53 protein-coding genes and 1 pseudogene (2 of these 54 running past the window's edge) are annotated in these 55,603 nt (G+C 66.5%); 31 read left to right on the top strand and 23 right to left on the bottom strand.

Going from position 1 to position 55,603, the window contains the following annotated elements:
* Window positions 1-1,285 carry the 3' portion of a RecQ family ATP-dependent DNA helicase gene (locus WKW80_RS08550; protein WP_422822874.1) on the top strand. The gene continues 749 nt to the left of window position 1, outside the view, so the window shows 1,285 of its 2,034 coding nt (coding positions 750-2,034); the start codon falls outside the window, past its left edge; it ends in the stop codon at window positions 1,283-1,285.
* Here the strand turns inward: WKW80_RS08550 and WKW80_RS08545 are convergent.
* A complete protein-coding gene (locus WKW80_RS08545; RefSeq protein WP_340363129.1) occupies window positions 1,279-2,841 on the bottom strand; it encodes a S41 family peptidase in 1,563 nt (520 codons plus the stop codon). The two genes, WKW80_RS08550 and WKW80_RS08545, sit on opposite strands and share 7 nt — an antisense overlap.
* Window positions 2,842-3,126: 285 nt before the next feature.
* The gene (locus WKW80_RS08540; protein WP_340363128.1) at window positions 3,127-5,451 is read right to left on the bottom strand and encodes an ATP-binding protein; all 2,325 of its coding nucleotides are present in this window, start codon (window positions 5,449-5,451) and stop codon (window positions 3,127-3,129) included.
* A gap of 117 nt (window positions 5,452-5,568) precedes the next feature.
* Between WKW80_RS08540 and WKW80_RS08535 the strand changes: the two genes are divergently transcribed.
* From WKW80_RS08535 to WKW80_RS08525, 3 genes are all read left to right on the top strand, one after another.
* Window positions 5,569-6,768 (top strand): threonine ammonia-lyase, encoded by a 1,200-nt coding sequence (locus WKW80_RS08535; RefSeq protein WP_340363127.1) that lies wholly within the window; start codon window positions 5,569-5,571, stop codon window positions 6,766-6,768.
* 166 nt (window positions 6,769-6,934) lie between these two features.
* On the top strand, window positions 6,935-7,087 hold the full coding sequence (locus tag WKW80_RS08530; protein ID WP_340363126.1) for a hypothetical protein: 153 nt from the start codon (window positions 6,935-6,937) through the stop codon (window positions 7,085-7,087).
* 149 nt (window positions 7,088-7,236) lie between these two features.
* On the top strand, window positions 7,237-9,087 hold the full coding sequence (locus tag WKW80_RS08525) for a phosphoenolpyruvate carboxykinase (GTP) (RefSeq protein WP_340363125.1): 1,851 nt from the start codon (window positions 7,237-7,239) through the stop codon (window positions 9,085-9,087).
* 71 nt (window positions 9,088-9,158) lie between these two features.
* Here the strand turns inward: WKW80_RS08525 and WKW80_RS08520 are convergent, their stop codons facing one another.
* Window positions 9,159-9,692: a hypothetical protein gene (locus WKW80_RS08520; RefSeq protein WP_340363124.1), complete on the bottom strand. Its 534-nt coding sequence runs from the start codon at window positions 9,690-9,692 to the stop codon at window positions 9,159-9,161.
* A 108-nt stretch (window positions 9,693-9,800) separates the two neighbouring features.
* On the opposite strand from WKW80_RS08520, the gene WKW80_RS08515 reads away from it, so the two are divergent.
* The 5 genes from WKW80_RS08515 to WKW80_RS08495 all read left to right on the top strand — a co-directional run bounded on the left by WKW80_RS08515 (window position 9,801) and on the right by WKW80_RS08495 (window position 15,404).
* A complete protein-coding gene (locus WKW80_RS08515; protein ID WP_340363178.1) occupies window positions 9,801-10,835 on the top strand; it encodes a LysR family transcriptional regulator in 1,035 nt (344 codons plus the stop codon).
* Between the two features lie 296 nt (window positions 10,836-11,131).
* Window positions 11,132-11,938 carry a metallophosphoesterase gene (locus WKW80_RS08510; protein ID WP_340363123.1) on the top strand — a complete coding sequence of 269 codons (807 nt, stop codon included), beginning with the start codon at window positions 11,132-11,134 and terminating at the stop codon, window positions 11,936-11,938.
* 63 nt (window positions 11,939-12,001) lie between these two features.
* Window positions 12,002-13,309, top strand: a complete 1,308-nt coding sequence (locus tag WKW80_RS08505) for a D-amino acid dehydrogenase (protein ID WP_340363122.1) — start codon at window positions 12,002-12,004, stop codon at window positions 13,307-13,309.
* Between the two features lie 100 nt (window positions 13,310-13,409).
* On the top strand, window positions 13,410-13,937 hold the full coding sequence (locus tag WKW80_RS08500) for a hypothetical protein (protein ID WP_340363121.1): 528 nt from the start codon (window positions 13,410-13,412) through the stop codon (window positions 13,935-13,937).
* A 237-nt stretch (window positions 13,938-14,174) separates the two neighbouring features.
* Window positions 14,175-15,404, top strand: coding sequence for a nucleoside recognition domain-containing protein (locus WKW80_RS08495; RefSeq protein WP_340363120.1), 1,230 nt, complete (start codon window positions 14,175-14,177; stop codon window positions 15,402-15,404).
* Here WKW80_RS08495 and WKW80_RS08490 read toward each other — a convergent pair.
* Window positions 15,401-15,748 carry a DUF7709 family protein gene (locus tag WKW80_RS08490; protein ID WP_340363119.1) on the bottom strand — a complete coding sequence of 116 codons (348 nt, stop codon included), beginning with the start codon at window positions 15,746-15,748 and terminating at the stop codon, window positions 15,401-15,403. The two genes, WKW80_RS08495 and WKW80_RS08490, sit on opposite strands and share 4 nt — an antisense overlap.
* A gap of 95 nt (window positions 15,749-15,843) precedes the next feature.
* Here WKW80_RS08490 and WKW80_RS08485 point away from each other — a divergent pair, with 95 nt between their 5' ends.
* On the top strand, window positions 15,844-16,383 hold the full coding sequence (locus WKW80_RS08485) for a flavin reductase family protein (protein WP_340363118.1): 540 nt from the start codon (window positions 15,844-15,846) through the stop codon (window positions 16,381-16,383).
* Between the two features lie 249 nt (window positions 16,384-16,632).
* Here the strand turns inward: WKW80_RS08485 and WKW80_RS08480 are convergent, their stop codons facing one another.
* A complete protein-coding gene (locus WKW80_RS08480) occupies window positions 16,633-17,553 on the bottom strand; it encodes an isopenicillin N synthase family dioxygenase (RefSeq protein WP_340363117.1) in 921 nt (306 codons plus the stop codon).
* 50 nt (window positions 17,554-17,603) lie between these two features.
* Here WKW80_RS08480 and WKW80_RS08475 point away from each other — a divergent pair, with 50 nt between their 5' ends.
* Complete coding sequence (locus WKW80_RS08475; RefSeq protein WP_340363116.1) at window positions 17,604-18,155, top strand: BON domain-containing protein; 552 nt, start codon at window positions 17,604-17,606, stop codon at window positions 18,153-18,155.
* Complete coding sequence (locus WKW80_RS08470; RefSeq protein ID WP_340363115.1) at window positions 18,152-19,084, top strand: DMT family transporter; 933 nt, start codon at window positions 18,152-18,154, stop codon at window positions 19,082-19,084. Before WKW80_RS08475 ends, WKW80_RS08470 begins: the two co-directional genes overlap by 4 nt.
* Before the next feature lie 14 nt (window positions 19,085-19,098).
* Here WKW80_RS08470 and WKW80_RS08465 read toward each other — a convergent pair whose 3' ends face one another.
* Together WKW80_RS08465 and WKW80_RS08460 are read right to left on the bottom strand one after the other, a co-directional pair.
* Entirely contained in the window at window positions 19,099-19,269 is a 171-nt protein-coding gene (locus tag WKW80_RS08465) for a hypothetical protein (RefSeq protein WP_340363114.1), read from the bottom strand.
* Between the two features lie 229 nt (window positions 19,270-19,498).
* The gene (locus WKW80_RS08460; RefSeq protein ID WP_340363113.1) at window positions 19,499-19,939 is read right to left on the bottom strand and encodes a carboxymuconolactone decarboxylase family protein; all 441 of its coding nucleotides are present in this window, start codon (window positions 19,937-19,939) and stop codon (window positions 19,499-19,501) included.
* Window positions 19,940-20,035: 96 nt separating this feature from the next.
* Here WKW80_RS08460 and pdxR point away from each other — a divergent pair, with 96 nt between their 5' ends.
* Both pdxR and WKW80_RS08450 read left to right on the top strand, forming a co-directional pair.
* Window positions 20,036-21,469 carry a MocR-like pyridoxine biosynthesis transcription factor PdxR gene (pdxR, locus tag WKW80_RS08455; RefSeq protein ID WP_340363112.1) on the top strand — a complete coding sequence of 478 codons (1,434 nt, stop codon included), beginning with the start codon at window positions 20,036-20,038 and terminating at the stop codon, window positions 21,467-21,469.
* 10 nt (window positions 21,470-21,479) lie between these two features.
* On the top strand, window positions 21,480-22,406 hold the full coding sequence (locus WKW80_RS08450; RefSeq protein WP_340363111.1) for a glutaminase: 927 nt from the start codon (window positions 21,480-21,482) through the stop codon (window positions 22,404-22,406).
* 36 nt (window positions 22,407-22,442) lie between these two features.
* Here WKW80_RS08450 and WKW80_RS08445 read toward each other — a convergent pair whose 3' ends face one another.
* Window positions 22,443-22,871, bottom strand: coding sequence for a hypothetical protein (locus WKW80_RS08445; RefSeq protein ID WP_340363110.1), 429 nt, complete (start codon window positions 22,869-22,871; stop codon window positions 22,443-22,445).
* Between the two features lie 146 nt (window positions 22,872-23,017).
* On the opposite strand from WKW80_RS08445, the gene WKW80_RS08440 reads away from it, so the two are divergent.
* The 4 genes from WKW80_RS08440 (at window position 23,018) to WKW80_RS08425 (ending at window position 26,769) form a co-directional block, all read left to right on the top strand.
* A complete protein-coding gene (locus WKW80_RS08440; protein ID WP_340363109.1) occupies window positions 23,018-23,524 on the top strand; it encodes a hypothetical protein in 507 nt (168 codons plus the stop codon).
* Window positions 23,525-23,984: 460 nt separating this feature from the next.
* The gene (locus WKW80_RS08435; RefSeq protein WP_340363108.1) at window positions 23,985-25,448 is read left to right on the top strand and encodes an aminotransferase-like domain-containing protein; all 1,464 of its coding nucleotides are present in this window, start codon (window positions 23,985-23,987) and stop codon (window positions 25,446-25,448) included.
* Between the two features lie 33 nt (window positions 25,449-25,481).
* Window positions 25,482-26,387 (top strand): ion transporter, encoded by a 906-nt coding sequence (locus tag WKW80_RS08430; RefSeq protein WP_340363107.1) that lies wholly within the window; start codon window positions 25,482-25,484, stop codon window positions 26,385-26,387.
* A gap of 64 nt (window positions 26,388-26,451) precedes the next feature.
* Window positions 26,452-26,769 (top strand): EthD family reductase, encoded by a 318-nt coding sequence (locus WKW80_RS08425; protein WP_340363106.1) that lies wholly within the window; start codon window positions 26,452-26,454, stop codon window positions 26,767-26,769.
* A 253-nt stretch (window positions 26,770-27,022) separates the two neighbouring features.
* Here WKW80_RS08425 and treF read toward each other — a convergent pair whose 3' ends face one another.
* The 3 genes from treF to WKW80_RS08410 are packed head-to-tail and all read right to left on the bottom strand — an operon-like array spanning window position 27,023 to window position 31,102.
* Window positions 27,023-28,654, bottom strand: coding sequence for an alpha,alpha-trehalase TreF (gene treF, locus WKW80_RS08420; RefSeq protein ID WP_340363177.1), 1,632 nt, complete (start codon window positions 28,652-28,654; stop codon window positions 27,023-27,025).
* Window positions 28,651-29,883 (bottom strand): CaiB/BaiF CoA transferase family protein, encoded by a 1,233-nt coding sequence (locus tag WKW80_RS08415; protein ID WP_340363105.1) that lies wholly within the window; start codon window positions 29,881-29,883, stop codon window positions 28,651-28,653. Before WKW80_RS08415 ends, treF begins: the two co-directional genes overlap by 4 nt.
* A 19-nt stretch (window positions 29,884-29,902) precedes the next feature.
* Window positions 29,903-31,102: an acyl-CoA dehydrogenase gene (locus WKW80_RS08410; RefSeq protein WP_340363104.1), complete on the bottom strand. Its 1,200-nt coding sequence runs from the start codon at window positions 31,100-31,102 to the stop codon at window positions 29,903-29,905.
* Window positions 31,103-31,279: 177 nt separating this feature from the next.
* Between WKW80_RS08410 and WKW80_RS08405 the strand changes: the two genes are divergently transcribed.
* Entirely contained in the window at window positions 31,280-32,182 is a 903-nt protein-coding gene (locus tag WKW80_RS08405) for a LysR substrate-binding domain-containing protein (RefSeq protein WP_340363103.1), read from the top strand.
* Between the two features lie 15 nt (window positions 32,183-32,197).
* Here WKW80_RS08405 and WKW80_RS08400 read toward each other — a convergent pair whose 3' ends face one another.
* Entirely contained in the window at window positions 32,198-34,000 is a 1,803-nt protein-coding gene (locus WKW80_RS08400; protein ID WP_340363102.1) for an NAD(P)/FAD-dependent oxidoreductase, read from the bottom strand.
* A 127-nt stretch (window positions 34,001-34,127) separates the two neighbouring features.
* Here WKW80_RS08400 and WKW80_RS08395 point away from each other — a divergent pair, with 127 nt between their 5' ends.
* The 4 genes and pseudogenes from WKW80_RS08395 to WKW80_RS08380 all read left to right on the top strand — a co-directional run bounded on the left by WKW80_RS08395 (window position 34,128) and on the right by WKW80_RS08380 (window position 37,088).
* On the top strand, window positions 34,128-34,649 hold the full coding sequence (locus tag WKW80_RS08395; RefSeq protein ID WP_340363101.1) for a gamma-glutamylcyclotransferase family protein: 522 nt from the start codon (window positions 34,128-34,130) through the stop codon (window positions 34,647-34,649).
* Window positions 34,628-34,879, top strand: a pseudogene (locus tag WKW80_RS08390) (enoyl-CoA hydratase-related protein); the annotation flags it as partial. The gene WKW80_RS08395 and the pseudogene WKW80_RS08390, both read left to right, overlap by 22 nt.
* Before the next feature lie 49 nt (window positions 34,880-34,928).
* On the top strand, window positions 34,929-36,335 hold the full coding sequence (locus WKW80_RS08385) for a selenium-binding protein SBP56-related protein (protein ID WP_340363100.1): 1,407 nt from the start codon (window positions 34,929-34,931) through the stop codon (window positions 36,333-36,335).
* Between the two features lie 51 nt (window positions 36,336-36,386).
* Window positions 36,387-37,088, top strand: coding sequence for a hypothetical protein (locus WKW80_RS08380; protein WP_340363099.1), 702 nt, complete (start codon window positions 36,387-36,389; stop codon window positions 37,086-37,088).
* A gap of 8 nt (window positions 37,089-37,096) precedes the next feature.
* On the opposite strand, the gene WKW80_RS08375 is transcribed toward WKW80_RS08380, so the two are convergent.
* The 4 genes from WKW80_RS08375 to mnmH all read right to left on the bottom strand — a co-directional run bounded on the left by WKW80_RS08375 (window position 37,097) and on the right by mnmH (window position 39,639).
* Window positions 37,097-37,504, bottom strand: coding sequence for a cupin domain-containing protein (locus WKW80_RS08375; protein ID WP_340363098.1), 408 nt, complete (start codon window positions 37,502-37,504; stop codon window positions 37,097-37,099).
* Window positions 37,505-37,661: 157 nt separating this feature from the next.
* Window positions 37,662-38,225, bottom strand: a complete 564-nt coding sequence (locus WKW80_RS08370) for a hypothetical protein (RefSeq protein WP_340363097.1) — start codon at window positions 38,223-38,225, stop codon at window positions 37,662-37,664.
* A gap of 7 nt (window positions 38,226-38,232) precedes the next feature.
* Complete coding sequence (locus WKW80_RS08365) at window positions 38,233-38,514, bottom strand: hypothetical protein (RefSeq protein ID WP_340363096.1); 282 nt, start codon at window positions 38,512-38,514, stop codon at window positions 38,233-38,235.
* A 78-nt stretch (window positions 38,515-38,592) separates the two neighbouring features.
* Window positions 38,593-39,639, bottom strand: coding sequence for a tRNA 2-selenouridine(34) synthase MnmH (mnmH, locus tag WKW80_RS08360; RefSeq protein ID WP_340363095.1), 1,047 nt, complete (start codon window positions 39,637-39,639; stop codon window positions 38,593-38,595).
* An 84-nt stretch (window positions 39,640-39,723) separates the two neighbouring features.
* On the opposite strand from mnmH, the gene selD reads away from it, so the two are divergent.
* Entirely contained in the window at window positions 39,724-40,779 is a 1,056-nt protein-coding gene (gene selD, locus WKW80_RS08355; RefSeq protein ID WP_340363094.1) for a selenide, water dikinase SelD, read from the top strand.
* A gap of 6 nt (window positions 40,780-40,785) precedes the next feature.
* Window positions 40,786-41,451: an ABC transporter ATP-binding protein gene (locus WKW80_RS08350; protein WP_340363093.1), complete on the top strand. Its 666-nt coding sequence runs from the start codon at window positions 40,786-40,788 to the stop codon at window positions 41,449-41,451.
* A gap of 9 nt (window positions 41,452-41,460) precedes the next feature.
* Here WKW80_RS08350 and WKW80_RS08345 read toward each other — a convergent pair whose 3' ends face one another.
* The 4 genes from WKW80_RS08345 to WKW80_RS08330 form a co-directional block, all read right to left on the bottom strand.
* On the bottom strand, window positions 41,461-42,276 hold the full coding sequence (locus tag WKW80_RS08345; RefSeq protein WP_340363092.1) for a class I SAM-dependent methyltransferase: 816 nt from the start codon (window positions 42,274-42,276) through the stop codon (window positions 41,461-41,463).
* 368 nt (window positions 42,277-42,644) lie between these two features.
* On the bottom strand, window positions 42,645-44,633 hold the full coding sequence (locus WKW80_RS08340) for an acetoacetate--CoA ligase (RefSeq protein WP_340363091.1): 1,989 nt from the start codon (window positions 44,631-44,633) through the stop codon (window positions 42,645-42,647).
* Window positions 44,634-44,665: 32 nt separating this feature from the next.
* Window positions 44,666-45,922, bottom strand: coding sequence for a GAF domain-containing sensor histidine kinase (locus WKW80_RS08335; RefSeq protein WP_340363090.1), 1,257 nt, complete (start codon window positions 45,920-45,922; stop codon window positions 44,666-44,668).
* A 21-nt stretch (window positions 45,923-45,943) separates the two neighbouring features.
* Window positions 45,944-47,248, bottom strand: a complete 1,305-nt coding sequence (locus WKW80_RS08330; RefSeq protein ID WP_340363089.1) for an AsmA family protein — start codon at window positions 47,246-47,248, stop codon at window positions 45,944-45,946.
* Window positions 47,249-47,374: 126 nt separating this feature from the next.
* Here WKW80_RS08330 and WKW80_RS08325 point away from each other — a divergent pair, with 126 nt between their 5' ends.
* Window positions 47,375-47,800, top strand: coding sequence for a hotdog fold thioesterase (locus WKW80_RS08325; protein ID WP_340363088.1), 426 nt, complete (start codon window positions 47,375-47,377; stop codon window positions 47,798-47,800).
* Window positions 47,801-47,840: 40 nt separating this feature from the next.
* Complete coding sequence (locus tag WKW80_RS08320; RefSeq protein ID WP_340363087.1) at window positions 47,841-49,139, top strand: solute carrier family 23 protein; 1,299 nt, start codon at window positions 47,841-47,843, stop codon at window positions 49,137-49,139.
* A gap of 33 nt (window positions 49,140-49,172) precedes the next feature.
* Here WKW80_RS08320 and WKW80_RS08315 read toward each other — a convergent pair whose 3' ends face one another.
* The 3 genes from WKW80_RS08315 to WKW80_RS08305 are packed head-to-tail and all read right to left on the bottom strand — an operon-like array spanning window position 49,173 to window position 51,803.
* Entirely contained in the window at window positions 49,173-50,354 is a 1,182-nt protein-coding gene (locus tag WKW80_RS08315) for an acyl-CoA dehydrogenase family protein (protein ID WP_340363086.1), read from the bottom strand.
* 20 nt (window positions 50,355-50,374) lie between these two features.
* A complete protein-coding gene (locus WKW80_RS08310) occupies window positions 50,375-50,893 on the bottom strand; it encodes a MaoC family dehydratase (protein WP_340363085.1) in 519 nt (172 codons plus the stop codon).
* 49 nt (window positions 50,894-50,942) lie between these two features.
* Window positions 50,943-51,803 carry an HpcH/HpaI aldolase/citrate lyase family protein gene (locus WKW80_RS08305; protein WP_340363084.1) on the bottom strand — a complete coding sequence of 287 codons (861 nt, stop codon included), beginning with the start codon at window positions 51,801-51,803 and terminating at the stop codon, window positions 50,943-50,945.
* 90 nt (window positions 51,804-51,893) lie between these two features.
* Here WKW80_RS08305 and WKW80_RS08300 point away from each other — a divergent pair, with 90 nt between their 5' ends.
* The 4 genes from WKW80_RS08300 to WKW80_RS08285 form a co-directional block, all read left to right on the top strand.
* Window positions 51,894-52,679, top strand: a complete 786-nt coding sequence (locus WKW80_RS08300; RefSeq protein WP_340363083.1) for a GntR family transcriptional regulator — start codon at window positions 51,894-51,896, stop codon at window positions 52,677-52,679.
* Between the two features lie 80 nt (window positions 52,680-52,759).
* The gene (locus WKW80_RS08295; protein ID WP_340363082.1) at window positions 52,760-53,740 is read left to right on the top strand and encodes a Bug family tripartite tricarboxylate transporter substrate binding protein; all 981 of its coding nucleotides are present in this window, start codon (window positions 52,760-52,762) and stop codon (window positions 53,738-53,740) included.
* A gap of 238 nt (window positions 53,741-53,978) precedes the next feature.
* On the top strand, window positions 53,979-55,466 hold the full coding sequence (locus WKW80_RS08290; protein WP_340363081.1) for an MmgE/PrpD family protein: 1,488 nt from the start codon (window positions 53,979-53,981) through the stop codon (window positions 55,464-55,466).
* Between the two features lie 16 nt (window positions 55,467-55,482).
* A protein-coding gene (locus WKW80_RS08285; protein ID WP_340363080.1) for a CaiB/BaiF CoA transferase family protein crosses the window boundary here: on the top strand, window positions 55,483-55,603 show its start. Its footprint extends 1,142 nt past the window's final position; the window shows 121 of its 1,263 coding nt (coding positions 1-121); it begins with the start codon at window positions 55,483-55,485; its stop codon lies off the right edge, out of view.

The raw sequence follows: 55,603 nt of genomic DNA, 5'->3' as shown, positions 1-55,603 counted from the left end.
GAAGGACGCGACCACGCAGTTGCTGCGCTTCATCGAGCGCGAGCACGAGGGCGATGCCGGCGTGGTCTATTGCCAGTCGCGCAAGCGTGTCGAAGACGTGGCCGTTGCGCTGCAGGACGCGGGCATCAGCGCCCTGCCCTATCACGCCGGCCTGGACGCGGCTGTGCGGCAGAAGCACCAGAACCGGTTCCTGCGCGAAGACGGCATCGTGATGGTCGCGACCATCGCTTTCGGAATGGGCATCGACAAGCCCGACGTGCGCTTCGTCGCCCACCTCGACATGCCGAAGAACATCGAGGGCTACTACCAGGAAACCGGCCGCGGCGGCCGCGATGGAGAGCCGGCCGACGCATGGATGGTCTACGGCCTGCAGGACGTGGTGAACCAGCGCCGCATGATCGACGAGAGCCCCGCCGGCGAGGACTTCAAGCAGGTGATGCGCGGCAAGCTCGATGCGTTGCTGTCATTGGCCGAAGCCAGCGATTGCCGGCGCGTGCGGTTGCTCGGCTACTTTGGCGAAACCTACGGAAGCGGACCGAGCGACGCGGGGCCCTTGCATGGCGCGAATGGCCCCCTCGGGGGGCAGCGAGGACATGCTGTGCCGGGCATGGGAGGCACCTGCGGCAACTGCGACAACTGCCTGAACCCCCCGCAGGTCTGGGACGGCACCGATGCCGCCCGCAAGCTGCTCAGCACCGTCTACCGCGTGCAGCAGCAAAGCGGCATCAGCTTCGGCGCCGGCCACGTCATGGACATCCTGCGCGGCAAGGACACCGAGAAGGTCAAGCAGTTCGGTCACGAGCGCATCAGCACCTTCGGCATCGGCAGCGAGTTCAGCGAGGCGCAGTTGCGGGGCGTGCTGCGGCAGCTGATCGCGATCGGTGCGCTCGCGGTGGACACCGAGGCATACAACACGCTGAAGCTCACCGACGGCTCGCGCGCCGTGCTCAAGGGCGAGGCCAGCGTGGCGTTGCGTGAATCGGTGTCATCGCCCGCGCCGCGCAAGGCGAAGCGCGAGAAGACCGCGCGCGGCGCGCCCTCTCCTGCGGCAGCCTCGCTCGACGCCATCGGCCAGACCCGGTTTGCGGCACTCAAGGCCTGGCGTGCCGAAGTGGCCCGCGAGCACAACCTGCCCGCCTATGTGATCTTTCACGACGCCACGCTCGCCGCCATCGCCCAGCGTGCGCCCGCCACGCTGGAAGACCTGCAAGGCATCAGCGGCATCGGTGCCAAGAAGCTCGAAGCCTACGGCGCCGACGTGCTGCGGATCTGTACAGGCTACTGACGCAAGTCCTTGATCAGCCGGTTCTGGCGCGCAGGCGAGCGGTTCAGCAAGGGCTCCCAGGCCATCGAGGCCTTCTGGCGCGATGCTTTCGACTTCGGCGTCCCATAGGGGTCGCATTGGCGGGTGAGCGCGACTGCCAGCAGGGCTTCGGCGGGGTCGCCCAGTGCATGGCTGAAGTCGTCGGCCACGGTGCAGTCCGGCTGGAAACCATCCCCATAGTCGCCAAAGCCCTGCTGGTTCACGCCCTGGAACTGGATCGCGAAGTAGGTGGTTCCGCAGTTGTCTTGCGGCACGAACGCATAGGGCTTGCCGCAGGTGGCGCCACCAATGAGGTTGACCCTCACGCCGACGCCGCGCAAGCCGTTCACCACCGATTCGCTGGCCGAGCAGGTGTCGGGGCCCGTGAGCACCGTGACTTCCTGGAGGCCCAATTGCGGCAGTTGCTGATACGGCGCAGCCGAGTAGCCCTGCGTAACGGCAAGGAAGGGAACGGTAGCGTCCGCCAGCGTGAGATGGAACGGGTTCTTGCTGTTGAACAGCAGCCGTTCGAAGGTCTTGCCATCGGTGGCTTCGCGAGAGGCCACCATGTAGGCGAGTTCGCTCGCGATGCTCAAGATGCCACCGCCGTTGTAGCGCATGTCGAGCACGAGGTCTTTGATGCCACGGCTGCCGAGTTCATTGATCGCAGCGATCAACTGGGCCTCGGACGGCTCGTTGTGGTCGTTGAACTGGAAGTAGCCGACGCGCCCGGTCGCCGTGTCGAAGGCCTTCACGTTTTGCACCGGCGACAGCGCCACGTCGGCGGAAGTCAGCGTCACGGCGCGCGTACTGCCATCGAGTTGACCCAGCTTGAAGGTGTGCACTTCGCCTGCTTTCTCCGGCGACAGGCCCGCGTTGAGCTTGCTTGTGTCCGTGCCGTTGGCGACGTCGACCCCGTCGATCTCCAGCAGCTTCACGCCCCGTCCTACGCCGGCCAGAGCCGCGGCTGCGCCCGGTTCGACGAAGGCCACGCGAACATCGCGCGGAGGCGTCCGCTTGAGAAAGGCCAACTCCATGCCATAGCCGATCGACAACCCGACCGACTGGCTTTGGTAGTCGGCAGTGTTCATCGTGAAATGAAAGCGGTCCTTGTCGCGGCCGGTCGCGGTCTTCTTCGGTGTCTTCAGTACGTTGAAGTAATCGACCGGCAGGGCGTAGGAATCGGCCAGCAGTCCGCCCGGCACCTCGTCGAACCACAGATAGGTTTCATCGATCCAGCCGCGGACCCAGTGCTTTTCGTCGGCGAGCGTGCCGGCGCGGTCTCGAAATGCGGCGCCGGTGGCGGGGTCGATACCCTGGCGTGACACTGCGCAGAGCCCCGCCACCGTGGAAGACGCGACGATCGGTTCGTCCTGCTGCGCCGGGCCGGGCGTCGATGGGGCGGTCGGCGCCTGCGTCATTGGCATGAGCGCCAACGCGGCAAGATTGCCGTTGCCTCCTCCCCCTCCGCCACCGCCGCATGCGGTCAACGCCAATGCAGCGACGAGGCCGACGCCCCAACGAATATTCAGACTCATTTGCTTTCCGCCCCGTGTAGTCGGCGAGGAGCGTATCAGCTTGCAGCGCAATCCAGCCACGTCGGCAAGGTGGCGAGCAGTTTGATTTCACGACGCGCGCGCCGCGGGTCATTGCGCCGACTGCGTTTTTATCGCCACCGATGGTCGATTTCGCCCCGGCCCCGGCTGCACAGGCACCGCCGCAGGGCATCGCAATCGCGGCGGCATCTTCCGCAGAAGTGGGGATCAGCCAGGGCGAGCCACGGCCATGAAGACGCCAAGTCGCTGAAAAAAATCCGCCGGCGACTACCGGATGAAGCCCATGCCGCGCGACTCGCGTACCTCCGGCTTGATGCGGTGCTCCGCGTCGAGCTGGTCGAGGAACTCGGCAGCCGAAAACTCGGTCGCGAGGATGTCGGTCTGGCGCTTCACCGCGGCAAAGTCACCGGGACAGAGTTGCTCCAGCTGGCCCAGGCGCGCGCGCAGTTCGACAGTCAGCAGCGTCGCATCGCCCGCCAGCGCCTCGACGATGAACATGCGCTCGCGCTGCGCTGCCGTCAGCGGCATGAACTTGATCTTGAAGGTGAAGCGTCGCAGCGCCGCCTGGTCGAGCCGGTCCAGCAGGTTGGTGGTGCAGACGAACACGCCGTTGAAGCGCTCCATGCCCTGCAGCATCTCGTTGACTTCGGTGACTTCGTAGGTGCGCTGCGCGCCGCGGCGGTCCTGCAGGAACGAGTCGGCCTCGTCGAGCAGCAACACGGCTTTTTCAGCCTCGGCTTCCTTGAACATCGCGGCCATGTTCTGCTCGGTCTCGCCGACGTACTTGCTCATCAGGTCGCTGGCCTGCTTGATGATCAGCGGCCGGGCGATGGCCTTGGCCAGGTGCTCGGCCAGCGCCGTCTTGCCGGTACCCGGCGCACCATAGAAACAAAGCGTGCCGTGGCCGCGCACCCTGATCGCCTCGACGATGCGCGGAATCTCGAAGCGCGTCTCGACGTTGAGCATGTCCAGGTCATAGGTGGTGACGCTGCGGCGCTCGCCGCGTCCCGTTTCAGTGGTGCCCAGCGCCAGGTCCGCGTTCTTGAGTTGACGCTCGATCAGCGATTCGACCGTCACCTCATCGGTCTTGGCAAGCTCGGCAAAGCGCGCCGCCGTGCGGATCTGCGCCGGCGTCAGCCCCTTGCGCTCGGCCAGCCGCGCGGTGAAGGCTTCCGACACCGGCACACCCTCCAGCGTCTTGCGCACCAGCTGCTCGCGCGCGCCCGGCGGCGGCGACTTGAGCTCGAGGTGATACGCGAAGCGGCGCCGGAAGGCCGGGTCGATCTGCTCGATGCGGTTGGTTACCCACAGCGTGGGCACGGCATTCGATTCGAGGATCTGGTTGACCCAGGCCTTGCCGCTGACGCTGCCGCTGGTCGGCGCGGAGATCTGCTCGGCACGCGCCATGTACTGCGCGGCCTCGGTGCTGATCGGCGGGAACACGTCTTCCACTTCATCGAACAGCAACGCGGCCTGCGCGCTGCCCTTGAGGAACACCTGCGCGATCTGCAGCGAGCGATAGCGATCGCGCCCGCTCAGCGAATTGCCGTCGCGGTCGGCATATTCGACCTCGAACAGTTCGAGCCCCGCCGCCTGCGCCACCACCTTGGCCAACTCGGTCTTGCCGGTGCCGGGCGGTCCGTAGAGCAGCACATTGACGCCCGGCTCCTTGCGCGCCACGGCGGCGCGCAGCAGCGTAACCAGCATCTGCGCCTCGTCGGCCACGAAAGAAAAATCATCGACGTCGAGCGCGCTCTTGGCCGACGGCCGGGTGAACACCGCCATCAACTCGTTCTGGTCGCGATACTCGCGCATCAATACCGGCGGCAGCTTCTCGCTGACCTTCATGAGGTCGGCCAGGTCCGTGATGTTGTGTTCGGAGATCAGGTTCTCGACCAGGCCGATGCGCTCGAGCCGCGACCCGGCGCGCAGCGCTTCGCCCACGTCGCTCGCGTTGACGCCGGCCACTTCCGCAATGGCTGCATAGGCCTCCGGCGCATTGTTGACCTTGAATTCGACCAGCAGCGAGCGCAGGTCGCGCTGATAGCGCGCGAGCGTGCCGTAGAGCAGCAGCGCGCGCTCGGCCTTGTTGAGCAGCAGCAGGCCAGCCAGCGCATCGATGTTCTTCTCGACCAGCGTCGACTGCTTTCGCAACGCGTGCGTAAGCCAGTCGCGCGTCGCCGACAGCACCGAAAGCAGGTCCTTCGGCTGATCCTTGGCGTATTCGTCGAGGTAGAAGAACAGCGTGCCTTCTTCGTAGGGGCCGCGCCAGACGCCGTGGCGTTCCAGCAGCGTACGGCTGTCCAGTTCCTCGACGCCTTTCCAGATCTCGTTGCCGGCACAGCGCCGGCCAAGGAATTCGCGCAGCCGATGCAGCACCGCGGCGGGCCAGACGAGGTGGCGGCCTGTAAGCGACAGCAGCCCGTTCAGGTCGCGCCGCACGTTGAATCGCGGTCCCTGCTTGGCCGCGAGCGTCAAGACGAAGTGCGAGCACATGAGCTCGAGCACCGGCGCGCCCTTGAGTCCAGGCGAAGGCATGGCCTGGCTGCGCGATGCAGCCACCACTTCATCCACACCGGAACGCTTGACCATTGCGGGACTACCCTTCTCCGAGCCAACTCAGCGCGACCATAACGCAGAGTTTTAGGTTGGGGAAGGATTGGGAACAGTAAAAACCCTGATGTTGCGAATCCGTCGACAATTCCCGGTATGGTTGAAATCGAACAGATCACCAAAGCGGCCGAGCGTCTGCGCGGGCAATTGCTTGATACACCGTGTGTGGAGTCGCGCACGCTCTCCGAAATCGTGGGGGCGCAAGTCTTCCTCAAATTCGAGAACCTGCAGTTCACCGCATCGTTCAAGGAGCGCGGCGCGTGTAACAAACTGGTGGACCTGTCGGAGAGCGGCGTGCGCGGCGTCGTCGCGATGTCGGCCGGCAACCACGCACAGGGCGTGGCCTATCACGCGCAACGCCTGGGCCTGCGCGCGAGGATCGTGATGCCGCGCTTCACTCCCGGCGTGAAGATCGAGCGCACGCGTGGCTTCGGCGCCGACGTGGTGCTGCACGGCGACACGCTGGAAGGCGCCCGCCTCCACGCGTTCGAGTTGGCGCAGCGGGAAGGCCTGACCTTCGTGCACCCCTACGACGACGAAGCCATCATCGCCGGCCAGGGCACGGTCGCGCTGGAGATGCTCGATGCAGTGCCCGACCTCGACACGCTGGTCGTATCGGTCGGCGGCGGCGGGCTGATCGCCGGCATGGCGGTCGCGGCGCGGGCGCGCAAGCCGGGCATCGAGATCATCGGCGTGCAGACGACCCGCTTCCCGGCGATGGTCAATGCCGTGAAGGGCCTGCAGCATCCGCAGGGCAACAGCACGATTGCCGAGGGCATCGCGGTCGGCACGCCAGGCGTCCTGACTCAGCAGATCATCAAGAAACTGGTCGATGACCTGTTGCTGGTGGACGAGGGCGACATCGAGCAGGCCGTGCTGATGCTGCTCGAGATCGAGAAGACGCTGGTCGAGGGCGCCGGCGCTGCCGGCCTCGCGGCGTTGCTGCGCCACCCCGAACGCTTCCGCGGCAAGAAAGTGGGCCTGGTGCTTTCGGGCGGAAACATCGACCCCCTTCTGCTGGCCGCCATCATCGAGCGCGGCATGGTCCGCGCCGGCCGGCTGGCCCGTGTGCGGGTGAGCGCGCGTGACGTGCCTGGCTCATTGGCCCATATCACAGCCACAGTGGCGGAAGCGGGCGCCAACATCGATGAAGTTCACCACCAGCGGGCCTTCACCGTGCTGGCTGCGCAGAACGTCGATGTCGAACTGGTGTTGCAAACCCGCGGGCGGCCGCACCTGGCCTCCGTACTGGACGCACTGCACGCGGCGGGTTTCGCGGCCGAAGAGCAGCGATAGCCAAGGTCCACGAAAGACGCAGGCGTCGGCGTATGCCCCGCCCCCGGACTTTCACCGCCTTGGTTATAGGCCAAAAGTCTCACATTTTTCGGGGGCCGACCCTGACATGATGCGCTTGAGCGTGCCCCTAAAATATCCGTCAGTTTTGCGAACCTGAGGTATCCCGATGTCCAACCCCACCCCCGTCGAACCGGGTGAAGCCGCCCTTGTCGAAAAAGATGCGGTCGAATCCATCGTCCATCTGATGCCGCTCGTCCTCCCGATCGCGGGTGGCGTGCTGATGTTGCTGCTGGCATCGATCGCCGTCTACATGGCCTGACGCAGGCACCGGCCGGGCCCGCACGGCCCAGGCCGGGACCTCCGTGCGATATACGGACTCCATAAGAAAACGTTTTCTCCAACGGTCTTCGTGCGCGATGGCGCCGAGGCTCGTTCGAAAAGACGATTTTCAAGACCAGGAGACTTCCGATGAACGCACCCGTGATGAAGGGCCTCGCCATTCAGGCGCCCAACTATGTCAAGAACGCGAAGCTGATCGCCTGGGTGGCCGATATGGCCGCCCTGTGCAAGCCCGAGCGCATCCACTGGTGCGACGGCACCACTGAAGAGTACGACCGCCTCTGCCAGCAATTGGTGGACACCGGCACCTTCAAGAAGCTCAACCCGGTCAAGCGGCCCAACTCCTACCTCGCGTCCTCTGATCCGAGCGACGTGGCGCGCGTCGAAGACCGCACCTACATCTGCTCCGAGAAGAAGGAAAACGCCGGTCCCACCAACAACTGGATGGCGCCGGGCGAGATGCGCAACACGCTGCAGCCCCTGTTCGACGGCTGCATGAAGGGCCGCACGATGTATATCGTGCCCTTCAGCATGGGCCCGCTGGGCTCGCCGATCGCGCATATCGGCATCGAGTTGTCCGACAGCCCCTACGTGGCCGTCAACATGAAGATCATGACGCGCATGGGCAAGGCCGTGTACGACGTGCTGGGCGTGGATGGCGACTTCGTGCCCTGCGTCCACACCGTCGGCGCGCCGCTGGAAGCCGGCCAGAAGGACGTCGCCTGGCCCTGCAACAAGACCAAGTACATCGTCCACTACCCCGAGACGCGCGAGATCTGGAGCTACGGGTCGGGCTACGGCGGCAATGCGCTGCTGGGCAAGAAGTGCTTTGCGCTGCGCATCGCCTCGAACATGGGCCGCGACGAAGGCTGGCTCGCCGAGCACATGCTCATCCTGGGCGTGACCAACCCGGAGGGCAAGAAATACCACGTCGCCGCCGCCTTCCCGAGCGCCTGCGGCAAGACCAACTTCGCGATGCTGATCCCGCCGGCCGGCCTGGACGGCTGGAAGGTCACCACCATCGGCGACGACATCGCCTGGATCAAGCCGCAAGCCGACGGCCGCCTGCACGCGATCAACCCCGAGGCCGGCTACTTCGGCGTGGCGCCGGGCACCAACGTGCTGACCAACCCGAACTGCATGGCCAGCGTCGAGCGCGACACCATCTTCACGAACGTGGCCCTCACCGATGACGGCGACGTGTGGTGGGAGGGCATGGGCGACGCGCCCGCGCACGCCATCGACTGGCAGGGCAAGGACTGGACACCCCAGATCGCCAAGGAAACCGGCGCCAAGGCGGCACACCCGAACGCACGTTTCACCGTTGCCGCCACCAACAACCCCGCGCTCGACGACGCCTGGGACGACCCGAAGGGCGTGGCCATCGACGCCTTCATCTTCGGCGGCCGACGCTCCACCACCGTACCGCTGGTCACCGAAGCCCGAAGCTGGGTCGAAGGCGTCTACATGGCCGCCACGATGGGGAGCGAAACCACCGCCGCCGCCACCGGCCAGGCCGGCGTGGTGCGCCGCGACCCATTCGCGATGCTGCCGTTCATGGGCTACAACATGAGCGACTACTTCCAGCATTGGCTCAACCTCGGGAAGAAGCTCGACGCTTCGGGCGCCAAACTGCCGAAGATCTACACGACGAACTGGTTCCGCAAGGGCGCCGATGGCAAGTTCGTCTGGCCCGGCTATGGCGAGAACATGCGCGTACTGAAGTGGATGATCGAGCGCATCGAGCAGAAGGCCGAAGGTGCCGAGCACGTCTTCGGCGTGAGCCCGCGCTACCAGGACCTGAGCTGGACTGGCCTGGACTTCAGCGCCGAACAATTCAACACCGTGACCAGCATCGACAAGTCGGCCTGGCGCGATGAACTCAAGCTGCACGAAGAGTTGTTCGCGCAATTGGCACACCATCTGCCGAAGGAACTGCCAGCCACCAAGGCCGCCATCGAGGAGCGGCTGGAAGCCTGATCGCCAGGTTATCCGCAGACAGAAGAAAACCGCCCTCGGGCGGTTTTTTCTTGTGTGTGACAGTCAGTTGCTCAGTGGAATTGTCCCGACTGCACGCGGCTCATTGCGACGTACAGCGAAGGCGTTTCATGCGCGCCGGTCATCTTCGACAGCAGGCTGACGGCAGGGGCGACATCGGTCGTTTCGTCCTCGGCCTTGCTGCGCGCGATTGCAGCGCGCAATTCTTCCATGATGCGCGGGTCACGATCGGCGGCTGCCAGGAACTGTGCGTCGGCGCGCGCGCTGGCGCGGCGTTCAGCGCCGGCGCGGAACCAGGCCGCGACGCGTTTCGCACCCGCTACCAGCAAGTCGCTGTAGAGTGCGACACCGGCGAAGAGCGCGGCGCAGAGCACTGCCCATGCGGTCAGCAAGTTGCCTTCGTCCCAGTTCGCAACCAGGGCTTCCGCGACCGCCAGTGTCGACGCAAGCGCCGCCACCAGCAGGAAGGCAATCACATGGCGCGTGCTGCCGCGCATGGACCTGCCATTGACGATGTCGAACAGGACCTCGGCGCGTTGGACGCCGGGGTGGACTGTGGGGTGGTTTGCGTTGACGAAGCCGGTCATGATGATTCCCTTCCAAAATTGCGTGAGCGTTAGCAGATGACTCGATACTAGGGATTTCCCTAGTGCATGGCCACTTTATATTTCTGATGCTTATCATTCACCACGATGATGAACGTCAACTTTCGCACGCTGGACCTCAACCTCCTGCGCGTCTTTGACGAGGTCATGGCCGAGCGCAATCTCACGCGGGCCGCACGCAATCTGTCGCTGACGCAGCCGGCCGTGAGCAATGCGCTGCGCCGCCTGCGCGAAGTGCTTGGCGACGAACTGGTGCGCCGCTCCGGTGCCGGTGTGGAGCCCACGCCCCGCGCGCTGGCGCTGTGGCCCACCATCCGCGATGCGCTTCGACACCTGCAGCACACCCTGGCTCCGAGCGACTTCGACCCTGCCACCGCCGACACGGCCTTCGTGCTGGCCATGGCCGACGCGACCGCCGCCGAGCTGATTCCTGTGCTGGTGCAGATGGCGCAGCGCGAGGCGCCTGCCGTGTCGATCCGCGTGGTACCGCTGACCACACGGGATCCGCGGCAGTTGCTGGAGAGCGAGGGCGCGGACATGGCCGTCGGCTACTTCCCGGCGGTGCTGGCCAGCCTGACGGCGCGCGGCCAGTCGGGCACGGCCGCGCCGTTCGAGGCGCAACGGCTCTATGTGGGGCAATACGTGTGCGTGATGCGCAAGGACCATCCGCTGGCGCAGAAGCCGCTGACGCTCGACGAATACTGCGCGGCGCGCCACCTGCTGGTGAGCTTCTCCGGGCGGCCCTATGGCTTCATCGAGCAGACGCTCGCAGCGCTGGGGCGGGAGCGGCACATCGTGGTCACGGTCAACCAGTTCTTCACGGCCGGACGGGTGGTGGCCAACACCGACTTGCTGACGGTGCTGCCCCGCCATTTCGTCAAGGTGACCGGCTTCGATGATCAGTTGGTGCTGCGCGACCTGCCCTTCGACCAGCCACTGGTGCACGTCGACGCGGTGTGGCACCGGCGGGCACAGCATGGCCATGCGCACGAGTGGCTGCGCGATGCGCTGGTGCGGGCGGCCGGGGTGGCGTTTTCGCCCAACGCCGAGGCGCCTCCTGCCGGCGCCGGCTTGCCGCCGAAATTACCTGACGACGCTCAGCCAGGCGCTGGCGGCGGCACGTAGTTCGTGCGCTTGGCGGAGGCTCAGGCCGGCGCGGGAGTCGGCGCTCTCGAACAGCATCGCGGCATAGCTCGAAGGCACTGCTGCAGGAGCGGGACGGAAGAAACGGAGCAGTTGACCGAACAGGGAGAACATGAAAGAGCGCGGCCGAAGCTCGCGTTGAAGTGTTGATGAACCAAGATTAAGGGTTTTCCCCTATCTTTCAACGGCAGAGTCATGCACAAAACACATAAACGCATCCGCCGTTCCCTTGTCTGGCGAGAACCGGACATAGTGCACAGACGGTCTAGACTGCCAGAATGAAGCTTCAGTTGCTGTCAGACCTGCACCTCGAATCGCATCCGCACTTCGTGCCGCAGCCTGCGGCCGGAGCCGACCTGCTGGTGTTGGCAGGCGACATCGGCTCCTACCAGCAGGGCACGCGCCTGGACAGCCCGGACTTCGGGCTTGGGCTGTTCTCGCCGCGCAAGGGCTGGCCGACGCCGGTCATCTACGTGCCCGGCAACCACGAATACGACAGCGACGACTTCGACGCGGTGCACAGTCGCCTGCGCGAGTGGTGCGACGCCCTCGGCATCCTCTGGCTGGAGCGCGAGACGCTGGAGATCGATGGCGTCCGCTTCGTCGGGACCACGCTCTGGAGCGATTTCGACGCACTGGTCGACCCTGCGGCAGGCATGACCGAGGTGCTCAAAGCGCGCGGCAAAGCCATGCGCGCCGCCGATCACTACCTGGCCACAGCGGCCACGACGCGTGGCGGTCGGCCCTTCATGTCCGAGGCCCTGAGAGAGCACTCACTCTTGTGCCAGGCCTGGTTGCGCAATGCATTGGCTGAACCGTTCGACGGCACGACGGTAGCGGTCACGCACTTCGCCCCGACGCTGGCGAGCGCCGATCCGCGCTACGGGCTGTCGCCGGGCACCGCCGGATTCTGCAATTCGCTCGACGAGTTGCTGCCGCTGGCCAAGGTCTGGCTGCACGGCCACCTGCATTGCGCCTTCGACTACGTGAAGGACGGGTGCCGCGTCGTCGCCAACCCGCTGGGCTACCGCAGCAAGGGCGAGCAGGCGACGTTCAACCCGACGCTGACCATCGACATCGATTGACCGGGCAGCCGCGCCGCGCGGGCGGCCACAAGCCCTTCTCGAAGCTGCGGGGAGAATCGGCGGATGAAAGTCATCGTCCTGGGCGCTGGCGTGATCGGCATCCACACTGCCTGGTACCTGCTCGAACGCGGGCATCACGTCACCGTCGTCGACCGCCAGCCCGATGCGGCCATGGAAACGAGCTTCGCCAACGCGGGGCAGATTTCGGTGAGCTATTGCGAACCATGGGCCTACAAGGGCGCACCGGCCAAGTTGCTGAAGTGGATGTTCCGCAACGACGCGCCGCTGCTCTTCAGGCCGCGCTTCGACTGGCAACAGTGGCGCTGGGGGCTGAAGTTCCTGACGCAGTGCAACGATGCCGCATTTGCGCGCAACGTGGCGCAGATCATCGCGCTGGGAGGCTACAGCCATCTCGCGCTGAAGGAGGTCGTGGCCCGCACCGGCATCGAATTCGACCGGCTCGAGCGCGGCATCGCGCATTACTTCACCGACGAGAAATCGCTGGCCGGCGCGGCGCATGCGGCTGCCTTGATGCGGCCCTACGGTATCGAGCGGCGGGTGGTGAGTCGCGACGAGTTGCTGGCCATCGAGCCGGCGCTGCGCAGCTTCGGCGAACACATCGTCGGCGGCACCTACACGGCGAGCGACGAATCGGGCGATGCGTGCGTCTTCACGCAGGCGCTGGCACGGCGCTGCGCGGCCCGCGGGGCGCGCATGCTGTTCGGGAGACGCGTGCTGCGGTTGAACAAGGCGGGCGGCGAGATCGAATCGGTCGAGGTGACGGGCGGCTCGACGCCGGGTTCGGCACAGAACGACCTGACGCTGCGCGCCGACGCCGTGGTCGTTGCCTGCGGCTCCTACAGCGCGCCGCTGCTGCGCACGGTGGGCGTCGACCTGCCGATCTACCCCGGCAAGGGCTACAGCGCCACCTTCGCGCTGCGAAAGCCCGAGGGCGCCCCCTGGATCAGCACCATCGACGACACCGTGAAGTGCGCGATGACGCGGCTCGGCGACCGCCTGCGCGTGGCCGGCACGATCGAGCTCAGCGGCTACGACCATGCGCTCGACACGCCGCTGGCGCGCCAGCGCTGCCGCATGCTGGCCCAACGCATCGAGCAGGTGCTGCCCGGTGTATGCGACACGCGCAGCGAGGCCGAAGGGGGACAGCCGAATTTCTGGACTGGCCTGCGCCCGGCCACGCCGACCAACATCCCGTACATCGGCCGCACGCGCGTCGGCAAGCTATGGGTCAACGCAGGCCACGGAACACTGGGCTGGACGCACGCCGCGGGCTCCGGCAAGGCGATGGCCGAGTTGATCAGCGGCAATGCGGCGCCGATCGAGGGCTTCGGATTTGCGGCCGGGGTTTAGAGCATCTGCTCCAACTATCCGACATATCTAGCTTTTGCCGACTAGGCCTTCGGCGAGAAGATTCATGCATACCAACTTGAACCCCCAAAGGAAAAGAATCATGTCGAACCAATCCCTCGCCAACACCGCCAACCACGTCGTCGCCCAGTACAGCGCTGCTGGCAAGACCCTGAACCAGGCCTATCGCGCCACCGTCGAGCGCGTGCTCGGCGACGCCAAGACCCGTTTCGCGTCGGTCCTGGAAGCTCGTTCGATCCCCATGGTCAACGAACAGATCAAGTCGGAACTGGTGAACGCCCAGGAACTGCTGGCTGGCTACATGCTCAAGGGCGTGCAAGCTGCCTACGATCGCGCTGACCAAGCCATCGATGCGATCTCGACGCGCGCCGCCAGCGGCATCGAATCGGTCGAAAACGCCGTTGCCCGCGTTGAATCCTCCATCAAGCTCGCCAACTTCGACGCAGTGCGCACGCTGAACGCGCCCATCGCTTCGCTGGCTACGAAGATCGCCGACAAGGTTGCCGAAGGCGCCAAGGCTGTCGAAGCCCGCATGGCTGTCGCCGCTGAAGAAATGGCCGAAGTCGCTGTCGATGCCAAGCCGGCACGTCGCGCCGTGCGCAAGGCCTAAACAGGCCTAAACAGGCCTAAACAGGCCTGACAGGCTGAGCCTGCGCGATGCCGCAGGTCGGCCTCGGCAAATACGCAGCGGCATCCAGCTTCGGATGCGCAGCTCAAGGAAAGGCCGGGTGATCGTCACGCACGATCACCCGGCCTTTTGTCGTGTGTCCCGATTCATGCCGCACGCGGAAAGCAGCCACTGGGCTCGCCCCTATGATCGGCCGGCATCTTCAGCAAGGGACAACGCATGCTCAACGGGCTATGGCTCGGATTCTTTCTCGTCGCGGCGGTGGCATCGTTCGGCCGCTGGCTGATCGGCGGCGACGCGACCGTGTTCGCGACCGTGGTGGAGAGCCTGTTCACGATGGCCCGGCTCGCGGTCGAGGTGATGGTGCTGCTGTTCGGCACGTTGACGCTGTGGCTTGGCCTGCTGCGCATCGCGGAGGCTGCTGGGCTGGTCGGCTGGCTGGCGCGCTTGCTGGGCCCCTTGTTCCGGCGGTTGATGCCGGAGGTGCCCGCGGGCCATCCTGCACTGGGCCTCATCACGATGAACTTCGCGGCCAATGCGCTGGGGCTGGACAACGCGGCCACGCCCATCGGACTGAAGGCGATGCGCGAGTTGCAGACCCTGAACCCGAGCGGCCTCACGGCGAGCAATGCGCAGATCCTGTTCCTGGTGCTGAACGCCTCGTCGCTCACGCTGCTGCCGGTGACCATCTTCATGTACCGCGCGCAACAAGGCGCGAGCGACCCGACGCTGGTGTTCCTGCCGATCCTGCTGGCGACCAGCGCGTCGACGCTGGTCGGGTTGCTGTCGGTGGCGCTGGTGCAGCGCCTGCGCCTGTGGGATCCGATCGTGCTGGCCTACCTGGTGCCTGGTGCGCTGGTGCTCGGCGGCTTCATGGCGTTGCTGGGTACGCTGTCGTCAGCGGCGCTGGCTGCGTTGTCTTCGCTGCTCGGCAACCTGACCTTGTTCGGCATCGTGATCGTGTTCCTGCTGGCCGGCGCACTGCGGCGCGTGAAGGTGTACGAGCGCTTCATCGAAGGCGCGAAGGAAGGCTTCGATGTGGCGAAGAACCTGCTGCCGTACCTGGTGGCCATGCTGTGTGCGGTGGGTGTGCTGCGCGCATCGGGCGCGCTCGACTTTGCGCTCGGCGGCATCCGGTGGGTGGTGACGCAGGGCGGGTGGGACACGCGCTTCGTCGACGCCCTGCCGACCGCGCTGGTCAAGCCCTTCTCCGGCAGTGCGGCGCGCGCGATGCTGATCGAGACGATGAAAAGCCAGGGAGTCGACAGTTTTCCCGCGCTGGCTGCGGCCGTCATCCAGGGCAGCACCGAGACCACGTTCTACGTGCTGGCGGTGTACTTCGGTGCGGTCGGTATCCAGCGGGCGCGGCATGCGGTGGCGTGCGCGCTGGCGGCGGAGCTGGCGGGCGTCGTCGCAGCCATTGCCGTGTGCTACTGGTTCTTTGGCTAGCACCAGGGCGGATCGGTTTCAGCAGCGCGGTCGCCGCGCGCCAAAAGCGCTTCCTGTGCAACCAGGCCAACGAATCGCCGACCGGGATTCGTTCCAGCGATCCAATCCTCGACGGGGAATAGTTCGAAGAGCCCGACCTTGAAGAGCGTCGGCACCGACAACGCGAGCTCCTTCTCGATCTCGCCTCGCTCGCCGCTGTTGTAGCGAGCCACGTTGTGCAGCATGGTCGCGACAGTCCCGGTTTGCACCGTCGTGCCGTCCTTGAGTTTGACGGCCGGAAGCTGCTCGCCCTCGGCAACGATCTTCTGATTGACCTGGGCCAGTTGTGAAGGGGGGTCGGACATTTCGAGCTCCATGAGATCGGCGTTGAACGTCCTTGGGAACTGGGGGCGTCGAGGCTTTCGACAAGGGGCTGTCGGACCGGTTGCGATCGGCCAGAATGCAATTCCCCTTGTTTCCAGCCTTTTTCGTGACCGCTCCCTCCCAGGCGCAAGCGCCCTCCTTCTCGCCCGACGAATTCCGCGATGCGCTCGGCATGTTTGCCACGGGCGTCACGATCGTCACGGCGCGGGCGGCCGACGGCTCGCTGGTGGGGCTCACGGCCAACTCGTTCAACTCGGTGTCGCTGACGCCGCCGCTGGTGTTGTGGAGCCTGGCGCGGTCGTCGGGGTCGATGCCGGCGCTCGACACCGGCTCGCACTACGCCATCAACATCCTGGCCGCGAACCAGAAGGAACTGGCCGAGCGCTTTGCGCAGAAGCGCATGGACCGATGGGCCGATGTGACGTTCGCCGAAGGGCTTGGCGGCGCGCCTTTGCTGGACGGCGCGGCGGCGAGCTTCGAGTGCTTCAACCGCAGCCGGTACGACGAAGGCGACCACGTGATCTTCGTCGGCGAGGTTGAGCGATGCACCATGCGCGTGGGCGCGTCACCGCTGCTGTTTCACGGTGGGCGTTTCTATACGGAGCACCCGCTGTAGAAATGACCCACCCCCGATGCGCCTGCGGCGCCTCCCCCTCGAAGGGGGCGATACCAGCGGCCCGGCAAAGCCGGTTCCGCGGTGGAAATGACCCACCCCCGAAGCGCCTGCGGCGCCTCCCCCTCGAAGGGGGCGATACCAGCGGCCCGGCAAAGCCGGTTCCGCGGTATCCCTGGTATTTGAGGGCGCCGGTTTCATCTGTCGCGGGTCGCGCGACGTGCGGTGGAGCAACGGTTTTGAATCGACGACCTATGTGCGCTTGTAGGTCGCGTCGAAGCGCGATTGCAGATACGCCTGCGCGGTGATCGGCTGGTAGCGCGGCGCCTCGCCCGCCGGCACGCATGATGGAATCGCGCTGACCAGTGCGTCCGGGTTCGGATCGAGGAACAGCGCGATCGAATAGCGCTCGCGTGCGGGGCGCAGCACGCGATGCGGTGTCGACACGTACACGTCGTTGGTCCAGCGCATGAGGCAGTCGCCGATGTTGCAGAGAAAGGCGCCGACCGGCAATGCGGGAGCGTCGATCCAGTCGCGGTTGCGGGGGCGGACCTGCAGGCCGGCAACGCCGTCGGTGGCCAGCAGCGTCACGTTGCCGTAGTCGGTGTGGGCGCCGGCGCCGATGCCTTCGGCCACCGCGCCCGTTGCCGGCGCCGGATAGTGCAGGAAACGCAGCGTGGCCATGGGTTGGTCGATCTTGCCGTCGAAGAAGTCCGGCGCCAGGCCGAGGTCGGTGGCAAAGGCCGCGTGCAGCATGCGGGCCGCGGCCAGGGCGGCATCGAAATACGCCTGCACGCGCGGGCGCCAACCGTCGATCGGCGGCCACGCATTGGGCGGGCGCGTCTGCTCGTCGGTCCAGATGAAGTTGAGGGCTTCCTTCTGGTCGGCGCCCTTCTTCTCGTCGAGCGCCTCGGCGCCGAAGTCGACATAGCCGCGGTTGTGGCCGAGCTTGCCGATGGCGATGGCCTGCTTGGCAGCCCTGTCGAGCGCGAAGAACTCGCGGCCGGCGGCGAAGGCGTCGGCGAGCAGTGCGGGGGCAACGCCATGGCCGGTGATGGCGAAGAAGCCGACGTCGCGGCAGGCAGCGCCAACCTCGGCCGCAACGCGCGCACGTTGCGCCGTATCACGGGATGCGAGCGGCGAGATGTCGATGACGGGAATGGCCGTATGCATGCGTCGAGTTTGCACCAGCAGCGATTGCGGTGCGCGGCTACCATCGATGCATGACCCGTTGCCGTATCGGCTCGTGCCGGCTCGCGTGGATGGCGTGGCTGGCGTGGCTGGTGGCAGGAACCGTTGGCGCGGCGCCGGTGACGAGCGACACGCCCGCGGAGCGGCGCAACTGGTTCGACGACCCCTTCTTCCAGATCGCATCCGGACTGCCCGGTTGCCCCGTGCCGTTGGGACCGTTCTATACCGAGGCCGAACGACGCACGCAGATGCACAGCCGATTGGAGCGCGGCACCAGTTGCTGGCTCGAGCACCGCTGCGAAGACAGCAATGCGTATCGCTATGACAAGGATGTGGCGCCGCGTGTGCGCAAGGCATTGGCAACGGTGCCGGGCCTGAAGCGTGCCAGCGTGTGGGTGATGGTGCAGCGACGCTGGGTCTATCTGCAAGGCTGCGTGCCGACGCGAGACCTGGCGCAGCGGCTGGAACACGCGGCGCGCGGCGCGAAGGATGTTGAAACCGTGGTGCCGGACCTGTTGGTCGGCGTGCGGGGCCGAGCACCGTATCCGGTGAATGATGACCAAGTGAACGCAAGAAAGAAATGATCGAACGCAAGACCCATCTCGACACCCTCGCCATCAGCCTGCTCGTCGCATGCTGTGCCTTCTGGGGGTTGCAGCAGATCCTCATCAAGACCACGGTCGTCGAAGTGCCGCCGCTTTGGCAGGCGTCGATCCGCATGGCCGGCGCGGTGGTGCTGCTGTGGCTCTGGTGCCGGGCGCGCGGCGTGCCGTTGTTCGACCGTGATGGCACGCTGCCGGGCGGCCTGCTCGCGGGGCTGCTGTTCGCGGGCGAGTTCTCCTGCATCTACCTGGGCCTGCAAAACACCACCGCGTCGCGGCTGACGGTGTTTCTCTATACCTCGCCATTCTGGGTCGCGCTGTTCCTGCCGCGCTGGGCGCCCTCGGAGCAGTTGCGGGGCTGGCAGTGGGTGGGCCTGGCGCTCGCCTTCGGCGGCGTGGTGCTGGCCTTCAGCGAGAGCTTCGGGCACAGCAGCGCTACGCAATTGCGCGGCGACTTGCTGGCGCTGGCCTCCGGCATGCTGTGGGGACTGACCACGCTGTCCATCCGCGCGACCAGGCTGGCGACGGCCAGTGCCGAGAAAACGTTGTTCTACCAGGTGGCCGTGACGGCGGCCGTGTCGCCGTTCCTGTCGCTGGCGCTCGGGGAGACCTGGGGCTTGTCGTATTCGGCGATGGCCTGGGGTTCGATTGCGCTGCAGACCGCGGTTGGCGCGTTTGCGAGCTACCTCACGTGGATGTGGCTGCTGCGGCACTACCCTGCCACGCAGATGTCGTCGTTCACTTTTCTGACGCCGCTGTTCGCGCTGGCGTTCGGCGTGATGATGCTGGGCGAGCCGCTGACGCTGCGGCTGGTACTGGCACTGTCGGGCGTGGGACTGGGAATCGTGATGGTCAATCGGCGCAGGGCACCAGCCGCAGACGCAAAAAAAGCCGCCTCGGGGGCGGCTTGATGTCCGAGGGGCTTTCAGCCGCCCTTCTTGGCGCGCTTGCCGGGGTTCTTCTTGCTGCGGGTGGCGGTACCGCGCTCGAGGCTGCGCTTCTGGCCTGTGCCCGACTTGGGCAGCGTGTAGCCCGGTGCGGGCGTGGGCTTGGGCGAGGCTTTGCGCTCGGCCTCGGTTCTGAAAGTGGTAGGCATGTAGGGGCTCCGGTAAAAAAATGTCCGGGCGACATTAGGCCACAGCGGGGAAACCCGTCCGACGGCGGCCGGAATCCGTCGTGTCGCTGCAGCTCGCCTATCCGCCTTGCCGAAGCCCGGCGGGGGCCAGGCTTCGACGGGTTGGATGGCGGTGGCCACGGCAAGTCGGTATTCATGCGCCGTCTTGTTGTCGGCCCATCCCGGCAGCGCATGGCCAAGCTTGCTCAGCTCACGCGGCCGGCACCGAGCGGAAGCCGATCGCCAGGCGATTCCACACATTGATGGCGCCGATGGCCAGCGTGAGGTCGACGCGCTCGCGCTCATTGAACTCGGCGCACAGGGCCGCATAGTCGGCGTCGGGTGCATGGGTGTCGGCGACGCGCGTGAGGGATTCGGTCCAGGCCAATGCGGCGCGCTCGCGGGTGGTGAAGAACGGGGACTCCTGCCACGCGGCCACGGCATACAGGCGCCGCTCGGTTTCTCCGCGCTTGCGCGCTTCGAGGGAGTGCATGTCGACGCAGTAGGCGCAACCGTTGATCTGCGACGCGCGCAGCTTGACCAGTTCGAGCAGGCCGGCATCGAGGCCGAGCTTGCTGATGGACGCTTGCAGGCCGAGCATCGCCTTGACGGCATCGGGAGAGGCTTTGTAGAAGTCGAGACGGGGTTCCATGGTGTGATCCGGAAGTTGATGGGGTATGGGGAGAATTGTGCGAGCGCGACGGCCTCGGCAAGGTGGCCAATGCGCGGCAGATCGAGGAGTCCACGCGTGGAACTGCATGTGGTGATCGAGGGCAGGAAGGACCTGACGGGCCAGCTCTACGGCCAGCTCAAGGACGCGATCCGATCGGGCCGGCTGGCCGGGGGCGAGCAATTGCCGCCGACGCGCCTGCTCGCGGAACAGCTCGGGCTGTCGCGCAAGACCGTGGCCGAGGCCTATGCGCGGCTGACCTACGACCAATTGCTGGTGGGGCGAACCGGCATCGGCACTTTTGTAAGCAAGGGCATGGCGACCCGGCCGGCGCCGCAGCGCACCGAGGACCTGGCCGGTGCGGCCGTGGCCGCGCAATGGGGCCGCATGGCGACGCCGTTGCGGCACGCGATCCAGGACGCGCAGGCGCGCTTCGAGTACATCGGCGGCGCGCCCTCGGCCGCGCTGTTCCCCGCCGAGGACTGGCGCCGCTGCATGAGTCACGCCATGCGCGAAAGCGCAAAGTCGCGCGGCTTCTACGGGCCGGCAGAAGGCTTGCCGGCGCTGCGGCAAGCCATCGCGCGGCACATCGCGTTCTCGCGCGGCGTGCAGTGCGCGGCGGACGACGTGATCGTGACGGCCGGCGCGCAGCAGGCGCTCGACCTGGTGGCGCGCGTGCTGGTGTCGCCGGGCAGCGTGGTCGCCATCGAGGAACCCGGTTATCCGCCGATGCGCTATCTGCTGGAGGCGCAAGGCGCGCGGGTGGTCGGCGTGCCGGTCGATGACGAAGGCATCGTGGTCGATGCGATTCCGGCCGGCACCCGCTTCATCTACGTCACGCCGGCGCACCAGTTTCCGCTCGGCATGCCGGTGAGCCAGGCGCGCCGCATTGCCTTGCTGCGGCGCGCACAGGAGCTGGGCGCGGTGGTCGTCGAGGACGACTTCGACAGCGAATTCCGCTACACAGGCCGGCCGACCGAAACGCTGTTCAGCCTCGACACGCGAGGCACGGTCGCCTACGTCGGCACCTTCTCGAAGACGATGTCGCCACAGTTGCGATTGGGTTACCTGGTCGCGCCGCCGTCGATCCGCGACGCGGTCGCCACGGCCAAGCACCTGACCGACTCGCACACGCCGCCAATGCAGCAATGGGCGCTCGCCAGGTTCATCGACGATGGGCTGCTGGTGAAGCACATCCGGCGCTGCCACGCGGCCTATGCGCTGCGGCGCGAGAAGCTCATCGCGCGCTTCGCAGGCGACCTGGCGCCGTGGTTCGAGGTGGTGGTGCCGGCGGCGGGCTTTCACATGGCGGCGCTGTGCAGGCAACCGGTGGACATCGGCCTGCTGATCTCGCTGGCGCGGCGCGTCGACGTCGGGCTGTATCCGCTGGCGCCCTTCTTTCATTTCACGCCACCGCAAGAGGGCTTGCTGATGGGCTTCGGCGCCATCGACTCGCTCGACATCGACCCGTCGCTCGACCGGGTGCGCGACATACTCACGCAGATTGCATGAACACCAGCCCATGACAGAACCCGTGAATTTCCAGGCCGTGCTCGACGAGATCAACGCAGAGATACGGCCGCTGCTCGGCGCCGGCGGCACGGTGGCCAGCTACATACCCGCACTGGCACGCGTGCCGGCCGCGCAATTCGGCATTGCGCTACGTACCTGCGCTGGCGCAGAGGCCTGCGCGGGCGATGCGGCCACGCCGTTCTCGATCCAGAGCGTGTCGAAACTGTTCACGCTCACGCTTGCGATGCAGCACCTGGGCGAGCGCCTGTGGGAGCGCATCGGCCGCGAGCCGTCGGGCAACCCGTTCAACTCGCTGGTGCAACTGGAGAGCGAGCAGGGCAAGCCGCGCAACCCGTTCATCAATGCCGGCGCGATCGCCGTGGCCGATCGGTTGGTGAGCCTGGGCGACGCCTGCGCCGACATCCTCGCGCTGATGTCGAGCCTGGCCGGCGAGCCGATCGCGTTCGATGAAGAGGTGGCCGCATCGGAAGCCGAGACGGGCTTCCGCAACATCGCGCTGGCCAACTTCATGAAGAGCTTCGGCAAGCTCGACAACGACGTGGGCCCGGTGCTCGGCATGTACTTTCACCAGTGTTCGATTCGCATGAGCTGCGTGCAACTGGCGCGTGCCGCGGGCTTCCTGTGCCGCGATGGCGCGCATCCGGTCGATGGCCTGGCCGCCGTCACGACCGAGCGGCAGACGCGCCGCATCAACTCGCTGATGCTGACCTGCGGAACCTACGACGCGGCCGGCGACGTGGCCTTCTCGATCGGTCTGCCCTGCAAGAGCGGCGTCGGCGGCGGCATCGTGGCCGTGGTGCCGGACCGGCTCACGCTCGCGGTATGGTCGCCCGCGCTCGACACCACGGGCAACTCCCTGCTGGGCATGAAGGCGCTGGAGTTGTTCGTGGGGAAGACCGGGTTGTCGGTGTTTTGAAGAGCTTGGCTTGACGGGCGAGCCTGGTCACGCAGATCAGCAATTGCCCTTCTTTGCCTGGCCGGGCGGGCAGTGATAGCCGTGGTCGTAATAGCGTTCCCCGTGACGCTCGCGCTTTTCTTCGCGGCGCTCGGCACGGTGCCAGTCGCCTTCGCGCCAACGCCAGCCGTTGTCCACGCGTACCCATGCACCAGGCGCGTAGGCGTAGTCCGGCCGAGCGGACTGCCAATAGCCGCCGCGCCATGCGTATTCGCGTCCGGTCCATTGCCAGTGCCCGGGCGCCCAGACCTGGCCGGGCCGCACGACAGGCACAGGCTCATAGCGCGGCGGGGGCGGTGCCAGTTGCACGACCCCCGGTACCGGCACGACACCGGGTACGTTGATGTTGACCGAGACTTGCGCGGCGGCACTCAGGGCGGTGGCTGCGAGCGCAGCGGCGAGAGCAGTGGGGATCGCTTTGAGCACGAAAGATCCTTCAGTAATGTGAACCAAACCTGAATCGACCGGCAAGCAGCGCGGCCGACAGCGAAAAGCCGACAGCGTAGCGTAGTCGGCAGCAGAGGATCGAGGCGAGCAGGCGCTAAGCTTCCAGCCCATTCCCGAAAAACCCGATGACCGATATTTTCCTTTCTTCTGACGAAGACACTGGCGACACAACTACCATCCAGGAACCCCGTCTCTGGCGCGACGCGCTCTGGACCGCGCGCGTGATCAAGAACGAGGAAGACGATGGCTGGGCGGTGTCGATGACCCGCCAGGGGGAGGCGGAGGCTGCGCTGGTCGGCCCTTGGACCATGGGCCGCGACAAGAAGAACCCGAAGCCGCTGGATGCGCCGGCCTTCCACACCCTGGTGAAGACCGCGAGCGAGGTGTTGCGCCGGCATGAGCAGCAGTTGCATGCGCAGCTCAACAAGCATGTCAGCGTCGGCGTGGGTTCGGAGCGTATTCGCGTGGCGCTGCAGATCGTGCCGGATGAAGACAACCCGCATGCCGTGCTCACCGCGCAGGATGAGTCCGGTGCTCAGCTTGGTGAGGCGCGCGTGGCGCCGGGGTTCAAGCTGACGATGGCGAGCGCGCAAGCCTGGATCGAGGGCGGATACGCGGCCAGGGTCCGCTGAGGCGCAGCGCCTGCCAGGCCGCGTACCACCACGGCGACGGCCGATGGCTTCGAATCGTGACATCGCCGCACAATGCTCGAAGCTCGACCCAGCCACCGTGCTCCAGTTGATGGCCGTGACCAGACGAAAGCGTGACGACCGGCGCCACCACCGAATCGCCGAGCCAGCGCAGCGGTTCGCGCACCACGACCTGGCCCGAGTCGACACGCAGCATCGTGAATCGATCGAGAGGCAGGTGCAGTGCTTCTCCGCGCTGCAATCGGATAGTGGTGGAGGCGGTCCAGGTCATTGAAAACTCCTTGATGCGATGCCTTGATATTCGGTGGGAAGGCAGCGCAAGAACAGACACAGGCTTTGCCATTGCAAGCAGAACAGACAGCGACGCGCACCGTCTGTTATGGTGATTTTTCGCACCAACTGCATCTGTATTCCAGACCCCGATTTCGCAACGATCGGGGTCATGCACATGCCATCGCACATGCCGCCATCGCCGTCCGCGCCGCCGCTCTACCGCCGCCTTGCTGCGCACTACCGCGGCGCAATCGAAGCCGGCTCGCTTGCGCAGGGCGAGCGCATGCCATCGTTGCGCAGTTTGATGCGGCTGCATGACATCAGCCTGTCCACCGCGTTGCAGCTTTGCCGCACGCTGGAGTCCGATGGCTGGGCCGAGGCACGCGACCGCTCGGGATACTTCGTGCGCAAGCCGCAGCGCCTTCAAATGATGCCGATGGGCGAGCCTGCGGCCAGCACTTCGTTCGATCCGGCCCAGTACGTCGGCATCCACGCACGCGTGTCGGACTTCGTCGCGCGCCGGCGGGCGGCCGACGTCAAGGTCAACTTGTCGACCGCACGCGCCGCGCCGCAGCTCTATCCGGCGGAAGCCTTGCGTTCAAACATGGCGCGCGCATTGCGCCTGCGGCCCGAACTGCTCTCGGGCGCACCGCCGTTGCGAGGGGACCTGAACTTTCGTACTGCGCTGGCCAAGCGTGCGGTCTCTTCGGGCATGACGCTGTCGCCCGAGGAAGTGTTGGTCACCAACGGTTGCATCGAGGCGCTGAACCTTGCGCTACGTGCGGTGGCGCAACCCGGCGACACGATCGCCGTGGAGTCGCCAACGTTCTACGGGTTGCTGCAAGTGCTCGAAAGCCTGGGCCTGCGCGCGCTGGAGATTCCGACGAGTCCGCAGACTGGCCTTTCCGTCGAGGCGCTGGAACTCGCATTTCAGGCCTACGACGACATCAAGGCCGTGGTCGTGATTCCGCACTTGCAGAACCCGCTGGGCAGCGTGATGCCCGATGCGCACAAAGAACGGCTGGTGCGGCTTTGCGAATCCCGGCGCGTGGCGCTGGTCGAAGACGATACCTACACCGAGCTGCTGGATGTCGACACCATGCCCCGCGCAATCAAGTCATGGGATCGCGGCGGGAATGTCATCCATTGCGCATCGCTGCACAAGATCCTCGCGCCCGGCTTGCGGCTCGGCTGGATTTCGGCGGGCCGCTGGCAGGCTCGCGTTGAAATGCTGAAGTACACGCTGTCGCGCCACAACGAAGTGCTCTCGCAGATCGGTGCGGGAGAGTTCATGGGCAGCGGCGCCTACGACCGCCATCTGCGCCGCCTTCGCGCGGCTTTGCGTGTGCAGCGCGAACGCACGGCCGAAGCGATTGCAAGGTACTTTCCTGCAGGGACACGGCTCAATCTGCCGAATGGCGGGCTGCAGTTGTGGGTGGAGCTGCCGGGGATGTGCTCGTCAGCCGATGTGTTCGACGTGGCGCTGCGCGAGGGCATTGCGGTCGCGCCCGGCCTGCTGTTCTCGAACAGCCAGCGCACCAATCACTTTCTGAGGATCAATTGCGGCTGGCCCTATGACGATGCCGTCGACAACGCGATCCGGCGGCTGGGGCGGATCGCGAGCACGCTGTAGCGCAACCATCGCCCGCTGGCATACCATGCCCGCATGGCAAGTTCGTCGCCACCGAAAAACCCGGATCCGGCCTTGTTCGGCAAGCCGACCGCGGGTCTGCGGTTGAAGCTCTACACCATCATCTTCGAGGCCGACACGCGTGCCGGCAGGCTCTTCGACATGGTGCTGATCGCTGTGATCCTGGCCAGCGTGGCGGCCGTGGTGCTCGACAGCATGGCCGCGATCCATGCGGAGTATGCGTTCGCTCTGAGGCTGTTCGAATTGGTCGTGACGGCGGCGTTCACCCTCGAATACATCGTGCGTCTCTACTGCGTGCGACGGCCCCTGCGCTACGCGCGCAGTGTGTTCGGCATCATCGACTTGCTGGCCTTGCTGCCCACCTACCTCACCGTCTTCGTGCCGGGCCTGCATGCGTTGATCGACGTGCGGGTGCTACGGCTGCTGCGCGTATTCCGCGTGTTCAAGCTCACCGAGTACGTGGCCGAATACGGCGCGCTGGGACAGGCGCTGGCCGCGTCGCGGCGCAAGATCCTCGTGTTCATGTCGTTCGTGCTGATGGTGGTCGTGGTCATGGGCACGCTGATGTATGTGGTCGAAGGGCCGGCGCACGGTTTCACGAGCATCCCGGTCGGCGTGTACTGGGCCATCACGACGATGACGACGGTCGGCTTCGGCGACATCGCGCCGAAGACCGGCGCGGGGCGCATGATTGCCTCGGTGATGATGTTGCTTGGGTGGGGCACGCTGGCCGTGCCGACCGGCATCGTGAGCGCCGAGTTCACGGCGCAGCGGCAGAGTGCCCGCGGCACGACAACGCGCACGACAACGCGCACCTGCCACGAATGCCTGAGCGAAGGCCATTCGCCGAGTGCGCTGTATTGCTGCGACTGCGGCGCCAGGTTGCCGGCCTGGCGCCACGATGCCGCGAGCGCGGGGTGACAGTTCCGCCGCGGGCCTGTCCCTCGTAGACTTCGGTGCCCATTCAACAACCAGGAGACACAGCATGATCAAGGTCAGCGTGATGTACCCCAACAAGCCCGGCGCGCGGTTCGACCATGCCTACTACCGCGACAAGCACATGCCGCTTATAAAGGCGCGCATGGGGGACGCCTGCCTGTACTACACAGTCGACAAGGGCATTGCCGGCGGTGCGCCCGGCTCGCCTGCGCCCTACGTCGGCATGTGCCACATCTTCTCCAGTTCGATGGAGTCATTTCAGGCCGGGTTCGGACCACACGCCAAGGAAATCCTTGGGGACATTGCCAACTACACGGATCTGACGCCGGAGATGCAGTTCAGCGAAGTCGTGGTCGAAAGGTAGCGAGGAAAGCCGCTAGACATGATGGTCGCTCGAGAGGCGAAGGCCATTTGCGCGAATGCTTCGGCCAGCGGATCGCCGCAGGGAATTTAGCGGCCGCACCCCGGGTTGTGGGCGCCGCGTGAAGAAGTCATCGACGCTGCGCCACTCCTCCACGCGCGTGCGCTCCGAATCTCCCAGGTCGAACCCGCGCGATGAACATTCGCTGGAGCTCCGCGCGAGATCGTGCGAGCGTTGAATCGAAGGGTGGCAAGCGCTATCGGTGCATCGGGTGCGCCGAGTGCGCGACGCATTCATGCGCCGTGTGCTGCGGATGCGCATGCAGCAGCGCGCGGGTGACGCCGTTGGTCCAGCCGAACCCGTCCTGCAACGGATATTCACCACCGCCTCCGCCGGTCGTCACCTCGTGCTCGACCTGGCGCAGTGCGTATTTCTCGACCAGCTTGCCTTCGCGTTCGTAGACCGCCGCCACGGTGGCGAGCCAGCGGTGCGCTATGGTGCGGGCGAGGTTCTCGTGGCCATAGGCATCGAATCCGCTCATCGCGATCCATTGCAAGGAGGCCCAGCCGTTCGGCTGATCCCATTGCTGGTCGCTGGTGCATTCGGTGGTCGACAGGCCGCCGGGGGCGAGCAGGCGACGTTCGATGGTCTTCGCGAGCGCGTCTGCCTGCGACGGCTCGGCGAGGCCGGCGAACAGCGGCGCTACCGAAGCGGCCGTGAGGCAAGAGCGCCGTAGGTCGAGGCGCCAGTCGTGGTCGAAGAATGCGCCCTGAGTCGCGTCCCACATTCGTGCGATAACTGCGGACTTGCGTGCCTGCGCGTGCTGGGCGAATTCGCGAGATGCTGACGAATCGCCCGCTTGTTCGGCCATGGCCGAGATCGTGGTTTCGAGCTTGTAGAGGAATGCGTTGAGGTCCACCGGCACGATGTCGGTGGTGCAGATGCTGACGAGCGAATCCCTTGTGTCGCGCGGCCTGTCCTCGGCAAGCCAGCGCGTGCTGAAATCCCAACCCGACTCGGCCGCGGCACGCAGGTGGCGATATACCTGCGCGGGGTCGCGGCCCGATTCGCGTGCGGTCGTCACGTCTTCGAGCCAGGCTTCCTCGCGCGGGGCGTCGCGCTCGTCCCAATGGCGATTGAGCAATCGGCCATCGGGCAGGCACACGACGCGACGGCTCGCATTGCCCGGCGCGAGACCTTCGCTGCCGCGCATCCACCACGCATGCTCCTGCCGAAGCTGCGGCAGGAAGTCCAGCGCATGAATGCCCTCGAGCTTCTGCGCCAGCTCGACCATGAACGCGAACAGCGGCGGTTGCGAACGGCCCAGGTAATAGGTGCGCGTGCCGTTCGGCACATGGCCATAGGTGTCGATGAGGTGCGCGAAGTTGACGACCATGTCGTGCAGCAATTCCGCGCGCTCGCTAGCCGCAAGGCCGAGCATGGTGAAGTACGAGTCCCAGTAGTACATCTCGCCGAAGCGGCCACCGGGCACGACATACGCATGGGGCACCTGCAGCGACGAGCCCCGCGGCGGATGTTCGAGCGGATGTCGCGTGAGCACGGGCCAGAGGTCGTCGATGTGAGCGCAAAGCGGCTGGCCCGGCACCGACACGTAGTCGCTCGGCTCGGGCAACTGCGCCGCGAAATGCTGGCCGACGAAGGCCTGGAGATCGAAGCCCGCGGCCTTGCACTGCGCACGGTAGGCCGCCAGGATTTCGGCCGGCTCCTGCAGCGGGGCGCAATCGACGAAGGTCTTGCTGTCCGGGAAGACGCGTGCGCCCTGCACGGCGGTGAACAACTCTTGATAGCGGTCGGCCGGCGTCAGTGTGTCTGGCGCCGGAGCCGCCGCGGCTTTCTGCGCGGCATGTTGCGCAGAGTGCCGTTTCAGACCACCCCCGACGCCCGTAACGCCGCGGCCTGTTCCGCATCGACGCCGAGTTCAGCCAGCACTTCGAAGGTGTGCTGGCCGAGTGCGGGAGGCGCATGCCGCAGCACCGGCGGCGTTGCCGACAGCCGCAGCGGACTCGCGACGCCCACGATGCTGTGGATGCCGTCGCCCGCATCGCGCGGCATCGCCACGGCCAGGCCGCGCGACTTGACCTGCTCGTCGTCGAAGGCCTGCGCGATGTTGTTGATCGGGCCGCAGGGCACGGCCTTGTCTTCGAGCAGCGCGATCCACGCGGCGGTGGTGCGCGTGCGCGTGACGGCTTCCATCTGCGGAATCAGCACCTCGCGGTGTTTGACGCGCAGCGAGTTGGTGATGTAGCGCGGATCTGCTGCCCACTCCGGATAGCCCGCAGCCTCGCAGAAGCGCGAGAACTGGCCGTTGTTGCCGATGGCCAGCAGCATCGCGCCGTCCTTCGTGTGGAAGTCCTGGTAGGGCGCAAGGCTCGGATGGCTGTTGCCCTGGCGCTGCGGCGCCACGCCTGTGTTGAGAAACGCGCTGGCCTGGTTGGCGAGGATGGCCATGCCGACGTCGAGCAGGGCCATATCGATGTGCTGGCCCTCGCCGGTGCGGTGGCGCACTTGGAGGGCAGCAAGGATCGCGGTGCTGGCATAGACGCCGGTGAACAGGTCGGTGAGCGCCACGCCCACGCGCAGCGGCCCGCCGCCGGGCTCCTCGTCGGGACGGCCCGTGATGCTCATCATGCCGGTGGTGGCCTGGATCATCAGGTCGTACCCCGCGCGCGTGGCATGCGGGCCGTCATGGCCGAAGCCGGTCACGCTGCAGTAGACGAGGCGCGGGTTGATGGCGCGCAGGCTTTCGTAGTCGAGGCCATAGGCCTTGAGCCCGCCGGTCTTGAAGTTCTCCACCACGATGTCGCTTTGGGCGGCCATCTGCTTCAGCAGCACCTGGCCCTCGGGTGTCGCCATGTCGATCGTGACCGAGCGCTTGTTGCGGTTGCAGGACGTGAAGTAGGTCGACTGGTTGGTGTCGTGCCCGTTCGAGTCCTTGAGGAACGGCGGGCCCCAGGTGCGCGTGTCGTCACCGGTGCCGGGCCGCTCGATCTTGACCACGTCGGCGCCCAGGTCCGCGAGGATCTGCGTGCACCACGGTCCCGCGAGCACGCGCGACAGATCGAGAACCCGTATGCCGTCGAGTGAGGCTGTGGTCATGCGGCGTGGTGCCTCGGGCTCAGTTCGCGAAGGCTGCAATTCCGGTGATCGCACGGCCCAGGATGAGCGCATGGATGTCGTGCGTGCCTTCGTAGGTGTTGACCACTTCGAGGTTCACCAAATGCCGCGCCACGCCGAACTCGTCGCTGATGCCGTTGCCGCCCATCATGTCGCGCGCCAGACGGGCGATGTCGAGCGACTTGCCGCAGTTGTTGCGCTTGACGATCGAGGTGATCTCGACCGATGCAGTGCCCTCGTCCTTCATGCGGCCCAGGCGCAGGCTGGCTTGCAGGCCCAGCGTGATCTCGGTCTGCATGTCGGCCAGCTTCTTCTGGATGAGCTGGTTGGCTGCGAGCGGGCGACCGAATTGCTTGCGGTCCAGCACGTACTGGCGGGCACGATGGAAGCAGTCTTCGGCCGCTCCGAGCGCACCCCACGAGATGCCGTAGCGCGCGCTGTTCAGGCAGGTGAACGGGCCCTTGAGGCCTTGCACGTCGGGGAATGCGTTTTCCTCGGGACAGAACACGCCGTCCATCACGATCTCGCCGGTGATGCTGGCGCGCAGGCCGACCTTGCCGTGGATCGCTGGAGCGCTCAGGCCCTTCATGCCCTTCTCGAGCACGAAGCCGCGGATCTGGCCGACGGCGCCGCTTTCGCTGACTTCCTTGGCCCACACGACGAACACGTCGGCGATCGGCGAATTGCTGATCCACATCTTGCTGCCGGTGAGCGAGTAGCCGCCGGGCACCTTCTTCGCACGCGTGGCCATGCTGCCGGGGTCGGAGCCGTGGTCGGGCTCGGTCAGGCCGAAGCAGCCGATCCACTCGCCGGTCGCGAGCTTGGGCAGGAACTTCTGCTTTTGCGCCACGGTGCCGAATTCGTTGATGGGCACCATGACGAGCGAGCTTTGCACGCTGGCCATCGAGCGGTAGCCGGAGTCGACGCGCTCGACTTCGCGGGCGATCAGGCCGTAGCAGACGTAGTTGAGGCCGGGGCCGCCGTATTCCTCGGGAATGGTCGGGCCGAGCAGGCCGAGTGCGCCCATTTCGCGAAAGATCGCGGGGTCGGTGACGCCGCTGCGGAAGCCTTCGATCACGCGCGGCAGCAGGCGCTCCTGGCAATAGGCGTTGGCCGCGTCACGCACCATGCGCTCGTCGTCGGTGAGTTGCTGGTCGAGCAGCAATGGGTCGTCCCAGTGGAAGTGCGCTTTGGTGGCCATGAGGGCTGTCTCCGGAATTGAAGGGGAAAGGGAATGAGGCCGATCGTAGCGGCGCAGGGAGTGCGGCGCAAACGAGTTATTCGCACCCAGATATGCGGTTGAGGAATGTCTTGTGCCTGCGTGGGCACAAGCATTCATTGATAGAGCAGGGCCGCCAGTCATACACTCCCGGCATACATGCGCCGCAAAATCCCGCCAGTGCAAACCCTCGTGTGCTTCGATGCCGCCGCGCGCCACGAGAGCTACACGCGCGCGGCGCAGGAGTTGTCGTTGACGCAAAGCGCCGTGTCGCGCCAGATCGGCACGCTGGAGTCGTTCCTTGGCGTGGCGCTGTTCCGCCGCACGCGCCATGGCGTCGCACTGACGGCCAGCGGCGCGGCCTATGCGCGCCAGATCACCAAGCGCCTGGAGGCAATGGAGCGCGACACGCTCGACGCGATGGCGCACCAGGGCGAAGGCGGCTCGATCTCGCTGGCGGCCGTGCCGACTTTCGCCACGCGCTGGCTCATTCCGCGGCTGCCCGGCTTCGCGCAGTTGCAGCCCGACGTGGTGGTGCACATCGAGACGCGCACGCGCCCCTTTCTCTTTGCCGATGCCGAGTTCGATGCCGCGCTGTATGCCGGCACGCCCGCGCAGGTCGCGAACTGGGCAGGCACGCGCGCGCTGATGCTGTTGCAGGAGGACGTGGTGCCGCTGTGTAGTCCGAAGCTGCTGCCGCGCGGCAAGCCGGTGACCCCAGCCGCCATCGCCAGGCTTCCGCTGCTGCAGCAAAGCACGCGGCCGGACATCTGGCGCCAATGGTTCGACGCGCAGCAAGTGGACGCGCCCAACGCGCGCGGCGGCCCGCGCTACGAGTTGTTCTCCATGCTCGCCGCCGGTGCCGCGCACGGCCTGGGCGTCGCGTTGATGCCGACCACGCTGGTCGCGGACGAGCTCCTGCGCGGCGATCTGGTCGTGGCCTGCGCGCGGCCGCTCGAGGGGGAACGCAACTACTACCTCGTCACGCCCGACCGCGGCGAACCGACGCCGTTGTTGAAGCAGTTCAGCGACTGGCTCCTTGCGCAGGCAACCAGCCACTGAATCATTGCTTCTGTGTCAGCGCTTGTGGAACGACGGCGCGCGCTCGTAGACCGGCGTCGGAATCCCCTCCATGCGCGCCTTCAACTGCAGTGCGAGGAACTGCGAGTAGTGGCGCGACTGGTGCAGGTTTCCGCCGTGGATCCACAGGTTGTCGACTTGCGTCGGCTTCCACATGTTGCGCAGTTCGCCTTCCCACGGGCCAGGGTCCTTGGTGGTGCTGGAGCCGAGGCCCCAGCACTTGCCGACCTTGTCGGCGATCTCGGGCGAAATGATGTCGGCGAGCCATCCGTTCATCGAGCCGTAGCCCGTCGCGTACACGAGCAAGTCGCACGGCAGCTCGGTGCCATCGGTCAGCGTCACCGAGCGCTCGTTGACGCGCGCGATGTTCACGCCGCTCTTCAACTTGATGCTGCCGTTGGCCACCAGTTCCGAAGCGCCCACATCGATGTAGTAGCCCGAGCCGCGCCGCAGATACTTCATGAACAGGCCCGAGCCGTCGTCACCGAAGTCGAGTATGAAGCCGGCCTTCTCCAGCCGCGAATAGAGATCCGCTTCGCGCTTCTTCATCTCCTCGTACACGGGGATATGGAAGCTGTGCATGATCTTGTACGGCACCGACGCGAAGATCAGGTCGGCCTTGTGGTGGTCGATGCCGTTCTTCACCGCCTCCTCGGAATACAGGCCGCCGAGCGCCAGTTCCATCAGCGAGTCCGACGGCGCGATGTGCGTCGACGAGCGCTGGATCATCGTCACGTCGGCGCCGTTTTCCCACAGCGCAGCACAGATGTCGTGGGCTGAATTGTTCGAACCGAGCACCACGCACTTCTTGCCCTTGTAGGCCTCTGGTCCCGGGTGCGCGCTGGAGTGATGCTGGTCGCCCTTGAAGTTCTCGGCGCCCTCGATCTTCGGCACGTTCGGATAGCCCGACACGCCGAGCGCGAAGACGAGTTGCTTTGGCCGCAGCACGACTTCCTTGCCGTCGCGTTCCACCGTGACTTCCCACTCCTTCCTGGCCTCGTCGAAGCGCGCCTTCTTCGCCGTGGTGCCGCCCCAGTAGTTGAGTTCCATCACCTTGGTGTACATCTCGAGCCAGTCGCCGATCTTGTCTTTCGGCGAGAACACGGGCCAGTCGTCCGGGAAGGGCAGATATGGCAGGTGGTCATACCAGACCGGGTCATGCAGGCACAGCGACTTGTAGCGCTTGCGCCAGGAGTCGCCCGGCTTCGCATTGCGCTCCACGATGATGGTCGGCACGCCCAGGCGGCGCAACCGCGCGCCGAGCGCGATGCCGCCCTGCCCGCCGCCGATGATCACGACTTCCGGCTGCTTCGTGTAGCCGAGCGTTTCCTGTTCCTCCTTGCGCTTCTCGAGCCAGGTCTTGCGGCCCGGCTGCTGTCCGTGCTCCGCGCCCTTGATGCGTTCGGCGCCGGTCTTTTCCTCGAAGCCCTTGAGTTGGGTCATCGTGGTCAGCAGCGTGAAGGCCTTGCCGTCGCGCAGGCGCAGGTGGCCGCGTCCGCGCGCGACGCGGGTCTCGAAGGTGAACCACGCGTCGACGATGCCACCCGCCTCGCTCGCCTCGCCTTCGATGGCGAAATTCGACGGCGCGGTGTCGGCCAGGCGCGCCTTCAGCATCGCGCGGATGGCGTCGGCGCCTTCCTGCGTGCGGATGTTCCAGGTGAAGGACACCAGGTCGCGCCAGTAGCCGTCGGTCTCGAACAGGGCGACGGCAGCATCGATGTCGCCTTTGGCGAGTGCGGCGCCGAAATCGGCAAGCCATGTGGTCGCGGCCTGGGCCGGGTCAACGGTCACTTCGGTCATTGAGCATGTCTCCGTAGCGTTGAAAGTCGGCCGGACATGATCTGCCTGCGATGGCGCGCATGCGCGGGGGTAAACCCGGAACTTGCCGCCGCTGCAGGCGCGGAGGCATCGCGCCAATAATCCGCGCATGTCCGACAAAGTCCAGTACCTCGCCTACGGCTCCAACCTGCACCCGATGCGGCTCGCTGCGCGGGTGCCTTCGGCCCGGGTGATCGGGGTTGTCGAACTGCCGGGCTGCATTCTGAAGTTCCACAAGCGAAGCCACGACGACTCCGGCAAGTGCCTGCTCGACAAGGCCGCGGGGAGCCAGCACATGGCCTACGGCGTACTCTACGAATTCGACGCGCATGAGAAGGGCGCGCTGGACATTGCCGAAGGCCGGGGCAACGGCTACATGGACCATCGGGTGCAGGTGCGGCTGAACGGGTCGACGCACGCGCCCTTTGTCTATGAAGCCCAGTCGACGCACATCGACCTGAAGCTGCTTCCGTATCACTGGTACAAGCACCTCGTCGTTGCCGGCGCCAGATACCACGGGCTGCCGGCAGACTACATTGCCTCCATCGAGGCGGTCCCTTCCAAAGGCGACCCCAATCTCCAGCGCGCGCAGGACAACGCGGACCTGTTGCGGCGGATGGGCTGGGAGTAGCCTTGCTGCCTCCCCACCACATTCCATCGGCGGTCGCGCGGAAAGCAGCGCAGATTCTTACGAAGAGCCCGGCTGCCGTGCGCTACGGCAAGTCGATGTTCCATCGCCAGCGGCAGATGGCGCTGGCGGAAGCCTACGCCTATGCCGGCGACGTGATGGCCCGCAACATGATGGAAGAGGATGCCGGCGAAGGTATCGACGCCTTCCTGGAAAAACGCGCGCCGAAATAGCCGCTGTCGGCGCATACTGTCGGGCCGTGCTTTTTTGCAGGAGCCTGACATGCTCGAGTCTCTGCGCACCGACCCCACGTTCCATCCCTCGCCGCGCCTGGCGATGGAGGCCGAACCCGAGCGCATCGCCTACACGGCGCTGCTCTCGCCCGACGCCTCGCGGCCCGACGCGCTGGCCGTCGTGGATGTGGATCCGGCCTCCCCCACCTACGGCACCGTGTTGCACCGGGTCGACATGCCGAACAAGGGCGACGAATTCCATCATTTCGGCTGGAACGCGTGCAGCTCGGCCCTGTCGCCGATGTCGGGCCATGCTTTCCTGAAACGGCGCTATCTGGTCGTCCCGGGCCTTCGCTCATCGCGTGTCTACATCCTGGACACGCATCCCGACCCGGTCCGCCCGACGATTGCCCGGGTGATCGAACCCGAAGAGGTCACCCGCAAGACCGGCTACTCGCGCCCGCACACGGTTCACTGCGGACCGGAAGGCCTCTACATCAGCACGGTCGGCGGTGGCGGCACCGACGGCATGGACGGTCCGCCCGGCGTTTTCCTGATGGATTGCAAGAGCTTCGAAGTCATGGGCAAATGGGAGATCGATCGCGGGCCGCAGAAGCTGCACTACGACTTCTGGTGGAACCTGCCGCGCGACTACATGGTGTCGAGCGAATGGGCCCTGCCCCCGCAGATCGAGAACGGCATCGTGGCCGAGGATCTGCTGGCCAACCGCTATGGGCACCGGCTCCATTTCTGGGAGCTCAGCGCCCGGCGCCATGTGCAGACCATCGACCTGGGCGAGAACCACCAGATGGCACTGGAGGTGCGCCCTGCGCACGATCCGGCACGCGAGTACGGGTTCGTGGGCGTGTGCATCGATACCACCAATCTGGAAGCCTCGATCTGGACCTGGTGGCGCGAGGGCGGCCAGTTCCACGCCAAGAAGACCGCGGTGGTTTCGCCGGAGCCTGCAGACCCGGCGGTGCTGCCGCCGCTGCTCAAGGGCTTTGGTGCCGTGCCACCGCTCATCAGCGACATCGACCTGTCGCTGGACGACCGTTTCCTCTACGTCGCGTGCTGGGGCACCGGCGAGCTCCGGCAGTACGACGTGACCGACCCGATGAGCCCGAAGCTGGCGGGCAGCGTGCGCATCGGCGGCATCGCGAAGCACACGCCGCATCCGAACGGCTCTGCCTTCGGCGGCGGCCCGCAGATGACCGAGATCAGCCGAGACGGCAAGCGCGTCTACTTCACCAATTCGCTCTACAGCAAGTGGGACGCGCAGTTCTATCCTGATGGTGTACCGGGCCGGCAGGTGATGTGCAACGTCGGCGCGAACGGTGGTATCGAACTCGACAACAAGTTCTGCGTCGACTTCGGGGCGGAATACGGCGCGCACCAGATCCGGCTGCAGGGCGGCGACTGCTCAACCGATTCGTTCTGCTATTCGTCGGCGTGAAATGTTGCTTCGCAGATCGCGGGGCACGCGCTGGCGTGCTGGACCACTGAGGTGAGCGATCTGGCACAGTCGTGGCCGCTTTGGGCCGGCGTGGTGGCCATCGGCATCTACCACGGGCTCAACCCCGCGATGGGCTGGCCGCTGGCCGTGGCCAACGGGCTGGGCGAGAAACGCGGCGGCGCGGTGTTCGACAGCTGGTTGCCGCTGGGCGCGGGGCATCTGCTCGCCATGGCGCTGGTGCTGGTGCCGTTCGCAGTGCTGGCGTGGCTGCTCCAGTGGAGCCGCGAGATCCGCATCGCCGTCGGCGTGGGCGTGTTGCTGTTCGGCACATCGCAGTTGTTGCTGCCGCACCGCCACCGCTGGCTCGCGCGCATCAAGCCGACACAGCTGGCGCTCTGGTCCTTCCTGATGGCCACGGCGCATGGCGCTGCGCTGATGCTGCTGCCGATCCTCATGGGGCTGTGCGATACGCCGATGCCAGCGGGAGCCACCGGCGCTACGAGCCCCTTCGATCACGCGGCGGTGATGGACCTCATGCGCACGAGTGTGCGCACGGCCGTCGCCGTGTCGCTGGTGCACACCGCCGCGATGATCGGCTCGGGACTCGCGGCCGCGTGGGTCGTTTATCGCTACCTCGGCTTGCGCGCGCTTCGCTCCGCATGGCTCGACTTGGACAAGGTGTGGGCGTTGGGCCTGATGGCATCGGGCGGCGCAGCGGTCGCCACGGCGGTGGCGCACGCCGCGCCGCTATAGCGCTCGAATCAAGCGGCACCAGGCAACCGGTACGGCCGGACCTTGTCCTGCTCCGCCGGATCGTTGCGCGAGACGATGGCGCGCGCCGGCTCCGACGCGCTCAGGTTGATGGCCACGTGCGGCACGCCCGGCGGGATGAAGAGGAAGTCGCCCGCCTCGCTGACCACCGACTGCGCGAGCCCATCGCCGTACACCGTCTCGACGCGGCCGTGCAGGACGTAGATGGCCGTTTCATGACCCTCGTGGAAATGCGGCTCGGACCGCGCGCCCGGCGGGATCACCACGAGGTGCATCGACAGGCCACTCGCGCCGGCACTGTGTCCCGAGATGCCGACGAAGTACGGCAGCCCCTGGCTGGTGGCAACTTCGTGGCTGGGTCGGATAGCGGTGACGGACTGCATCGAACCGGATGGCATGGCGTTGCTCCTGCGAAAACCACGGAACAGGAATATTGCCAGACTGGTTTGAACGCCGGGAGTGCTCGCCTTTTGAAGCCTCTCTCGGGAAAGCCCATGACTTGGTCGGTCACTTCGGGGACGGGTACCGTCCGGAAACGAAATCTCGCTGCCTTCCTCACCGCCCCGGCCGCAAATCCCGCAATGCGATCGCCAGGCAGCCGCCGAAGAACAACATGCCCAGCGCACCGTTCCACCGGTCCGTGCTCGTGTGCCCCGCCACCGCCATCCACAGGCCACCGAGCACGAACACCAGGCTCGCGACCGCCAGGATGACCATGAGGATTCGCTGCCCCAGCGTGGCCGGGCGCCGTGGCGGGGAGTAGCGCAGCGCGGGCCCGGTGAAGCCCAGCCGTTGCGGCAGCAAATCCAGCGCCTCGTCGACCTCGCCCGGCGACAGCCTGAAGACGCGCTTCATCGCATCGATGCGCAACTGCCGCCAATGGCCCTGGCTGTCGGTCACCGACACCACCGCAACGCCAGGGTCCGGAAAGGCCACCGGCTCGGCCGTCACGCCGCGGTTCGGCACCTGCACCAGGACCTCTTCGCCTGGCAGCGCGACCACCCGCACCGTATCCCACGGACCGGCACGATCGTCGTCGTAGTGCCGGTGCTCGACGCGCAGCATGCCGTCGGGCGACAGCACGACGGTCGGGTCGTCTTGCGGTGGGTCGGGGGGCATCGGTCGATCAGTGTCGTGGGCGCACTTCCATCATCATTGCGAGGAGGCTGCCGCCGAAGAAGAACACGCCGAGGACACCGGTCCAGCGTTCGCTGCTGCCCTGGCCCGCAATGGCCAGGCACGCACCGCCCATGGCGAACAGCAGGCATCCCAGTACCACGACGAACGTGGTGATCCGCTGCGCGGCCAACGTCACCGCGGACGTCGGCGCTGCGCAGGCAACAGCCGTGCGCGAATGAGCGCGCAGGGCCTGGGCATCGGTCTCGTGGAAGTAGTGGTTCGCGTCCATGGGCGCAGATTAGCGACGACGGCGCGCCCGCGCGATCCTCCGCGTGGCCTATGCCATGCGCTGTGCTTTCCGGCCTCGCTACAGGGCTCGCACCGCGTCGGCGATGGCCTCGACGCCCGCGTCCGACAGGTCCGTCGCCTGCACTTCCCTGCGCTGCGCCCACGACAGGAAATGCCGTGCCTGCGATCGCTCGTAGTGCGGGTCGTAGTGCAGCGCCATCAACTCGGCATAGAGATGCGGCAGGTCGCCCGCCCTCGCCCATTCCTGCCAGCGACGCACGGTCTCCTTGCCTTGCAGTTCCTTGAGCAGGCCGAGCTTGGTCGCCAGGGCCTCGCGGTCGTCGCCAAGATAGGCGTAGTCGCGCAGCAGGTAGTCCAGCCGCGCCGCGGGCGTGGCCTGGATCTCGACGCACGGCGCCGCGCGCATGCGCGCCACCAGCGGCAGCGGCAGCGAGAGGCGGCCGATGCGAGCGCTTTCTCCTTCGAGGTAGAGCGTGCGGGAAAGGTCGATGGCGTCGAGCACCGTCACGATCCGCGTTTCGAACGCCTTCTGCGACGGCTGGGCCACGCCCGGCAACGCACCCAGCAGCGATCCCTTGTGGAGGGCGCAGTTCTCCAGGTCGAGCACTTGCTCGCCGCGCGCCGCCAGTGCATGCAGCACGCGCGTCTTGGCACTGCCCGTGGCGCCGCAAATCACCAGCAGGCGCAACCGGGGGCACAGCGCTTCCAGTTGGGCCAGTACGTGGTGCCGGAAGCTCTTGTAGCCGCCGGCGAGTTGCTGCGCGTCCCAGCCGACCAGCCGCAGCCAGGTCACCATCGAGCCGCTGCGCAGTCCGCCGCGCCAGCAGTAGACGAGCGGCTTCCAGTGGGCGGGCCGGTCGGCGAACTGCTCGCGCAGATGTCTTGCCAGGTTGGCCGCCACCATCGCGCCGCCCACGCGCCGGGCCTCGAAGGCGCCGGCCTGCTTGTAGAGCGTGCCGACGATGCGGCGCTCTTCATCGTCGAGCACCGGACAGTTGATGGCGCCCGGAATGTGGTCCAGCGCGAACTCGGCCGGCGAGCGTGCATCGACGAGCGTGTCGAACGACGGCAGGTCGGCCACGCGGACCGGCGCGCGCTGCGTCATGGGAGCACCGCCGGCAGCGACGTCGACCCCCGGCTGGCACAATCCGGGCCGGCCCCGCACTCCATCGAGACAAAATCCAGCGTCATGGAACCCATTGCCCTCACTCAGTTCTCGCACGGTGGGGGTTGCGGCTGCAAGATCGCCCCCGGGCTGCTCGCCGAGATTCTTGCACGCGCCCCGCAAGGCCTGGTCCCACCCGAATTGCTGGTCGGCACCGAAACCAGCGACGACGCCGCGGTCTACCGGCTCAACGACAGCCAGGCGCTGGTGGCGACCACCGACTTCTTCACGCCGATCGTCGACGACCCCTACGACTTCGGCCGCATCGCCGCGGCCAATGCGCTTTCCGACATCTATGCCATGGGCGGCACGCCGATCCTTGCGCTGGCGCTGGTCGGCATGCCCATTGCCAAGCTGCCGCCGGAGGTGATCGGCCGGGTGCTCGAAGGGGGAGCGAGCATCTGCCGCGAGGCGGGCATACCGATCGCGGGCGGCCACAGCATCGACGTGCTGGAACCGATCTACGGCCTGGTCGGGCTGGGCCTCGTGCATCCGGACCGCGTGCGGCGCAATGCGGATGCGCAGGCCGGTGATGTGCTGGTTCTGGGCAAGCCGCTCGGCGTGGGCGTGCTGTCGGCGGCGCTCAGGAAGGGCCTGCTCGATGCGGCCGGCCATGCGGAAATGATCCGGCTGACGACGCAGCTCAACCGCGTCGGCACGACGCTGGCCAGCCTGCCCGGTGTGCATGCGATGACCGACGTGACGGGCTTCGGCCTGGCGGGCCACCTGCTCGAAATCTGTCGCGGCTCGACACTTTCGGCCGAGGTGCGATGGGCGGACTTGCCGCTGATCGACACGGCCGTTGCGTTCGCGAAGCAAGGCGTCGTCACCGGCGCATCCGCACGCAACTGGAACGGCTACGGCGCGAACATCGACTGGGCAGCCGGCGAAGCAGGATGGCAACGCGACCTTGCTGCCGACCCTCAGACCAGCGGCGGCTTGCTGGTGAGTTGCAGCGTCGACGCCGTGGCGTCCGTGCTCGGCGCGTTCCATGCGGCGGGCTTTGACCGTGCCGCGGCGATCGGCAGCCTGCACGCGAACGCGGCGGCGAACAGCACCGTGCGCTTTGTCGATCGCTGAACATCGATGACGACCCCACATGACGCCGTCTTGCACCTGCAAGACCTGGGCTTTGCATACCCGGCGCAGCCCCCGCTCGCCACGCGATGGACCACCTCGATCGGTGCTGGAATCACGCTGCTCCATGGCGACACGGGCAGCGGCAAGTCGACGTTGCTGCGCATCATGGCCGGCACGTTGGCGGCAACGGGACGCCTGTCCATTGCAGGTATTCGTCTCGACACGGCAGCGGAGGCCTATCGCCGCAACGTGTTCTTCATCGACCCGGACACCGATGCCTTCGACAAGGTGACGGCGCTGGAATGTTCCGCCTCATTGCGCGACGGCGATACGCACTTCGATGCATTCCGCTGGCAAGCGCTCGTCGAAGGCTTCGCATTGACGCCGCACATCGGCAAGCCGATGTTCATGCTCTCCACCGGCTCGAAGCGCAAGGTCTGGCTCGCCGCCGCACTGGCATCGAGCCGGCCGTTGACCCTGCTTGACGAACCCACGGGCGGTCTGGACGCCGCGTCGATCCGTTGCCTGTGGCGAACGCTGGCCGGCATGTCGCGCGAATCGGGTCGCGCCGTCGTCGTTGCCAGCGGGGAGCGGGTCACTGGCATCCCGTTGGCAGCCACCATCGAACTGCCGCTGCAAACCGGCGCGCGGCACGCGCAGAGGCAAGGGTAGAGGCGCGCGCTATGCCGGAGGCGTATGCGACTCGATCGGGTGGCCGGCGCCTCCAGGCTTGACGGCGCTGTACTCGGAAAATATCCCGACCTCAGTGTGCCTGCGCACCTTCTCGAAGCCGGCTGCCTGCAAAGCCTCGATGATCCGGGCCGGCGCGATGCAGGCTTCGATCGTGTCCCAGTAGTAGCGCCAGAGCTCGGACGTTGACCGACCGCGCGCGACGACGCGTGCAACGATGGGAACGAAACCTCGCATGTACGCCTTGAGCAACCCGTTGCCGAGCCGCCCTTCGGGCCGGCTGATCTCCAGGATGAGCAACTTGCCGCCGGGACGCAGCGTCCGATGGAACTCCGCGAAAGCCTTGCCCACATCCGAAACATGCCTGAGTGCATACCCCATGCTGAGAAAGTCGGCCTCGCCATCGCCACATGGCATCTCCTCCGCGCGGCCCACCCTGAGCTGCACCCCGCCCAGCGCGACCTCCTTCATCATGCCCGGGCTCGGATCGATGCCGACGAGGCTTCCTGCCGCGCCAATCAGCGCACATGCCTCGCGTGCCACCAGCCCGGTTCCGATACCCACGTCGATGACCTTGTCGCCAGGGGCCAGTCCCGCGCGTTGCAGTGCCATCCTCCGATACCTGGGCCCGGTACCCAGCGCGAGGACACGCTCGATTCGATCGTAGTCACTGGCCGTCTCGTCGAAGATTCGGCGCAGAAAACGCTGGTGCTCGGCCTCATCGCCATAGTAGGCCGGCAAGGGGCTGTGGGGCAGTTGCACTGGTGCGTCGGCAATGTCTGACGGGTTCGGGGCGTTGGCGTTCATCGAATCATCATAGACACCGCGGGTCCGCGTTTCAGTTCACATTTGTCAAAGAGACATCGGGCCACGCGCACCCGCTCGCTGCGCATGAAGCCGTCAGGCCGCATTGACGTCCTCCCGTTCATGCCAGTGCTTCACGACGCTTGCGTCTTCCGCGACGCATGAAACCACGACGAGCACGGCGAAGTCTGTTCGTGGGCACCCGCGGAACCGGCTTTGCCGGGCCGCTGGGTGCGCCCCCTCGAGGGGGGAGGCGCCGCAGGCGCATCGGGTGTGGGTCATTTCCACCAGGGATACCGCGGAACCGGCTTTGCCGGGCCGCTGGTATCGCCCCCTCGAGGGGAAGGCGCCGCAGGCGCTTCGGGGGTGGGTCATCCCCTCTGCTGCGCAAACTCCACATACCAATCCAGGCACCCCGGGTTCGCCATCGCCTCCCGGTTGACCACCTTCTCGATCGGCTGGCCGAGCAATAGCTTCTTGATCGGCAGTTCCTGCTTCTTGCCCGACAGCGTGCGCGGTATCTCTGCCACCTGGAAGATGTCGTTCGGCAGGAAGCGCGGCGACAGCGATGTCTTGATGGCGTTGTGGATCTTGCCGCGCATCGCGTCGTCGAGTTGCGTGCCGGGGCGCAGCACGACGAACAGCGGCATGTAGCTTTCGCGGCCGAGGTATTCGAGGTCGACCACCATCGAGTCGAGCACTTCGGGCAGGGCCTCGACCGCGCTGTAGATCTCGCTGGTGCCCATGCGCAGGCCCTGGCGGTTGATGGTCGCGTCGCTGCGGCCGTAGATGATGCAGCCGCCGTCTTCGCCGATCTTGAGCCAGTCGCCGTGGCGCCAGATGCCCGGGTAAGTGTCGAAGTAGCTCGACAGGTAGCGGGCGTTGCCGCTGTCGCCCCACAGGTAGAGCGGCATCGACGGAATGGGCTGCGTGCAGACCAGTTCGCCGACCTCGCCGATGACCGGCTTGCCGTCTTCGTTCCACGCCTCGACCGCATGGCCGACCTGGCGGCACTGCATCTGGCCCGGCACCTCGGGCAACTCGCGGTTGCCGCCGACGAACGCGCCGCAGAAGTCGGTGCCGCCGGAGATGTTGCACCACCAGATCTCGCTCGAGCCGGCAGCCTTGAATTGTTCCGTACCCCACCGCTGCACCTCTTCCGACAGCGGCGAACCGGTGCTGCCCAGCGCACGCACGCGCGACAGGTCACCGCATGCAGCCGTCGTCACGCCGGCCTTCATGCAGTTGGTGAAGTACGCCGCGCCTGCGCCGAAGAAGGTGACACGGTGCTTCGCGACGAAGCGCCACAGCACGCCCCAGTCGGGCTTGTCCTTGCTGCCCGCGGGATGGCCGTCATAGATCACGATGGTGGCGCCGAAGCACAGCCCGGCCATCTGGCTGTTCCACATGACCCAGCCGGTGGAGCTGTACCAGTGGAAGCGCTCGCCGAAGTTGTTGGCGACGTAGCTCGCACCGACGTCGTTGTGCAGGCCGCAGGCGTACATCGTCATGATGACGCCGCCCTGCCCGTGCACGATGGGCTTGGGCAGCCCGGTGGTGCCGCTCGAATAGAGGATCCACATCGGATGGTCGAACGGAAGCCACTCGGGTTCGAAGGCCGCAACCTCGGCATCGTCGCGCGCAATCGCATCGGACCAGTGGGCGTCCGCCTGCATCGCGACGGCCGCGTGCGGGCTGTCGACCAGCAACAGCTTCTGCACGGTCGGCAAGGCTTCGCGCAATTCCTGCAGCACGGCCCTGCGGTCGATCGGCTTGCCGCCGTAGTACACCCCGTCGGTGGCGATCAGCAACTTCGGCTCGATCTGCTGGAAGCGATCGACCACGGCTGCCGTACCCATGTCGGGCGCGCACACGCTCCACACCGCGCCGATGCTCGAACACGCAAGGAACGCGACCATCGTCTCGGGCACGTTCGGCAGGTAAGCCGCCACGCGGTCGCCGCGCTGCACCCCGAGCGACCTAAGCGTGAGCGCCACCGAGGCGACTTGCCGCCGGAGCTCGGGCCACGACAATTCGCGCACTTCACCCAGTTCGTTGTCGCTGACGATCGCCGGCATGCCGGCCGCGTGCGCCACATTCACATGCCGAAGCACCTCGCGCGCATAGTTGACCTGCGCACCGGGAAACCACACGGCACCGGGCATCTTGTTCACTGCCAGCACCGCGCTGTGCGGCGTCGGCGACTGCATGCCCATGTAGTCCCAGATGCTCTGCCAGAAGGCGTCGAGTTCGGTAGTGGACCAGCGCCATAGCGCGTCATAGGAATCGAAGGAAAGGCCGCGCGTGTCGCGCAGCCAGTTTTGATAAAGACGGATCTGCGGGATATTGGGCGCTGTCATGGCCGCGAGCGTAATGCCGCGCAGCCGCGCGCTCAATGGGGCTTGGCCTGTGGCCGGTCAGGCGCCTCGGCGGCGGGAGGCATCGGCACGCGGGCGGTGAACTTCGTGCCGGTCTCCGCCGACGAACTGACCTCGAGGCTGCCGCCGTGCGCCTTGACGATCATCGAGCAGATGTGCAGGCCCAAGCCGAGCCCGCCCTTGGCTTCGCTGTCCGCGGGGCGCCAATACGGCTCGAAGATCTTCGCAAGATTCGCTGGTGCGATCTCGCCGCCGTTCCCCACGGACAAATGAAACCGGCCCTGCTCCAGCCGCGCCTCGACCACCACGGGCTTGTCGCGCGTACCGTGCGTCAACGCGTTGCCGAGCAGGTTCGACAACAACTGCTGGATGCGCCCGCGGTCGCACCACACGGTGCCCGCGATGTCGATGTGCTCGTCGATCTGCCGCTCGGGATGCGCGAGCCGGAGTTCGGACACCACGTCGGACAGCAATGCCCCCAGGTCCGAAACCTCCGCCGTCGCGACCCCCAGCCCCGATCCCATGCGGTCACGCGCGAAGTCGAGCACGTCGTCGATCAGGCGCGCCATGCGGCGTGTCGCGCCGCGAATGCGTTCGCCGATCTTCTCGATCTCGGGCTCCGAGGCCCGGCGCGCGAGCAGCTCGCCCAGGGCGCCGATCGACGCCAGCGGGTTGCGCAAATCATGGCCCAGCACCGCAATGAACTGTTCGCGCAGTTCGGCGGTGGTGCGTTCGCCGAGCAGCGCGGTCTCGGTGGCAAGCTGCGATTCTTCCTGGTCGAGCTGGCACCCGATCAGTTCGGCAAAGCTCTCGAACATGGCCACCGTCTTTTCATCGGACACCCGCAGCGGTCGCGGGTCGATGGCACACAGGTTGCCGAAGTACTCGCCGCCCGGTCGCACGATCGGCACCGAGATGTAGCTCTCGATGTTGTAGAGCCGCGGCGTGTGGTGGTTGCGGTAGACCGGGTCTTCGCTGGCATGGTCGAACACCACCGGCTTGCGCGCGGCACGCGCCTCGATGCACAGCGTGGTGTGCACATCGAGTTGCCCGCCCGGCAGCAGGCCGAAGTGGATGTCGTCCTGCACCGCGCAGGCCGTCCATGTGCCGTCGGTGACGCGCGCCACGGCGGCGAAACCCATGCCCGTGTTGCTGCAGATGATCTTCAGCAGGGACGGGACCGAGCTGATGCGGCCGACCGCGGCGACGGCACGGCCGATCGCTTCGGGAGAGTTTTCGTCGCTGGGCCTGTTGGCCGGATCCGGATTCATGCGTGGCTTCTCCTGCGGTGGTCACCTGGGGGCAGGCGTCTTCCTGCTTGTCGGGGGCTTTGCCGTGTCGCCGCCGAGCAGCTTCTCCACGCGCTGTCCGACCCGTGCGCCGATTGCAGTGCCCACGCCCGGCAACAGCGTGCTGCCGATGGTCGCGCCGGCCAGCGCGCCGCCGGTGAGCGACAGCTCCGGTGCATCCATCGTGCCGCTGACCTTGAGCGGCACGCCGACCACGCCATCGACCACATCGACCGCCAGTTCGCCATCGATCCTGCGGTTCAGCAAGGTGGCGCTGCCGCTGGCGGTGAGCACGCCGGAGCGGCCCTTCAGGTCGGTATAGCGCAGCACGATGCCGGCTTCGGTCGCCTGCGTGTCAAGCGTGCCGGTGATTTCGTCGAACGCGGTCTGGCCGCCCCTGCTGATGCCGGCCGTGCGTACCGCCCGGGCCAGGTCGAAGCGACGCAGCAGCGCCGGCCGGACGGCGAAGTGCGTGCGGGTGTGGAGCACGCGCAACCACTCCGCCGGGTTGGCGCCTTCCGCGTTGACTTCGCTGCGGCCATTGATGCGGCCTTCGACGGCTGTCTGCCGCCCGAACGCAGCCGTGAGTCCGACGGTGTCGACGTTGCGCGGCACCAGGTCCGCATGCAACCGCAGCTTCTGGTTGGGGAGTGTCTGCACGGTGGCAGTGCCGCTCCAGGTGCCGCCGGCCACCTCGATGTCGGTACGCCAGCGATTGGCGTCATCGCCTTCGCGCGCGAGTCGCAGGCGCGCGGGCGGCGTCACCCCGTGGCGCGCGATTTCGGCACGGCGCGGCATCCAGCCGGCGTCGAATTCGATGTCGCCTTCATAGGCTAGCGCGATGCCGCGCCGGTCGATCCAGGTGACGTCCTGGAAGCGGATCCGCCCCACCGGCACCGGGTGCATCGTGAAGGCGCCGAGGGGCGCCGCCGATTCATCGCCACGTCCACGAAACTCGCGCGCCGATGCACGCGGGAACACCGCCCGCTCCACCTCCACCTCGTCGACGCGAATGCGCCGTGCCAGCAGTTCGCGCCAGTTCGCGCGCAGCACCAGGCGGTGCACGGTGATGGGCTCCTTCTGTACGGTGGCGAGATCGCCGAGGATCAGTGCGAGACCCGGGCGCAGCGTCCAATGCGCGGCGCCCACTTTCAAGCCGACGCCGGTGCGTTGCTCGAACTCCGCGGCCACCCGCGCCGCGACCTGCGCATCGCCCGGCAGCCACCATGCCAAGCCGCCCGCAACGATCAGTACCACGGCGACCAGCGCGGCGGCAATGCCGATGATCCAGCGTCCGGGACGGGTCATCAAATCAAACAACCTCCATGCTGCGCACTGCGGCGCGGCCTTGCTCTGCGGTCATGTCGCCAGCTTACTGCGGCCAGCTTGCTCGCTATAGTTTTGGTCCTCTTCTCCTACATCCGCAAGGCATCCATGCCCATCTGGCAAAAACCCATTTCCCTCGAACTACTGAACGCGGGCAGCAAAGGCACCGCCCTCGAAAGCCTTGGCGTCGAGTTCACCGAAATCGGCGACGACTTCCTGCGTGCCCGCGTGCCGGTGGACAAGCGCACGGTGCAGCCCTACGGCCTGCTGCATGGCGGCGTATCGGTGGTGCTGGCCGAATCGCTGGGTTCATCCGGCGCCCACTTCTCCTCCCCCCAAGGCCATCGCGCCGTGGGGCTGGACATCAATGCCAACCACCTGCGTTCGGCACGAAGCGGCTGGGTCACGGGCGTCACGCGGCCGCTGCATCGCGGCAAGACCACGCAGGTCTGGCACATCGACCTGGTGAACGACGAGGGCGAGCTCGTCTGCGTCTCGCGCATCACCATGGCCATGCTGCTGCCGCGCGGATAGCCTCGCGCTGCCAGAACAACGACACAACCGGAGCTTGTACATGAGCCAGATCGATTCCTATCTGCCCCGATGGCGTGAAGTGAGGGCCGTACAGGGCATGGTCGTCGCACCCGACGAGCGCCTGCCCTGGCCGCAGACCGCGGCGATGGGCGTGCAGCACGTCATCGCGATGTTCGGGGCCACCGTGCTGGCGCCGATCCTGATGGGCTTCAACCCCAACCTCGCGATCCTGATGAGCGGCATCGGCACGCTGATCTTCTTCTTCGTCACCGGCGGGCGCGTGCCCAGCTACCTCGGCTCCAGCTTCGCCTTCATCGGCGTGGTGATCGCGGCCAGCGGCTACTCGGGCACCGGGCCCAACAACAACATCGCGGTGGCCCTCGGCGGCATCATTGCCTGCGGCCTGGTCTACGTGGTGATCGGTGCGCTGGTGCAGATGGTCGGCACCGGCTGGATCGAGCGCTTCATGCCGCCGGTAGTGACAGGCGCGGTCGTGGCGGTCATCGGGCTGAACCTCGCGAGCGTGCCGATCAAGAACATGGCGTCGAGCAACTTCGAGTCGTGGATGCAGGCCGTCACGTTCCTGTGCGTCGGGCTGGTGGCGGTGTTCACGCGCGGCATGGTGCAGCGCCTGCTGATCCTGATCGGGCTGATCCTCGCCAGCATCGTCTATGCGTTGCTGACCAACGTGCTGGGCATGGGCAAGCCGATGGACTTCAGCGGCATAGCCAACGCGGCATGGTTCGGCGCGCCGGCCATGACGGCGCCCACCTTTACCGGCCCCGCGATGCTGCTGATCGCGCCGGTCGCCATCATCCTGGTGGCCGAGAACCTGGGCCACCTGAAGGCCGTGACCGCGATGACAGGGCGCAACCTCGACCGCTACATGGGTCGCGCCTTCATGGCCGACGGCCTCGCCACGATGGTCAGCGGCAGCGTGGGCGGCACCGGCGTCACTACCTATGCGGAGAACATCGGCGTAATGGCCGCCACCCGCATCTATTCCACGGCAGTGTTCGTGATGGCCGCGCTGATCGCGCTGGTGCTCGGCTTCAGCCCGAAGTTCGGCGCGGTGATCCAGGCGATTCCGCTGCCGGTGATGGGCGGCGTGAGCATCGTGGTATTCGGCCTGATCACCATTGCCGGTGCCAAGATCTGGGTCGACAACAGGGTCGACTTCTCGCAGAACAAGAACTTCATCGTGGCTGCGATCACGCTGATCATCGGCACCGGCGATTTCACGCTGAAGTTCGGCCAGTTCGCACTCGGCGGCATCGGCACCGCGACCTTCGGCGCGATCGTCCTGTACGCATTGCTGGGGCGTACCCGCAACGACTGACAAAGGGGCGGGGCCCGGAGAGGCCCCGCGCGCTCACACCCTGTAGCGCTCCACGAGCTGCTTCGCGATCACCGTGCGCAGGATTTCGTTGGTGCCCTCGCCAATGCACATCAGCATCGCGTCGCGATAGAAGCGCTCGATCTCGTATTCCACCGAATAGCTGTAGCCGCCGAAGATGCGCATGGCCTCCTGCGCGCAGAACGCACCCGCTTCGGAGCCCGCCAGCTTGGCCATCGCGGCCTCGAGGTCGCAGCGCTCCCCCGCATCGAACTTGCGCGCGGCCTGCTCGATCAGCCGCTTGGCGCCCTCGACCTGCGTGACCATGTCGGCGAGCTTCATCTGGATGGCCTGGTGCTGCCAGATGGGCTTGCCGAAGGCACTGCGTTCCTGCGCATAGCGCAATGAATGCTTCAGCGCGCCTTCGGCGATGCCCGCGCCGCGCGACGCAACGTTGATGCGGCCCAGTTCCAGCCCGCCTGCCGTCTGGATGAAGCCCTTGCCTTCCACGCCGCCAAGCAGGTTGGCCTTCGGCACGCGGTAGTCCTCGAAGTTCAGCTCGCAGGTGTCGATGGATCGGTAGCCCATCTTCTTGAGCTTGCCGACCACGTTGAAGCCCCGCGCCTTCTCGGCGATCAGCAGGCTCATGCCCTTGTGGCGCGGCTGCGCCGCCGGGTCGGTCTTGACTAGCAGCAGCGTGCCGTGGCCGTGCATGCTGTTGGTGATCCAGGTCTTGTTGCCGTTGACGACATAGTCGTCGCCATCGAGCTTCGCCACGGTGCGGATGGCCTGCAGGTCCGAGCCGGCGTTGGGTTCGGTCAGGCCGATGCTGCCGCGGAACTCGCCGGTCGCCATGCGCGGCAGGTATTTCGCCTTCTGTTCTTCCGTGCCGGCGCGCTCGATGGCCGATGCCATGATGAGGTGCGAGTTGACGATGCCCGAGGGCGCCATCCAGATCGACGACAGCTTGATCACGATCTGCGCATAGGTCCAGGACGACAGCCCGAGCCCGCCATATTCTTCGCCGATGGTGGCGCCGAACAGGCCCAGTTCCTTCATCTGTTCGACGATGTCGTGCGGATATTCATCGGCCAGGTCGTACTTGCGTGCGACGGGTCGCAGTTCCTTCTCGGCCCAGGCCTCGACGGCGTCGACGAACGCCTGCTGGTCGGACGAGTCAGGTGTGTCTGGCGCGGGGCGGGTGGTGACGGCATCCATTCGTTTGTCTCCGGGCCGGCTCAGTAGCCGACCTTGTCTTCGACGCTGTGGCCCTGCTTCGCGATCAGCATGGTGCGGCTGAAGGTGCAGACGACCTTGCCGTCCTGGTTGGTGCCGACAGTGCGCACGGTGACGATGCCGGCGCCCGGCCGTGATGCGGATTCGCGCTTGTCGAGCACTTCGGACGCGGCGTAGAGCGTGTCGCCGGCGAAGACGGGGAACGTCATCTTGATGTCGCCCCAGCCGAGGTTGGCAATGGCCTTCTGACTCACATCGGTCACGCTCATGCCGACCATCAGCGCCACGGTGAAGGGACTGCAGACGATGCAACGGCCGAACTCGCTCGCCTTGGCATATTCGCCGTCGAAGTGCATCGGATGCGTGTTCATCGTCAGCAGCGTGAACCAGGTGTTCTCGGTTTCCGTGATGGTGCGACCCGGCCGGTGCTCGTAGACGTCGCCGACGTGGAATTCTTCGTAGTGGCGACCGAAGCTTTCGCGATAGCGTTGCTCGCCGATTTTCTTGATGACCTGGACCATGGTGTCTCCTTTTTTCCTGGGGATGTGTTCGGGATGATGTGAAGGCGGGTCAGCAGTGGCCGGCCCGGGCAAGGATGCGTCGCGCATTGCGGATGACCGGCGCGTCGATCATGCTGTCGCGGAACATGAATGCGCCCGACGCGCCGTCTGCCGGCAACGCGGCGAGCAGCGCGCCCGCCCATTCGATGCGCGCTGCGGGTGGCATGAATGCGTCATGGATGACCGGGATCTGCAGGGGGTGGATCGCGGTCTTGCAATCGAAGCCGAGCGCAAGCACGCGCCGCGTCTCCTCGGCCAGGCCGTCGGGGTCCTTGAGATCGATGTGCGGCACGTCCCAGGCAAGCAGGTCCGCTGCGCGCGCCGCGTGGAGGATGCGGGCACGCGCGTAGAGCAATGCGTCCCATCCGAACTGGGCGCCCAGTTCAGCCGAGAGGTCCGCGCCACCCAGCATGAGCGCGGCGAGGGCGCCGCCCGCGTTGGCGATGGCGCCCGCGCCATCGATGCTGCCGGGCGTTTCCAGCAACGCGACCAGTTTCGGGCACCGTGCGCCCAGCCAGGCTTGCACGCATTGAACATCGGCGGCCGCCTCGACCTTGGGCAGCAGCACCCAGTCGGGCAGCACGCTTGCGGTCGCGAGCGCCAGCACGTCGCGCAGGCCGTCCAGCGTGCGCACCGCGTTCAGGCGCAGCGCCACCGCGGGCTGCGACGTCTCCGACGGGCGTTCCGCAAGCCAGCGCAGCACGTCGGCGCGGGCAGCCTCTTTCTTCGCGGGCGCAACGGCGTCTTCCAGATCGACGCAGACCAGGTCGGCGCCAGCCGACATCGCCTTTGCAAAGCGCTCCGGCTTTTCACCGGACACGAAGAGCATGGATCGCGGCGCAGCGGCAAGAAAGGGAATGGAGGGAGACAAGGTGGTTTCGTTCGCTTTTTAATTGTCCGTACAATAAACGAAATCTTGGGAGGCTGTCAACAAAACGATTGCAAATGGGATGATCGGCGGGTGAGCCTCCATACAACACCCTCTCCTGCGCCCGCCGCCGATGAAGACGCGCCGCGCTACATGCAGATCTCGCGCGAGTTCATCCGCGGCATTGCGGATGACACCTATCCGCTCGGGTCGCACCTCCCGACAGAGGCCGAACTGTGCGAGCAGTTCGGCATCAGCCGCTTCACCGCGCGCGAGTCCATCCGCGTCCTGGTGTCCGCCGGCCTGGTGACGCGGCGCCCCCGCATCGGCACCGTCGTGATCGCCAAGCCGGACACTGCCCGCTACGCACAGGACGCCACGGCGCTGCCCGACCTGCTGCAGTACGCCCGCGACACCGACATGCGATTCGTCTACATCGGCAAGGTGACGCTCGGCAAGGCGCAGGCGAAGGAATTCGGCGTTTCCCCCGGGGAAGAGTGGACGTACGCGCTGGGCATGCGCTACGCCGGCGAGCCCGGCCGCGCCGACGAATCACCCGTCCAGTCGCGACCGTTCTGCATCACGCGCCTGTTCCTGAACCCGCAACTCGAGGGCATCGGCGCCCTGCTGCGGGAAAGAAAATCCGCGGTGTACGCGCTCATCGAACGCGAGTACGGCCTCACCATCGACCGCGTGGAACAGGAACTCAGCGGCGCCGTGCTCGACGCCGACGATGCCGCCAATCTCGGAAGCACGCCGGGCGCGCCGGCCTTGCGGATCGTGCGCCGCTACTACGGCAAGCAGGACCAATTGCTGGAGGTCGCCGACAACGTACATCCCAGCGATCGCTTCACCTACCGGATGAACTTGAGGCGCTGATGCGTCCGGCTGCCCAGCCGGTAGTTGACAGGGCGGTGCAAGACTCCTATATTTGTCCGTACAAATACCGGAGACAATCCATGCACGTGCTTCGCCGTCCCCTCCTCCTCGCTTCGCTGGTCGCTTTCGTCCTGGCCCCGCTGCCGGCACTTGCGCAGAGCGACTACCCCAACAAGCCCATCAAGGTGCTGACCGGATTCCCGCCGGGTCAGGCGACTGACACATTGGGCCGGATCATCGTGAGCAAGCTGCAGCAGTCGCTGGGACAGGCGTTCTTCGTCGACAACAAACCCGGCGCCGCCGGCATCATCGCCACGCAACAGGCGATGAGTGCGCCGCCGGACGGCTACACGCTGCTGCTCACCTCGTCGGGTCCGCTCGCAGTCAACCCGGGCCTCTACGCCAAGCTGCCCTACGACCCGGTCAAGGACTTCGTGCCGGTCGGCGGAATCGCCATCGTTCCCGAGGTTCTGGTGGTCAACGTGGACGTGCCGGTCAAGGATGTGAAGGGACTCGTTGCGCTGGCCAAGGCGGAGCCCGGCAAGATCAACTACGCGTCCGGCGGCGTGGGCGTGACCAACCACCTGGTTGCCGAAATGTTTCGCAGCACCACCGGCATCGAGATCAACCACGTGCCCTACAAGGGTGGGCCGCCGGCACTCACCGACCTGATGGGCGGCCGCGTGCAGATGATGTTCGAAACCTCGGTCGCCACGCTGCCTTTCGTCAAGCAGGGCAAGCTGCGCGCGCTGGCGGTCAGCAGCCCGGAGCGCATCGCCGCCGCGCCCGAATTGCCGACCATCGCCGAGCTGGGCTACCCCGGCTTCAGCGGCGTGCCGTGGATCGCGATCATGGCGCCGGCCCAGACGCCGCCTGCCATCGTCGCGAAGCTCAACGCCGAAATCAACAAGGCCCTCAACAGCAATGACGTCCGCGCCACCTTCGCCGCGCAAGGCGTGGAGCCGCTGGTGAAGACGCCGGAAGAGCTGGGCATCTTCGTGAAGTCGGAGATCGTCAAATGGACCAAGGCGGTCAAGGACTCCGGCGCCAAGGCGGAGTGAGTGATGTTGTCCGCCCTCAGGCTCCGCGCACTGCGTGCGCTCCTCCCTCCCCCTGCCGGGCGCACCCGGTGGCCCGGCAAAGCCGGCTCCGCGGGGAGGTTCAAACACCCCCGATGCGCCTGCGGCGCCTCCCCCTCGAGGGGGCGCACCCAGCGGCCCGGCAAAGCCGGTTCCGCGGGTGCCCACGAACGGGCGTTGCCGCGCTCTCCGCAATGTGCCCAACAACCACTGGACTGACATGACAGCTAACACTTCTGCCCCCACCGCCCCCGACCGGATCGCCACGACGCTGGCCGGGTTCACCCACCGCCTGCGACTGGGCGAGGTGCCCGCCGAGGTGAGCCTGCGCGCACGCCATCTCATGCTCGACGCCATCGGCTGCGCGCTCGCGGCACGCCGCGAGGACTTCGCGGTCCGCTTCGAGAAGGCCGTGCATGCGATGCCGGGCGCCAATGTGCCGGCCGCCTGCACCGCCGGCGCGATCGGGTTCGCGCGCAGGCTGCCGCTGCGAGACGCCGTGCTGCTCAACGGCGTGCTGACGCACGGCCTCGACTACGACGACACGCACATGGCCGGCGTGTTGCACCTCAGCGTGAGCGTGCTGCCGTCCCTGTTCAGCCTCGCGGCGGCCAACGACGCGAGCGGCGCCGACATGCTGGCCGCCTACATCGCCGGCCTGGAGACCGGAGCGCGGATTGCCAGCGTCGCGAAAAGCGGCTTTCACGGCCAGGGCTTTCACCCCACTGGCGTGGTCGGTGCCTTCGCCAGTGCGCTGGCCGTCGGCCGGCTGCTCGGCCTGGATGCCGATGCCCTGGTTGCCGCGCAAGGCATTGCGCTGTCGCTGGCCAGCGGCAGCCTGCAGTTCATCGAGGACGGCAGCTGGACCAAGCGCATCCACCCCGGCTCGGCCGCCAATGCGGGGCTGACTGCTGCCACTTTCGCGCAGCAGGGCATCCCCGCGCCCGACGCACCCTACGAGGGCCGCTATGGCCTCTTCCGCAGCTACCTCGACGCCACGCGCCAGGCCCAGATCGACATGGCGCTGGGCACCGCCGGCATTGGCGCCGATGGCCGCGCCAGCGCCTGGGAGCTGGACAACATCGCGGTGAAGCCGTTTCCGATGTGCCACTTCGTCCATGCCAGCGCCGACGCAGCCATCACGCTTCACCGCAACGGCCTCGACGTCGCAAAGATCCGCAGCGTCGAGGTGGCCGTGCCCGCCGGCGTGGTGCAGTCCGTGTGCGAGCCCCTCGCCGCCAAGCAGCGCCCCACGAGCGACTACGAGGCGAAGTTCAGCCTGCCCTATGCGGTGGCCAGCGGGCTGCTGCGCGGGCGGCTAGGGTTGAAGGAACTCGAGCCCGCAGCCTTCGGCGACGCCACCGTGCGGGCACTGATGGAACGCGTCCACTACGTCGAAGACCCGGCCTCCACGTTCCCTCGCCACTACACCGGCGAGGTGCGCGTGGAGATGGAGGACGGCAGCACGAAGGTGCAGCGCGAGTCCGTCAACCGCGGCCATGCCGAACGCCCGCTGACCAACGACGAGGTACGCGAGAAGTTCATGGACAACGCCACGCTCTGGTTCCCGCGCAGCCATGCGGAAGCGGTTTGCGAGCAAGTCCTTTCGCTCGACCGGCTGGCGTCGGTGCGCACGCTCGAATCCTTGCTGGCGACGGACCCGTCGATGCCGGCGCCTGCCACCGCTTCGGCGGCGGCCATGCACTGAACCCAGAGGCCACTCCATGTCCAAGCCATCTTCCTCCCTCCCACTTTCCGGCCTGCGCGTGCTCGCCGTCGAGCAATACGGCGCCGGACCGTTCGGCACCTCCTACATGGCCGACCTGGGCGCCGAGATCATCAAGA

The organism is Variovorax humicola, assembly GCF_037889915.1.
GTDB classification, from domain to species: domain Bacteria; phylum Pseudomonadota; class Gammaproteobacteria; order Burkholderiales; family Burkholderiaceae_C; genus Variovorax; species Variovorax humicola.
This window is presented reverse-complemented; position numbering and strand designations above follow the sequence as displayed.

Bases quoted from the DNA above. Each gene is read 5' to 3' on its own strand.
- WKW80_RS08545 (WP_340363129.1), bottom strand. From the start codon at position 2,841: ATGAGTCTGAATATTCGTTGGGGCGTCGGCCTCGTCGCTGCATTGGCG.
- WKW80_RS08540 (WP_340363128.1), bottom strand. From the start codon at position 5,451: ATGGTCAAGCGTTCCGGTGTGGATGAAGTGGTGGCTGCATCGCGCAGC.
- WKW80_RS08535 (WP_340363127.1), top strand. From the start codon at position 5,569: ATGGTTGAAATCGAACAGATCACCAAAGCGGCCGAGCGTCTGCGCGGG.
- WKW80_RS08530 (WP_340363126.1), top strand. From the start codon at position 6,935: ATGTCCAACCCCACCCCCGTCGAACCGGGTGAAGCCGCCCTTGTCGAA.
- WKW80_RS08525 (WP_340363125.1), top strand. From the start codon at position 7,237: ATGAACGCACCCGTGATGAAGGGCCTCGCCATTCAGGCGCCCAACTAT.
- WKW80_RS08520 (WP_340363124.1), bottom strand. From the start codon at position 9,692: ATGACCGGCTTCGTCAACGCAAACCACCCCACAGTCCACCCCGGCGTC.
- WKW80_RS08515 (WP_340363178.1), top strand. From the start codon at position 9,801: ATGAACGTCAACTTTCGCACGCTGGACCTCAACCTCCTGCGCGTCTTT.
- WKW80_RS08510 (WP_340363123.1), top strand. From the start codon at position 11,132: ATGAAGCTTCAGTTGCTGTCAGACCTGCACCTCGAATCGCATCCGCAC.
- WKW80_RS08505 (WP_340363122.1), top strand. From the start codon at position 12,002: ATGAAAGTCATCGTCCTGGGCGCTGGCGTGATCGGCATCCACACTGCC.
- WKW80_RS08500 (WP_340363121.1), top strand. From the start codon at position 13,410: ATGTCGAACCAATCCCTCGCCAACACCGCCAACCACGTCGTCGCCCAG.
- WKW80_RS08495 (WP_340363120.1), top strand. From the start codon at position 14,175: ATGCTCAACGGGCTATGGCTCGGATTCTTTCTCGTCGCGGCGGTGGCA.
- WKW80_RS08490 (WP_340363119.1), bottom strand. From the start codon at position 15,748: ATGTCCGACCCCCCTTCACAACTGGCCCAGGTCAATCAGAAGATCGTT.
- WKW80_RS08485 (WP_340363118.1), top strand. From the start codon at position 15,844: ATGCAATTCCCCTTGTTTCCAGCCTTTTTCGTGACCGCTCCCTCCCAG.
- WKW80_RS08480 (WP_340363117.1), bottom strand. From the start codon at position 17,553: ATGCATACGGCCATTCCCGTCATCGACATCTCGCCGCTCGCATCCCGT.
- WKW80_RS08475 (WP_340363116.1), top strand. From the start codon at position 17,604: ATGACCCGTTGCCGTATCGGCTCGTGCCGGCTCGCGTGGATGGCGTGG.
- WKW80_RS08470 (WP_340363115.1), top strand. From the start codon at position 18,152: ATGATCGAACGCAAGACCCATCTCGACACCCTCGCCATCAGCCTGCTC.
- WKW80_RS08465 (WP_340363114.1), bottom strand. From the start codon at position 19,269: ATGCCTACCACTTTCAGAACCGAGGCCGAGCGCAAAGCCTCGCCCAAG.
- WKW80_RS08460 (WP_340363113.1), bottom strand. From the start codon at position 19,939: ATGGAACCCCGTCTCGACTTCTACAAAGCCTCTCCCGATGCCGTCAAG.
- WKW80_RS08450 (WP_340363111.1), top strand. From the start codon at position 21,480: ATGACAGAACCCGTGAATTTCCAGGCCGTGCTCGACGAGATCAACGCA.
- WKW80_RS08440 (WP_340363109.1), top strand. From the start codon at position 23,018: ATGACCGATATTTTCCTTTCTTCTGACGAAGACACTGGCGACACAACT.
- WKW80_RS08435 (WP_340363108.1), top strand. From the start codon at position 23,985: ATGCACATGCCATCGCACATGCCGCCATCGCCGTCCGCGCCGCCGCTC.
- WKW80_RS08430 (WP_340363107.1), top strand. From the start codon at position 25,482: ATGGCAAGTTCGTCGCCACCGAAAAACCCGGATCCGGCCTTGTTCGGC.
- WKW80_RS08425 (WP_340363106.1), top strand. From the start codon at position 26,452: ATGATCAAGGTCAGCGTGATGTACCCCAACAAGCCCGGCGCGCGGTTC.
- WKW80_RS08415 (WP_340363105.1), bottom strand. From the start codon at position 29,883: ATGACCACAGCCTCACTCGACGGCATACGGGTTCTCGATCTGTCGCGC.
- WKW80_RS08410 (WP_340363104.1), bottom strand. From the start codon at position 31,102: ATGGCCACCAAAGCGCACTTCCACTGGGACGACCCATTGCTGCTCGAC.
- WKW80_RS08405 (WP_340363103.1), top strand. From the start codon at position 31,280: ATGCGCCGCAAAATCCCGCCAGTGCAAACCCTCGTGTGCTTCGATGCC.
- WKW80_RS08400 (WP_340363102.1), bottom strand. From the start codon at position 34,000: ATGACCGAAGTGACCGTTGACCCGGCCCAGGCCGCGACCACATGGCTT.
- WKW80_RS08395 (WP_340363101.1), top strand. From the start codon at position 34,128: ATGTCCGACAAAGTCCAGTACCTCGCCTACGGCTCCAACCTGCACCCG.
- WKW80_RS08385 (WP_340363100.1), top strand. From the start codon at position 34,929: ATGCTCGAGTCTCTGCGCACCGACCCCACGTTCCATCCCTCGCCGCGC.
- WKW80_RS08375 (WP_340363098.1), bottom strand. From the start codon at position 37,504: ATGCCATCCGGTTCGATGCAGTCCGTCACCGCTATCCGACCCAGCCAC.
- WKW80_RS08370 (WP_340363097.1), bottom strand. From the start codon at position 38,225: ATGCCCCCCGACCCACCGCAAGACGACCCGACCGTCGTGCTGTCGCCC.
- WKW80_RS08365 (WP_340363096.1), bottom strand. From the start codon at position 38,514: ATGGACGCGAACCACTACTTCCACGAGACCGATGCCCAGGCCCTGCGC.
- mnmH (WP_340363095.1), bottom strand. From the start codon at position 39,639: ATGACGCAGCGCGCGCCGGTCCGCGTGGCCGACCTGCCGTCGTTCGAC.
- selD (WP_340363094.1), top strand. From the start codon at position 39,724: ATGGAACCCATTGCCCTCACTCAGTTCTCGCACGGTGGGGGTTGCGGC.
- WKW80_RS08350 (WP_340363093.1), top strand. From the start codon at position 40,786: ATGACGACCCCACATGACGCCGTCTTGCACCTGCAAGACCTGGGCTTT.
- WKW80_RS08345 (WP_340363092.1), bottom strand. From the start codon at position 42,276: ATGAACGCCAACGCCCCGAACCCGTCAGACATTGCCGACGCACCAGTG.
- WKW80_RS08340 (WP_340363091.1), bottom strand. From the start codon at position 44,633: ATGACAGCGCCCAATATCCCGCAGATCCGTCTTTATCAAAACTGGCTG.
- WKW80_RS08335 (WP_340363090.1), bottom strand. From the start codon at position 45,922: ATGAATCCGGATCCGGCCAACAGGCCCAGCGACGAAAACTCTCCCGAA.
- WKW80_RS08330 (WP_340363089.1), bottom strand. From the start codon at position 47,248: ATGACCCGTCCCGGACGCTGGATCATCGGCATTGCCGCCGCGCTGGTC.
- WKW80_RS08325 (WP_340363088.1), top strand. From the start codon at position 47,375: ATGCCCATCTGGCAAAAACCCATTTCCCTCGAACTACTGAACGCGGGC.
- WKW80_RS08320 (WP_340363087.1), top strand. From the start codon at position 47,841: ATGAGCCAGATCGATTCCTATCTGCCCCGATGGCGTGAAGTGAGGGCC.
- WKW80_RS08315 (WP_340363086.1), bottom strand. From the start codon at position 50,354: ATGGATGCCGTCACCACCCGCCCCGCGCCAGACACACCTGACTCGTCC.
- WKW80_RS08310 (WP_340363085.1), bottom strand. From the start codon at position 50,893: ATGGTCCAGGTCATCAAGAAAATCGGCGAGCAACGCTATCGCGAAAGC.
- WKW80_RS08295 (WP_340363082.1), top strand. From the start codon at position 52,760: ATGCACGTGCTTCGCCGTCCCCTCCTCCTCGCTTCGCTGGTCGCTTTC.
- WKW80_RS08290 (WP_340363081.1), top strand. From the start codon at position 53,979: ATGACAGCTAACACTTCTGCCCCCACCGCCCCCGACCGGATCGCCACG.